The organism is Cytobacillus sp. GQ23 (assembly GCF_059758675.1).
Genome location: NZ_JCAXER010000022.1, coordinates 1 through 54,487 on the forward strand (window position 1 = coordinate 1; position 54,487 = coordinate 54,487).

66 protein-coding genes and 2 pseudogenes (1 of these 68 cut by a window edge) are annotated in these 54,487 nt (G+C 42.2%); 36 read left to right on the forward strand and 32 right to left on the reverse strand.

From position 1 onward, the window contains the following. Positions 1-210: 210 nt before the first annotated feature. Positions 211-1,203: a M23 family metallopeptidase gene (locus AC6CHU_RS17820; RefSeq protein ID WP_159867975.1), complete on the reverse strand. Its 993-nt coding sequence runs from the start codon at positions 1,201-1,203 to the stop codon at positions 211-213. A 308-nt stretch (positions 1,204-1,511) separates the two neighbouring features. Here AC6CHU_RS17820 and lipA point away from each other — a divergent pair. Next, a pseudogene (gene lipA, locus AC6CHU_RS17825) lies at positions 1,512-2,432 on the forward strand (lipoyl synthase); the annotation flags it as partial. A 57-nt stretch (positions 2,433-2,489) separates the two neighbouring features. On the opposite strand, the gene AC6CHU_RS17830 reads toward lipA, so the two are convergent. Next, positions 2,490-3,176, reverse strand: coding sequence for a YhcN/YlaJ family sporulation lipoprotein (locus AC6CHU_RS17830; protein WP_159867969.1), 687 nt, complete (start codon positions 3,174-3,176; stop codon positions 2,490-2,492). A 168-nt stretch (positions 3,177-3,344) separates the two neighbouring features. Here AC6CHU_RS17830 and AC6CHU_RS17835 point away from each other — a divergent pair, with 168 nt between their 5' ends. Then, entirely contained in the window at positions 3,345-3,620 is a 276-nt protein-coding gene (locus AC6CHU_RS17835) for a YutD family protein (RefSeq protein WP_159867966.1), read from the forward strand. Positions 3,621-3,659: 39 nt separating this feature from the next. Here AC6CHU_RS17835 and AC6CHU_RS17840 read toward each other — a convergent pair whose 3' ends face one another. Then, positions 3,660-3,947 (reverse strand): cytosolic protein, encoded by a 288-nt coding sequence (locus AC6CHU_RS17840; RefSeq protein ID WP_159867963.1) that lies wholly within the window; start codon positions 3,945-3,947, stop codon positions 3,660-3,662. 101 nt (positions 3,948-4,048) lie between these two features. Beyond that, positions 4,049-4,315, reverse strand: coding sequence for a DUF3055 domain-containing protein (locus AC6CHU_RS17845; protein WP_159867960.1), 267 nt, complete (start codon positions 4,313-4,315; stop codon positions 4,049-4,051). A gap of 229 nt (positions 4,316-4,544) precedes the next feature. Here AC6CHU_RS17845 and hepT point away from each other — a divergent pair, with 229 nt between their 5' ends. The 3 genes from hepT to AC6CHU_RS17860 all read left to right on the forward strand — a co-directional run bounded on the left by hepT (position 4,545) and on the right by AC6CHU_RS17860 (position 6,615). Continuing rightward, positions 4,545-4,985, forward strand: a complete 441-nt coding sequence (gene hepT / locus AC6CHU_RS17850; RefSeq protein ID WP_159867957.1) for a type VII toxin-antitoxin system HepT family RNase toxin — start codon at positions 4,545-4,547, stop codon at positions 4,983-4,985. Positions 4,986-5,045: 60 nt separating this feature from the next. Next, on the forward strand, positions 5,046-5,672 hold the full coding sequence (locus AC6CHU_RS17855; protein WP_159868052.1) for a helix-turn-helix transcriptional regulator: 627 nt from the start codon (positions 5,046-5,048) through the stop codon (positions 5,670-5,672). A gap of 175 nt (positions 5,673-5,847) precedes the next feature. Continuing rightward, positions 5,848-6,615, forward strand: coding sequence for a TIGR01457 family HAD-type hydrolase (locus AC6CHU_RS17860; RefSeq protein WP_159867954.1), 768 nt, complete (start codon positions 5,848-5,850; stop codon positions 6,613-6,615). A 335-nt stretch (positions 6,616-6,950) separates the two neighbouring features. On the opposite strand, the gene AC6CHU_RS17865 is transcribed toward AC6CHU_RS17860, so the two are convergent. Then, entirely contained in the window at positions 6,951-7,454 is a 504-nt protein-coding gene (locus AC6CHU_RS17865) for a phosphatidylglycerophosphatase A family protein (RefSeq protein WP_159867951.1), read from the reverse strand. A 257-nt stretch (positions 7,455-7,711) separates the two neighbouring features. Here AC6CHU_RS17865 and yutH point away from each other — a divergent pair, with 257 nt between their 5' ends. From yutH to thrB, 5 genes are all read left to right on the forward strand, one after another. Then, the gene (yutH, locus tag AC6CHU_RS17870) at positions 7,712-8,719 is read left to right on the forward strand and encodes a spore coat putative kinase YutH (protein WP_159867948.1); all 1,008 of its coding nucleotides are present in this window, start codon (positions 7,712-7,714) and stop codon (positions 8,717-8,719) included. A 71-nt stretch (positions 8,720-8,790) separates the two neighbouring features. Then, positions 8,791-9,753 (forward strand): 2-hydroxyacid dehydrogenase, encoded by a 963-nt coding sequence (locus tag AC6CHU_RS17875; protein ID WP_159867945.1) that lies wholly within the window; start codon positions 8,791-8,793, stop codon positions 9,751-9,753. Between the two features lie 195 nt (positions 9,754-9,948). Beyond that, on the forward strand, positions 9,949-11,247 hold the full coding sequence (locus tag AC6CHU_RS17880) for a homoserine dehydrogenase (protein WP_159867942.1): 1,299 nt from the start codon (positions 9,949-9,951) through the stop codon (positions 11,245-11,247). Then, positions 11,244-12,305, forward strand: coding sequence for a threonine synthase (thrC, locus tag AC6CHU_RS17885; protein ID WP_159867939.1), 1,062 nt, complete (start codon positions 11,244-11,246; stop codon positions 12,303-12,305). The genes AC6CHU_RS17880 and thrC overlap by 4 nt, the downstream gene beginning before the upstream one ends. Further along, on the forward strand, positions 12,302-13,237 hold the full coding sequence (thrB, locus tag AC6CHU_RS17890) for a homoserine kinase (protein ID WP_159867936.1): 936 nt from the start codon (positions 12,302-12,304) through the stop codon (positions 13,235-13,237). Before thrC ends, thrB begins: the two co-directional genes overlap by 4 nt. Before the next feature lie 53 nt (positions 13,238-13,290). Here the strand turns inward: thrB and AC6CHU_RS17895 are convergent. After that, positions 13,291-13,512, reverse strand: a pseudogene (locus AC6CHU_RS17895) (NifU family protein); the annotation flags it as partial. A gap of 182 nt (positions 13,513-13,694) precedes the next feature. On the opposite strand from AC6CHU_RS17895, the gene AC6CHU_RS17900 reads away from it, so the two are divergent. Continuing rightward, entirely contained in the window at positions 13,695-14,018 is a 324-nt protein-coding gene (locus AC6CHU_RS17900) for a YuzD family protein (protein WP_159867933.1), read from the forward strand. 285 nt (positions 14,019-14,303) lie between these two features. On the opposite strand, the gene AC6CHU_RS17905 is transcribed toward AC6CHU_RS17900, so the two are convergent. Beyond that, entirely contained in the window at positions 14,304-15,371 is a 1,068-nt protein-coding gene (locus AC6CHU_RS17905) for an NAD(P)/FAD-dependent oxidoreductase (RefSeq protein WP_159867930.1), read from the reverse strand. Between the two features lie 278 nt (positions 15,372-15,649). Here AC6CHU_RS17905 and AC6CHU_RS17910 point away from each other — a divergent pair, with 278 nt between their 5' ends. Then, the gene (locus AC6CHU_RS17910) at positions 15,650-15,889 is read left to right on the forward strand and encodes a YuzB family protein (RefSeq protein WP_035331977.1); all 240 of its coding nucleotides are present in this window, start codon (positions 15,650-15,652) and stop codon (positions 15,887-15,889) included. A gap of 108 nt (positions 15,890-15,997) precedes the next feature. Here AC6CHU_RS17910 and AC6CHU_RS17915 read toward each other — a convergent pair whose 3' ends face one another. Together AC6CHU_RS17915 and AC6CHU_RS17920 are read right to left on the reverse strand one after the other, a co-directional pair. After that, complete coding sequence (locus AC6CHU_RS17915) at positions 15,998-16,255, reverse strand: DUF2225 domain-containing protein (RefSeq protein ID WP_498122548.1); 258 nt, start codon at positions 16,253-16,255, stop codon at positions 15,998-16,000. 202 nt (positions 16,256-16,457) lie between these two features. Continuing rightward, positions 16,458-16,628 (reverse strand): DUF2225 domain-containing protein, encoded by a 171-nt coding sequence (locus AC6CHU_RS17920; RefSeq protein WP_498122549.1) that lies wholly within the window; start codon positions 16,626-16,628, stop codon positions 16,458-16,460. Between the two features lie 193 nt (positions 16,629-16,821). Between AC6CHU_RS17920 and AC6CHU_RS17925 the strand changes: the two genes are divergently transcribed. Beyond that, on the forward strand, positions 16,822-17,184 hold the full coding sequence (locus AC6CHU_RS17925) for a HesB/IscA family protein (protein ID WP_251284841.1): 363 nt from the start codon (positions 16,822-16,824) through the stop codon (positions 17,182-17,184). A gap of 45 nt (positions 17,185-17,229) precedes the next feature. Here the strand turns inward: AC6CHU_RS17925 and AC6CHU_RS17930 are convergent, their stop codons facing one another. Then, positions 17,230-18,228 (reverse strand): NAD(P)/FAD-dependent oxidoreductase, encoded by a 999-nt coding sequence (locus tag AC6CHU_RS17930; RefSeq protein ID WP_159867923.1) that lies wholly within the window; start codon positions 18,226-18,228, stop codon positions 17,230-17,232. Between the two features lie 383 nt (positions 18,229-18,611). Between AC6CHU_RS17930 and AC6CHU_RS17935 the strand changes: the two genes are divergently transcribed. The 5 genes from AC6CHU_RS17935 to spsC all read left to right on the forward strand — a co-directional run bounded on the left by AC6CHU_RS17935 (position 18,612) and on the right by spsC (position 22,123). Next, the gene (locus AC6CHU_RS17935; protein ID WP_498122550.1) at positions 18,612-19,829 is read left to right on the forward strand and encodes an NAD(P)/FAD-dependent oxidoreductase; all 1,218 of its coding nucleotides are present in this window, start codon (positions 18,612-18,614) and stop codon (positions 19,827-19,829) included. Positions 19,830-19,929: 100 nt separating this feature from the next. Beyond that, positions 19,930-20,421, forward strand: coding sequence for an NUDIX domain-containing protein (locus AC6CHU_RS17940; protein ID WP_498122551.1), 492 nt, complete (start codon positions 19,930-19,932; stop codon positions 20,419-20,421). A gap of 160 nt (positions 20,422-20,581) precedes the next feature. Beyond that, positions 20,582-20,707, forward strand: coding sequence for a YuiA family protein (locus AC6CHU_RS17945; RefSeq protein WP_159867914.1), 126 nt, complete (start codon positions 20,582-20,584; stop codon positions 20,705-20,707). A gap of 187 nt (positions 20,708-20,894) precedes the next feature. Continuing rightward, complete coding sequence (locus AC6CHU_RS17950) at positions 20,895-21,218, forward strand: YuiB family protein (RefSeq protein ID WP_159867911.1); 324 nt, start codon at positions 20,895-20,897, stop codon at positions 21,216-21,218. A gap of 191 nt (positions 21,219-21,409) precedes the next feature. Further along, entirely contained in the window at positions 21,410-22,123 is a 714-nt protein-coding gene (spsC, locus tag AC6CHU_RS17955; RefSeq protein WP_251284840.1) for a stationary phase survival protein SpsC, read from the forward strand. A 52-nt stretch (positions 22,124-22,175) separates the two neighbouring features. Here spsC and AC6CHU_RS17960 read toward each other — a convergent pair whose 3' ends face one another. The 3 genes from AC6CHU_RS17960 to AC6CHU_RS17970 form a co-directional block, all read right to left on the reverse strand. Further along, a complete protein-coding gene (locus tag AC6CHU_RS17960; RefSeq protein ID WP_159867905.1) occupies positions 22,176-22,958 on the reverse strand; it encodes a cobalamin-binding protein in 783 nt (260 codons plus the stop codon). 14 nt (positions 22,959-22,972) lie between these two features. After that, the gene (locus AC6CHU_RS17965) at positions 22,973-23,449 is read right to left on the reverse strand and encodes a divergent PAP2 family protein (protein ID WP_251284839.1); all 477 of its coding nucleotides are present in this window, start codon (positions 23,447-23,449) and stop codon (positions 22,973-22,975) included. Between the two features lie 213 nt (positions 23,450-23,662). After that, positions 23,663-24,328 carry a hypothetical protein gene (locus AC6CHU_RS17970; RefSeq protein ID WP_498122552.1) on the reverse strand — a complete coding sequence of 222 codons (666 nt, stop codon included), beginning with the start codon at positions 24,326-24,328 and terminating at the stop codon, positions 23,663-23,665. A 113-nt stretch (positions 24,329-24,441) separates the two neighbouring features. Here AC6CHU_RS17970 and AC6CHU_RS17975 point away from each other — a divergent pair, with 113 nt between their 5' ends. The 4 genes from AC6CHU_RS17975 (at position 24,442) to AC6CHU_RS17990 (ending at position 28,676) form a co-directional block, all read left to right on the forward strand. After that, complete coding sequence (locus tag AC6CHU_RS17975) at positions 24,442-24,822, forward strand: DUF309 domain-containing protein (RefSeq protein WP_159867899.1); 381 nt, start codon at positions 24,442-24,444, stop codon at positions 24,820-24,822. Between the two features lie 75 nt (positions 24,823-24,897). Continuing rightward, positions 24,898-26,397 (forward strand): leucyl aminopeptidase, encoded by a 1,500-nt coding sequence (locus AC6CHU_RS17980; protein ID WP_498122553.1) that lies wholly within the window; start codon positions 24,898-24,900, stop codon positions 26,395-26,397. Positions 26,398-26,670: 273 nt separating this feature from the next. After that, on the forward strand, positions 26,671-27,981 hold the full coding sequence (locus AC6CHU_RS17985; protein ID WP_159867893.1) for a Na+/H+ antiporter family protein: 1,311 nt from the start codon (positions 26,671-26,673) through the stop codon (positions 27,979-27,981). 98 nt (positions 27,982-28,079) lie between these two features. Beyond that, on the forward strand, positions 28,080-28,676 hold the full coding sequence (locus tag AC6CHU_RS17990; protein WP_498122554.1) for a sulfite oxidase-like oxidoreductase: 597 nt from the start codon (positions 28,080-28,082) through the stop codon (positions 28,674-28,676). 34 nt (positions 28,677-28,710) lie between these two features. Here AC6CHU_RS17990 and AC6CHU_RS17995 read toward each other — a convergent pair whose 3' ends face one another. From AC6CHU_RS17995 to AC6CHU_RS18015, 5 genes are all read right to left on the reverse strand, one after another. Beyond that, complete coding sequence (locus tag AC6CHU_RS17995) at positions 28,711-29,235, reverse strand: MerR family transcriptional regulator (RefSeq protein WP_159867887.1); 525 nt, start codon at positions 29,233-29,235, stop codon at positions 28,711-28,713. A 116-nt stretch (positions 29,236-29,351) separates the two neighbouring features. Then, positions 29,352-29,864, reverse strand: a complete 513-nt coding sequence (locus AC6CHU_RS18000; RefSeq protein WP_159867884.1) for a phosphatase PAP2 family protein — start codon at positions 29,862-29,864, stop codon at positions 29,352-29,354. A 302-nt stretch (positions 29,865-30,166) separates the two neighbouring features. Beyond that, entirely contained in the window at positions 30,167-31,195 is a 1,029-nt protein-coding gene (locus tag AC6CHU_RS18005; protein ID WP_251284838.1) for an alpha/beta fold hydrolase, read from the reverse strand. Next, complete coding sequence (locus AC6CHU_RS18010; protein WP_251284837.1) at positions 31,196-31,552, reverse strand: hypothetical protein; 357 nt, start codon at positions 31,550-31,552, stop codon at positions 31,196-31,198. 37 nt (positions 31,553-31,589) lie between these two features. Continuing rightward, positions 31,590-32,363 carry an SDR family oxidoreductase gene (locus AC6CHU_RS18015; RefSeq protein ID WP_498122555.1) on the reverse strand — a complete coding sequence of 258 codons (774 nt, stop codon included), beginning with the start codon at positions 32,361-32,363 and terminating at the stop codon, positions 31,590-31,592. 176 nt (positions 32,364-32,539) lie between these two features. Between AC6CHU_RS18015 and AC6CHU_RS18020 the strand changes: the two genes are divergently transcribed. After that, positions 32,540-32,782 (forward strand): hypothetical protein, encoded by a 243-nt coding sequence (locus AC6CHU_RS18020; RefSeq protein WP_159867872.1) that lies wholly within the window; start codon positions 32,540-32,542, stop codon positions 32,780-32,782. 118 nt (positions 32,783-32,900) lie between these two features. Here AC6CHU_RS18020 and AC6CHU_RS18025 read toward each other — a convergent pair whose 3' ends face one another. Next, positions 32,901-34,310, reverse strand: coding sequence for an alanine/glycine:cation symporter family protein (locus AC6CHU_RS18025; protein ID WP_159867869.1), 1,410 nt, complete (start codon positions 34,308-34,310; stop codon positions 32,901-32,903). Positions 34,311-34,557: 247 nt separating this feature from the next. Between AC6CHU_RS18025 and AC6CHU_RS18030 the strand changes: the two genes are divergently transcribed. From AC6CHU_RS18030 to AC6CHU_RS18040, 3 genes are all read left to right on the forward strand, one after another. Beyond that, positions 34,558-35,838: a PucR family transcriptional regulator gene (locus tag AC6CHU_RS18030; RefSeq protein ID WP_236566271.1), complete on the forward strand. Its 1,281-nt coding sequence runs from the start codon at positions 34,558-34,560 to the stop codon at positions 35,836-35,838. Positions 35,839-35,955: 117 nt separating this feature from the next. Then, positions 35,956-37,086, forward strand: a complete 1,131-nt coding sequence (gene ald / locus AC6CHU_RS18035) for an alanine dehydrogenase (RefSeq protein WP_159867866.1) — start codon at positions 35,956-35,958, stop codon at positions 37,084-37,086. A gap of 155 nt (positions 37,087-37,241) precedes the next feature. Continuing rightward, positions 37,242-37,496 carry a hypothetical protein gene (locus AC6CHU_RS18040; RefSeq protein WP_159867863.1) on the forward strand — a complete coding sequence of 85 codons (255 nt, stop codon included), beginning with the start codon at positions 37,242-37,244 and terminating at the stop codon, positions 37,494-37,496. Positions 37,497-37,533: 37 nt separating this feature from the next. Here AC6CHU_RS18040 and AC6CHU_RS18045 read toward each other — a convergent pair whose 3' ends face one another. Continuing rightward, positions 37,534-37,950 (reverse strand): YuzC family spore coat inner layer protein, encoded by a 417-nt coding sequence (locus AC6CHU_RS18045; RefSeq protein WP_159867860.1) that lies wholly within the window; start codon positions 37,948-37,950, stop codon positions 37,534-37,536. Between the two features lie 224 nt (positions 37,951-38,174). On the opposite strand from AC6CHU_RS18045, the gene AC6CHU_RS18050 reads away from it, so the two are divergent. Further along, positions 38,175-38,798 carry a DedA family protein gene (locus AC6CHU_RS18050; RefSeq protein ID WP_159867857.1) on the forward strand — a complete coding sequence of 208 codons (624 nt, stop codon included), beginning with the start codon at positions 38,175-38,177 and terminating at the stop codon, positions 38,796-38,798. A gap of 58 nt (positions 38,799-38,856) precedes the next feature. On the opposite strand, the gene AC6CHU_RS18055 is transcribed toward AC6CHU_RS18050, so the two are convergent. Further along, the gene (locus AC6CHU_RS18055) at positions 38,857-39,039 is read right to left on the reverse strand and encodes an asparagine synthase (protein ID WP_159867854.1); all 183 of its coding nucleotides are present in this window, start codon (positions 39,037-39,039) and stop codon (positions 38,857-38,859) included. A 107-nt stretch (positions 39,040-39,146) separates the two neighbouring features. Here AC6CHU_RS18055 and AC6CHU_RS18060 point away from each other — a divergent pair, with 107 nt between their 5' ends. Beyond that, positions 39,147-39,530, forward strand: a complete 384-nt coding sequence (locus AC6CHU_RS18060) for a hotdog fold thioesterase (protein ID WP_159867852.1) — start codon at positions 39,147-39,149, stop codon at positions 39,528-39,530. 47 nt (positions 39,531-39,577) lie between these two features. On the opposite strand, the gene mnhG is transcribed toward AC6CHU_RS18060, so the two are convergent. From mnhG to AC6CHU_RS18095, 7 genes are read right to left on the reverse strand one after another with little or no spacing between them, the layout of a single operon-like run. Next, on the reverse strand, positions 39,578-39,946 hold the full coding sequence (gene mnhG, locus AC6CHU_RS18065) for a monovalent cation/H(+) antiporter subunit G (RefSeq protein WP_159867849.1): 369 nt from the start codon (positions 39,944-39,946) through the stop codon (positions 39,578-39,580). After that, positions 39,930-40,214, reverse strand: a complete 285-nt coding sequence (locus AC6CHU_RS18070; RefSeq protein ID WP_159867846.1) for a Na(+)/H(+) antiporter subunit F1 — start codon at positions 40,212-40,214, stop codon at positions 39,930-39,932. Before AC6CHU_RS18070 ends, mnhG begins: the two co-directional genes overlap by 17 nt. Further along, positions 40,214-40,690 (reverse strand): Na+/H+ antiporter subunit E, encoded by a 477-nt coding sequence (locus AC6CHU_RS18075; protein WP_159867843.1) that lies wholly within the window; start codon positions 40,688-40,690, stop codon positions 40,214-40,216. The genes AC6CHU_RS18070 and AC6CHU_RS18075 overlap by 1 nt, the downstream gene beginning before the upstream one ends. Before the next feature lie 2 nt (positions 40,691-40,692). Beyond that, positions 40,693-42,186 (reverse strand): Na+/H+ antiporter subunit D, encoded by a 1,494-nt coding sequence (locus AC6CHU_RS18080; RefSeq protein ID WP_159868046.1) that lies wholly within the window; start codon positions 42,184-42,186, stop codon positions 40,693-40,695. After that, complete coding sequence (locus tag AC6CHU_RS18085) at positions 42,179-42,529, reverse strand: Na(+)/H(+) antiporter subunit C (protein WP_159867840.1); 351 nt, start codon at positions 42,527-42,529, stop codon at positions 42,179-42,181. The genes AC6CHU_RS18080 and AC6CHU_RS18085 overlap by 8 nt, the downstream gene beginning before the upstream one ends. After that, a complete protein-coding gene (locus tag AC6CHU_RS18090; RefSeq protein WP_159867837.1) occupies positions 42,529-42,951 on the reverse strand; it encodes a Na(+)/H(+) antiporter subunit B in 423 nt (140 codons plus the stop codon). Before AC6CHU_RS18090 ends, AC6CHU_RS18085 begins: the two co-directional genes overlap by 1 nt. Beyond that, positions 42,938-45,340 (reverse strand): Na+/H+ antiporter subunit A, encoded by a 2,403-nt coding sequence (locus AC6CHU_RS18095; RefSeq protein ID WP_498122556.1) that lies wholly within the window; start codon positions 45,338-45,340, stop codon positions 42,938-42,940. Before AC6CHU_RS18095 ends, AC6CHU_RS18090 begins: the two co-directional genes overlap by 14 nt. A 449-nt stretch (positions 45,341-45,789) precedes the next feature. On the opposite strand from AC6CHU_RS18095, the gene AC6CHU_RS18100 reads away from it, so the two are divergent. Next, positions 45,790-46,008 carry a hypothetical protein gene (locus AC6CHU_RS18100; RefSeq protein ID WP_159867831.1) on the forward strand — a complete coding sequence of 73 codons (219 nt, stop codon included), beginning with the start codon at positions 45,790-45,792 and terminating at the stop codon, positions 46,006-46,008. A 103-nt stretch (positions 46,009-46,111) separates the two neighbouring features. On the opposite strand, the gene AC6CHU_RS18105 is transcribed toward AC6CHU_RS18100, so the two are convergent. Next, complete coding sequence (locus AC6CHU_RS18105) at positions 46,112-46,654, reverse strand: hypothetical protein (protein ID WP_159867828.1); 543 nt, start codon at positions 46,652-46,654, stop codon at positions 46,112-46,114. 236 nt (positions 46,655-46,890) lie between these two features. Here AC6CHU_RS18105 and kapD point away from each other — a divergent pair, with 236 nt between their 5' ends. Next, positions 46,891-47,511, forward strand: coding sequence for a 3'-5' exonuclease KapD (gene kapD / locus AC6CHU_RS18110; protein ID WP_159867825.1), 621 nt, complete (start codon positions 46,891-46,893; stop codon positions 47,509-47,511). A gap of 40 nt (positions 47,512-47,551) precedes the next feature. Here kapD and kapB read toward each other — a convergent pair whose 3' ends face one another. Beyond that, entirely contained in the window at positions 47,552-47,932 is a 381-nt protein-coding gene (gene kapB, locus AC6CHU_RS18115; RefSeq protein ID WP_159867822.1) for a kinase-associated lipoprotein KapB, read from the reverse strand. A gap of 120 nt (positions 47,933-48,052) precedes the next feature. Between kapB and AC6CHU_RS18120 the strand changes: the two genes are divergently transcribed. The 5 genes from AC6CHU_RS18120 (at position 48,053) to AC6CHU_RS18140 (ending at position 51,534) form a co-directional block, all read left to right on the forward strand. After that, on the forward strand, positions 48,053-48,784 hold the full coding sequence (locus AC6CHU_RS18120) for a peptidylprolyl isomerase (protein WP_159867819.1): 732 nt from the start codon (positions 48,053-48,055) through the stop codon (positions 48,782-48,784). Positions 48,785-48,859: 75 nt separating this feature from the next. Next, positions 48,860-49,069 carry a hypothetical protein gene (locus AC6CHU_RS18125; RefSeq protein WP_159867816.1) on the forward strand — a complete coding sequence of 70 codons (210 nt, stop codon included), beginning with the start codon at positions 48,860-48,862 and terminating at the stop codon, positions 49,067-49,069. A 417-nt stretch (positions 49,070-49,486) separates the two neighbouring features. Beyond that, complete coding sequence (locus tag AC6CHU_RS18130; protein ID WP_159867813.1) at positions 49,487-50,050, forward strand: superoxide dismutase family protein; 564 nt, start codon at positions 49,487-49,489, stop codon at positions 50,048-50,050. 99 nt (positions 50,051-50,149) lie between these two features. Beyond that, complete coding sequence (locus tag AC6CHU_RS18135) at positions 50,150-50,524, forward strand: PH domain-containing protein (protein WP_159867810.1); 375 nt, start codon at positions 50,150-50,152, stop codon at positions 50,522-50,524. Between the two features lie 89 nt (positions 50,525-50,613). Next, complete coding sequence (locus tag AC6CHU_RS18140; protein ID WP_159867807.1) at positions 50,614-51,534, forward strand: nuclease-related domain-containing protein; 921 nt, start codon at positions 50,614-50,616, stop codon at positions 51,532-51,534. 980 nt (positions 51,535-52,514) lie between these two features. On the opposite strand, the gene AC6CHU_RS18145 is transcribed toward AC6CHU_RS18140, so the two are convergent. Continuing rightward, positions 52,515-53,684: a MalY/PatB family protein gene (locus AC6CHU_RS18145; RefSeq protein WP_285871225.1), complete on the reverse strand. Its 1,170-nt coding sequence runs from the start codon at positions 53,682-53,684 to the stop codon at positions 52,515-52,517. 113 nt (positions 53,685-53,797) lie between these two features. On the opposite strand from AC6CHU_RS18145, the gene AC6CHU_RS18150 reads away from it, so the two are divergent. Beyond that, positions 53,798-54,058: a DUF1871 family protein gene (locus AC6CHU_RS18150; RefSeq protein WP_159867801.1), complete on the forward strand. Its 261-nt coding sequence runs from the start codon at positions 53,798-53,800 to the stop codon at positions 54,056-54,058. Between the two features lie 39 nt (positions 54,059-54,097). Here the strand turns inward: AC6CHU_RS18150 and AC6CHU_RS18155 are convergent, their stop codons facing one another. Next, positions 54,098-54,487, reverse strand: the final stretch of a protein-coding gene (locus tag AC6CHU_RS18155; protein WP_251284853.1) for an alpha/beta fold hydrolase. 453 nt of this gene lie beyond the right edge of the window; 390 of the gene's 843 nt are visible here — the last part of the coding sequence; its start codon lies beyond the right edge, outside the window; the stop codon is at positions 54,098-54,100.

Below are 54,487 nucleotides of genomic sequence, written 5' to 3' on the forward strand. Positions count from 1 at the left end.
TATCGCAGTCTAACGGGCAGTAAGCCCCCTGCTTCTTGACTTAGAGGAGTCAAAGGAGGATAAGGAGGGCTCAAACTGCCTAAAGACCGAAATAACAACAAAGATTAAGAAACTGCGTTCTGTGGCAACGTCTTTGTGGCCCACTTCCTCTGGGCCTCAACTAACAATCAGTGTGGGATAAGGAAACCCCCTGCTGATTGAAGTATCACTTTATTTTTTTCTGGCTTTTATCCGATCCTGTCTTTCCCATAATCTTAAGTGTGGATATGGATCGTAGGACCATTCAGTATAGCCATTGTCTTTGTATATTCCATAATGGAGATGAGGTGGGAATTTGCCTGATGTACCCGGAGGCCCGTATCCGGAGCTTCCGACCCCTCCAATCAACATTCCAGGTTCAACAATTTGCCCCACTTTCAGGTCTTTTGCAAACCCGCTTAAATGAGCAAAGTAATGGTAGTTGTTATTAATATCACGGATGCCAATTCTCCATCCTCCATATTTGTTCCAGCCCTTCATTTCCACTATTCCATATGAAGTAGCTCGGACTGGTACCCCATAATCAGCAAAAATATCGGTTCCTTCATGAATCCGTCTTCCGCCCCAGCCCCTTGCGTCACCCCATGTATTTCTATAGCTGTAATTGCTCCTCAGGGGGACAGGGAAGGCGTGATCATCGAGATCAAGGCGGCCGAACTGTTTGTAAATTTGGGCTTTTCCGATGATAATGCCAACGGCTTTATCGCGCTTATAATAATTCCATAATCCAATTTTTAAATTATCATGGTCTGTACCATAGGTTAGAAGGAAATTTGCAAAAGAATGAAGAACATCTTCATCACTTTTCAAGCTGGCTTTACCGTCTCCATCTCCGTCAATTCCTATTCCATTGAAAAATTGAATGGATGCAGGGTTTTCATCAGCCGGATTTGGATTCAAAATTCCCGCCCATTCTTCTGGTTTGAAGTAGATTCCTGTAATGCCCTCCGCTTTCGGAATGTCCCTTCTTGACTGCCGGACATTCCTTTCATACTGGTCAATCCCCGCAAGGTAATACCAGGGAATGTTCGTAACAGCTTCAACTCTTTTATATAAGGCCAATCTTTGTTTATATATATCAGCTGCATTTTCTTGAGCACTGACTGTACATAAGGAAATCAGAAAAAACGATAAGGCCGCAGCAGCGGTAAATATAATCCGCACGGAAATCCTCCCTTCTGTGATGGTCTGCTTATATAGTTTGTGATGATTGGATAATTTAATAAATATCAATTAATGGTAATACCAGAATCTTCGGCTTGTCCTCTTCAATTCATTATGATAAAGTGGCATCAGGTGAAGCCTAATCAGCTTAGTTGGATTTGTAAATGACTGGCTTTTAAGGCGGGAATGCATAAATTCTGAAGTGGAAAACTGTCTAGCTCAAGCACAAAACCCCCTCGGACTTTCCGCAGGGGCGGACACGGGCGCTTGCGCTTTTCTTTACGTCTAGCTTCAGTCTAAGGAGTGGGAAAATGAGCAAGAAAGAAGAGTATTTGCGCAAGCCGGAATGGCTGAAAATAAAGTTGAATACAAATGAAAATTATACGGGTCTTAAAAAAATGATGAGGGAAAAGAACCTGCACACAGTTTGTGAAGAAGCTAAGTGTCCCAATATTCATGAATGCTGGGCAGTCAGAAGAACGGCTACATTTATGATTCTTGGCGATGTTTGTACGCGTGCCTGCCGCTTCTGTGCTGTCAAAACGGGCCTCCCGACAGAATTGGATCTTCAGGAGCCGGAACGCGTGGCTGATTCCGTGGCACTTATGAACTTAAAGCATGCTGTGGTAACAGCTGTTGCAAGGGATGATCTTAAGGACGGAGGTGCAGCTGTTTTCGCAGAAACAGTACGTGCCATCAGAAGAAAAAGTCCGTTCACTACCATTGAAGTATTGCCTTCCGACATGGGCGGTGTTTATGAAAACCTGAAAACTCTTATGGATGCCCGTCCTGATATACTTAATCATAATATTGAAACGGTTGAGCGTCTGACTCCAAGAGTAAGAGCACGTGCAAAATATAAGCGCTCTCTTGAATTTTTAAAGCGTGCAAAAGAAATGCAGCCGGATATTCCTACAAAATCCAGCCTGATGATTGGGCTTGGCGAAACGAAAGAGGAAATCATCGCGGTAATGGATGATCTGCGTGCTCATGATGTGGACATTATGACAATAGGTCAGTACCTGCAGCCATCCAAAAAGCATTTAAAAGTGCTGAAATATTATTCACCTGAAGAGTTCCAGGAGCTGAAGGACATTGCAATGAGCAAAGGATTCAGCCACTGTGAAGCAGGTCCTCTTGTCCGTTCTTCCTACCATGCGGATGAACAGGTAAATGCGGCAGCAAAACAAAAGCAGATTTTGGGAGAAAAGGAAATTAAGCAAGCATAAAGTAAAGAGAGCCCAGCGCCATCGCTGGACTCTCTTTTTTGTAATAAGAATTTTGGGTTAACGGTTCCCTGCTCGTTTAACGGCTTCCCCAAGGTCATCTTTATCCATGTCATCGTTTCTTTCGCCTTGCATTTCACCGTTTTCATTTTCACTTTCGCTCATTTTTTCTCCCTGAGGAGATTTGAGCATTTGTTTGATTAATTGGTTAATGCCGTGTTCAGCATTTCGTCCATCTGAATCAACTGTTGCATAGTTTTCAACATTTCTTCTTAATGAAGTGTCATCACTGACATAAACATGATACCATCTTGGCACCACAGACATGGCCATCTTTTTAACCTGATCAGCTGTCTGGCTGCGATTTTTTGTATCAGTGTTGTATACAATCAAGACCTCTTCATCCGTTACAAGTGTTGAAATATCATCCACATTCGGAATTTCTGTGCAGTATTTGCCGATTATGTCTGCAACCTGTTCACGATCAATGGCAGCATAGTGATCTGCTGAAACATTATCTCCCATGATAGGGCTTTTTTGATGGCGTACATATCCGAAATCTTCTCCAACATTGTTTCGGCCGTTTCTTCCGTTGCCCGTATCCCGATTATATAAGTCAGCACGCTGATCATTTACATTTATGGTGTGGCCGGTTTCTTCATAGATATCTTCTTTTGCGGCATTATTTTGGCATGCAGTCAATGCAGCTATTCCGCTAATGCCTAGAATGATTAGTGATTTCTTCATTATAAACACCTCCTCATTTATAGAATTGCCACGCCTGAATTTTTTTCTCTTAGTAATTGATGGTGAATCAGTTATAATTTAAATAAGACAAATTATTGGTTTTGTTTCATATCATTGTTTTTTCCAATATAATACTGTTAGATATGCTCTTAAAATGAGGTGAAAAAATTGGTTTGCATTAATAATATTTGTTATGAATTGATCCAGGAAGAGCGGAATGGTTTTAATGAAGAAGCATTTCGGGGGAGATATAGCGAAATTTTATCCAGATATGACTATATCGTTGGAGACTGGGGATATGGACAGCTGCGTCTCCGCGGTTTTTTCGATGACCAGAGCCAGAAGGCTTCATTTGATACAAAAATAAGCACACTTACAGAATACCTTTACGAATTCTGTAACTTCGGCTGTGCCTATTTTGTTGTGAAAAAGGTTAAAAGCTAAAAAGGGCAGGGGGAAACCCGGCCCTTTTATTGGCTTTCCTTAAGTCTCTGTGTAAGGCGGTTCTTCGTTTTTATCAGGGTCATCATGCGGTGGATGTGCCCCTGGCATTTGCCGAGGCAAGTTTTGATGAAGGGACTTGAACTCATAGTTAAAGGCGCTGTAATAGCGCTGGCCCTCCTGCCAAGGGGTGCTTTTATTCTCTACGGGTTCATCCGCATTTCTGGGAGCGCCGTACGCACCTTCAGGCAAGTCCTCAGGAATCAGGAAGTTCCTTTGTGTTTCCACATTTGAGAAATCGGTGTATGTGCGTCTTTCTTTATCGTCCATGCCATCACTCCTTAGGAAGTTATATGAAGCAGGGTCTATAAAGAAGAAAAGGAGAACCCATTAAAATAGGTTCCCCTTTAGTATCTGTTCATTATCGTATATTAAACGATTTCCGTCAGAAATGATTTAAGGTCCTCTGCATCTTCCTCAGAAAGCTGAAAAACATGCTCAAGATAGCCTTCTTCCTTTAAGTCATCTTCTCCAATGATGGCAAAGCGGCTTCCCTGGATATCAAGGACCAATTGTTTGCCGTAATAGCGATCTGAACGAATGATAGCTAAATCGAATCGCTGATTTTCTCCCATAAAGCTGACAAATCTGGTTTTTGTATCTTCAAGATCATCATATAAGAAAAAGCGTTCTGCCAAATATAACACTCCTTAGCTGTTTTATATACCGATTATAGCATGTCTTTTTAAGGTTTATCCCCCAAGAACTGAAATTACTCAAGGTGAATCCCATTGAAGGTATTGAAAACTTTATATACAATAAAGAAGTAAAGAGAACTTTAGGGTTTCGGGTGGCTGTGGATGACACGGGTGCAGGGCAGATGCTTTAACCAGGAGCCTGAAATCTTCATAGGAGGAACGACGCATTATGTATTTCGTAGACAGGGAAAAGATTGAAGTCACACTCAGTTATCTTGAACAGCAAATCTCCCTTTTTGAAGAAGTGAAAGAGTGGACATCCCCTATTGAAAAGGCAGCATTGGAACGAGTTGCCCAAATTATGATTGAAGCAATCCTGGATATAGGAAATACGATGATAGACGGTTTTATCATGAGGGATCCAGGCAGCTACGATGATATTGTGGATATTCTTGATGATGAAAAAGTAATCAGCAAAGAAATGAGCGAAAGCTTTAAACAATTCATTACATATCGGAAAGTGCTCGTCCAAAACTACACAGATGTCAATCATGAGGAGCTAAAGGCAGCGATAAGCAGCCATATTCCTATGATTAAAAAGTTTCCAGGCAGGGTCAGAGAGTATTTGATTAATGAACTCGGACCGGTTTCTGCTTTTAAACCTCAATAAGGATCGGAGAAATCCGATCTTTTTCTCTATGGCACATTAAAGAGAAGGCCGGTGAATGTGATGCAAATTGGAGAAAACTCCACAAGAGATATGATTCTAAGGCTAATCAAAACCGCGGGCAGGCAATCCATATTGAAAATGGCCCGCAAGCTGGAAATATCCGAAATGGCCGTTAGAAAGCATATTCAGGTCCTTGAAAAGGACGGGTTTATTACATCTGCTATCCAGAGGCAAACAAAAGGTCGCCCTTCCAAGCTTTATCAGCTAACAGCCAAAGGAGAAGATCTGTTTCCGAAAAAATACAAGCAGCTAAGTGTGGAATTATTAACAGAATTAAAAAGCATGGGGTACGGCCATTTAATTACTGAGTTGTTTTCCAGGAAAAAAAGCCGCCTCATACATCAGTATGAGTTCAAAACAGCTGGGAAATCCTTCTCCGAAAAGCTTCAAATTCTTGAAGAAATCCTGCTGCATGAAGGCTTTATGCCGGAAGTCCGTTTAGAGGAAGGCCAGGTCCATCTTAAAGAATTCAATTGTCCATATATTGAAACTGCAGAGGAATTTAAACAAATCTGCAGATCTGAAAAGGAATTTATCAAAGATTTTCTTTCAGCAGATAAAGTTGATATCAAATCCTGCATGGCTGCGGGGGATGGATGCTGTCATTATATAATAAAGCAAGATTAAGCGAGGGCTCCTGTTCAAGGAGTTTTTTTTGCGGGAAATGCCGCATCTCCGGTAAACGTGAATAATTGCACAATTCACCCTGTTCCTTTAAGATAGCTTTTATGGGCTATAGCCAAGAAAAAAAGCAATACTTATAGGGATACTAATTAATGCATGAGCATATGGAGGAATGGTTTTGGAAAAATATAAAGGATATTTAATCGATTTAGATGGCACGATGTATCGCGGAACAGAGCTGATTAGTGAGGCTGCTGAATTTGTCAAAAAGCTTCGCGAACTGGATTTGCCCTATTTGTTTGTGACAAATAATTCGACAAGAACACCAGGCCAGGTGGCGGATAAGCTGGTGAAGTTTGGCATTCCTGCTGAAGAGCAGCAGGTGTTTACAACTAGCATGGCCACTGCCAACTACATATATGAACAGCAAAATGATGCTTCCGTATTTGTCATCGGAGAAGAAGGAATACGGGAAGCACTGTCTGAAAAGGGGCTAAGCTTTGCAGAGGAGAATGCAGACTTCGTTGTGGCAGGGCTTGACCGCTCAATTAACTATGAAAAGCTGTCCATTGCCTGTCTGGCTGTCCGGAATGGGGCAACTTTCATTTCCACAAACGGAGATATTGCCATTCCGACAGAAAGAGGTCTGCTGCCGGGTAATGGATCATTAACCTCTGTCATCACTGTATCGACACAAACTCAGCCTGTGTTTATCGGCAAGCCTGAATCAATTATCATGGAGCAGGCTTTGAAGGTTCTGGGAACCGCAAAGGAAGAAACTCTGATGGTTGGAGATAACTATGATACCGATATCTTAGCAGGTATGAATGCAGGTATGGATACCCTGCTTGTCCATACAGGCGTCACAACGAAAGAATTACTGAAGAGCTATGAGAGACAGCCGGATTTTGTGCTCGATTCATTAGCGGATTGGGACTTCAAATAGAAAAAGGATGGAGAAAAGTCTCCATCCTTTTTTAAAAGATAAGAAAGTATGATTTAAAGTTCGAGAAATGTCTAGCTCCAGCGCCTGCCCTCTCGAGGTCACAAGCTTGTCCAGTTGCGGCGCCTAGGGACTCTCGGGGTCATAAGTCGTTTCCTACTAGGTAACCGTCTTATGCCTGTCGTCCTCCACTTTTCTAGCAAGCCTCCCAAAAAGGCGCCTTTTCGAGAGGCTCGTCTTGTGCATGTGGCCCCCAGGAAGGGGATCATGCAGACGTTGCCACAGGACGTGGCGTTCTTAGTCTGCGTTCATTCGTAGGCAACGCGCTTGCGCTTTTCTTATTCCGCATTTTCAGCACTATGTGCAAGCCGGCTTGATGCGGCGGCAGCAATAGCTCCTACAATATCATCTAGGAATGTATGGCATCTGCCTGAACTCTTATCGTTCAAATCCTTCAGAATGCCCGGCTTTAATTTATCGATATATCCGAAATTGGTAAATCCGATTGAGCCATATACGTTTACAATGGATAAGGCCAATACTTCATCTGCACCGTATAATCCTTCATCTGTAGCGATAATCGTTTGCAGAGGCTCCAGGAGTTTCTTTTCCTCAGCAAGCATATCAAGCTGAATTCCCGTCAAAATGGCATTTTGCACTTCTCTTTTTGATAAAACACGCTCAACATTATAAATGCAATCTTTCATCTGTAAATCGGGGTGATATTTCTCCTGCAGGAAGAACACCAAATCAGCTATATCCTGTATTTCAACCCCTCTTTCATGTAGCCATTTACGTGCTGTCTGCTCTGTAATATTAACTGGTTTTTTTTCTTCATTCATTGGCTTCACCTTTTCTGGTTTATAGATGATTGCGGTAAGTACATGAGGTCTTTAAGGGACCTGTGTATTGCACTTTTAGATTCTTTTCACTATGTATATACCCTTTTTTTATCAAATATGCCCACTCTGGCTGTAACGGAAAAAATTCATTTTCTATATCATTTCCATGGTACACAGTCTTATCCAAGAAAACAACAAGTTTTGAAGCCTTCTATCATATATATCCCTTAAGGATCTCTTAAGAGTGAGGTGGTTTAATGTTTAGAAAGCTTTTGAAAGAACAATTTGGCATAGAAGCAGAAGATACAATAAGAATAGGAAAGTATGATGCGTGCCGGAAACAGGGGCATCTTTATTTGCTTGTGCCTGCGGGGCATATGGATGAAGAAGAGCTTGATGAACTGGATCGGATGGCAGAACACCTGGTCAATAACGGAGATAGAAATATAAGCACTTTTTTGAAAACAAAGGAAGGCAAGCAGTCCATTGACTGGAATGATAGCCGCTTTTGCATTTTAGTTAATCGTCATACCCTGAACAGAAAGCAGAATCAGTTTGGACGAAAGCTGGCAAAGTTCCATTACAGAGGCAGGAGCATTTCTTTTCCTGTGAAAAAAACCAGCAGGATTGGGCAATGGAAACAGCTTTGGGAGCAGCGGCTTGACCAAATGGAAAAGGTATGGAATGATATGCTTTTCCAAAAACCCGAAAATGATTTTGAGAGGATGTTTTTAGAGTCGTTTCCATACTATATGGGACTGGCTGAAAACTCAATACAGTATCTGGTGGATACTGAGCTTGATGATGAACCCGGAATGGCAGACAGCGGAACTGTTTGTCATATTAGACTAACATCTGCCACCTGGGGAGACAGTTATTATATGAAAAATCCATTTGACTGGGTATTTGACCACTTGGCCAGAGACTTGGCGGAATGGACACGGGAAAAATACTTTCATAATATCAAAACGTATCAGCCGGAACTACGCCAATTTTTATCAGAATATCAAAGTGTAGGGAGATTATCCTCCTTTTCATGGCGTTTATACTATGCCCGTCTTTTGTTTCCACTCCATTATTTTGAAACAATAGAGGATTATTATAGCACCAATTCTGAGCAGCAGAGACTGGTGCTTCAGGAGCGCCTCCAGAAGTATCTCTGGCAGTCTGATGACCATGAGCGTTTTCTGGGCAATTTTTTCGATTTTGCCGAAGTCCCGATAAAAAAACTGAGGATTCCTCTGGTAAATTGGATCAAGAGCTGAAAAAAGCAGGGAAATTCCCCTTTTTTGGCGAAAGGAACATAAAGCTGAGAATGTGAAAAGGGGATATTCCAATGAAACCATATGTATTTATCAGCAGGAAACTGCCTGAAGATGTTATCGCCATATTAAAAGACAAATACATTGTAGAAATGTGGGGTCGGGAAGATGTGCAGGTTCCTTACGATGTATTGCTCCAACAAGCAGGAAAGGCGGATGCCCTTCTGACTGTGCTGTCAGATCCGGTAAATGAGGAAGTTCTGAAGGCGGGAGAGAAGCTGAAGATCGTGGCCAATATGGCTGTCGGCTATGATAATGTGGACGTTAATGCAGCGAAGAGGCTCGGTATTACAATTACCAATACACCAGAGGTATTAAATGATTCTACAGCCGACCTGACATTTGCGCTTGTGCTTGCTGCAGCCCGCCGAATGGTGGAGGCTGCTGAGTTCGTGAAGAAAGGCGATTGGAAGAGCTGGAGCCCGCTGCTCTTGGCAGGACGGGATGTCCATCATAAAACCATCGGGATTGTAGGGATGGGGAATATCGGAAAAACAGTGGCAAAGCGCGCTGCTGGATTTGATATGGAGATTATATATCACAATCGCTCGAGGAAGCCGGATGCAGAACAGGAACTGGGAGCCCAGTATGTCAGCTTTGATGAGCTGCTCGAAAGGTCAGATTTCGTTGTCTGCCTGACGCCATTGACAGAGGAAACCAGAAATTTATTTAATCGAAATGCATTCCAGAAGATGAAAGACAAGGCCGTTTTTGTAAATGCATCAAGAGGGCCGGTTGTAAATGAACATGATTTATATGATGCACTAAAGGCAGGAGAAATTGCAGCGGCAGGATTGGATGTTTTTGCAGAGGAGCCAATTGGCGAAGATCACCCTCTGCTGGAGCTGAAAAATGTAGTGGCTATGCCGCATATCGGAAGTGCAAGCATTGAAACGCGTTATAGCATGATGCGGCTGTGTGTGGAGAATATTGATCTAGTTCTTTCCGAAAAGAAACCGAAGACACCAGTCAAATAGAGGAATAAGGCATCCATAAAGGGTGCCTTTATTGATAGTAAAAAAATTTTAAAGTGCAATAGAATGGTATGTTAAGCGCTTCCATCCTGTTTTTTCGGAAAATTCCCTATTGTAAAAATCCCAATTCCCCCCTATAATGTCTACTATACAAATACAAATGTACTTACATAGTGAACACTCGAAGGGGGAGCTAGCGTGGAATCAATCTCAATCGGTTTATTAGGGTTAGGAACAGTTGGATCAGGTGTCGTGCAAATCATTGAGAAACATCAGGATAAACTTATGCACCAGGTCGGCTGTCCGGTTGTTGTAAAGAAAGTTCTTGTTAAAGATGTAAATAAAGAACGAGCAGTTAAAATGGACAGGGATTTGCTGACGCTTAATCCTGAAGAAATTTTAAATGATGCTGATATAGATGTAGTGATTGAAGTAATGGGCGGTATAGAAGAAACCAGAAACCATTTAAAGAAAGCTTTGGATAATGGCAAGCATGTGGTGACGGCAAATAAGGACCTGATGGCGGTTTACGGTCCTGAATTGCTGGCCAGCGCTTCACAAAACGGGTGTGATCTCTTTTATGAGGCGAGTGTTGCCGGCGGCATCCCCATTTTAAGAGGACTGGTAGATGGTTTGGCTTCTGATAGAATTACTAAAATGATGGGAATTGTGAATGGGACAACGAACTTTATTTTGACAAAGATGAGCAAGAATGGGAGTGCCTATGAGGACGTTCTGAAAGAAGCACAGGAGCTGGGATATGCGGAGAGCGACCCGACTGCAGATGTTGAGGGCCTTGACGCAGCAAGGAAAATGGCGATCCTGTCTACACTGGGTTTTTCAATGAATATTGACCTTGATGACGTAAAGGTCAAAGGCATTACGGAGATTACAGAAGAGGACCTTCAGTATGGCAGGCAGCTTGGATACACCATGAAGCTGATTGGGATTGCCCATCGCGAGGGAGAGAAGGTTGAAGTAAGCGTCCAGCCTACTTTGCTGTCCGAGTCCCATCCCCTTGCATCAGTTCAGGATGAATACAATGCAGTATATGTATATGGTGAAGCAGTAGGGGAAACGATGTTCTACGGACCTGGGGCAGGCAGTCTTCCTACAGCGACAGCAGTCGTATCTGATCTCGTGGGGGTCATGAAAAATATGCGTCTTGGCGTCAATGGGAAAAGCGCAGTTGCCCCACAATATGATAAGAAATTAAAGGGTGCCGATGAAATTTATTCGAAGTATTTCTTAAGATTGCATGTAAAAGATGAAGTAGGGACATTTGCCAACATCACATCTATTTTTTCAGAGCATCATGTCAGTTTCGAGAAAATCCTGCAGCTTCCTTTAAAAGAAAAAGGGCTCGCTGAGATTGTGCTGGTTACCCACCAGGCATCTCTTCAGGATTATGAGGATATTTTAGTAAGTTTACGAGATTTGCCGGCAGTTCAAACAATTAAAAGTTCGTATCGTGTGGAAGGGAGTGCCAGAGTATGAGATGGGAAGGGTTAATTAAGACATATAAAGAATTTTTGCCAGTAAATGAAAATACACCAATGCTTACTTTAAATGAGGGCAATACTCCCCTGATCAGACTGGATAAGCTCTCAAGGGACTGGGGCATTGACCTTTATGTAAAAACAGAAGGAGCAAATCCTACAGGTTCATTTAAGGACAGAGGCATGGTTATGGCTGTTGCAAAGGCGAAAGAAGAAGGAAGCGATGCCATCATCTGTGCCTCCACCGGAAATACTTCTGCAGCTGCCGCTGCATATGCCGCAAGGGCCGGCTTGAGGTGTGTGGTAGTCATCCCTGAAGGGAAAATTGCCATGGGTAAACTTGCTCAGGCTGTTATGTATGGAGCGGAAGTAGTATCAATTGAAGGGAACTTCGACCAGGCGCTTGCAATGGTACGCAGAATAAGCGAAACAGAACCTTTTACTCTAGTAAACTCAGTTAATCCGTATCGGCTTGAGGGACAGAAAACAGCGGCCTTTGAAATTTGTGACCAGCTTGGAAGCGCTCCGGATATCCTGGCTTTGCCAGTCGGAAATGCCGGCAATATTTCTGCTTATTGGAAAGGATTTAAAGAGTACAATGAAGTAAGGGGTACAGGTCTTCCAAGAATGCACGGAGTACAGGCTGAAGGTGCAGCAGCCATTGTTCATAACCGTGTGTTTGAAAGTCCTGAAACAGTTGCAACAGCCATCAGAATCGGAAATCCAGCGAGCTGGGGCTTAGCCAATGCAGCATTGTCGGAATCAAATGGAAAAATTGATGAAGTCAGCGACGAAGAGATTCTGTGCATGTACCGTAAACTTGCTTCATCTGAAGGCATTTTTGCTGAGCCAGCTTCTTGTGCTTCACTTGCGGGGGTATATAAACAGCTGCGCAATGGAGAGATTCCTCATAAAACAAAAGTGGTGGCCATCCTGACTGGGAACGGACTTAAGGACCCAAATACAGCTATAGATTGCAGCCCTGTTAAGCCTGTTTTGCTTCCAAATGATGAAAAAGCAGTAGCGGATCTTATCAAGGGAGCCGTCCACATATGAGCGAAGGTGAAATGGTTGTCATCAAAGTACCCGGCAGCACGGCAAATCTCGGACCAGGCTTTGACTCGATTGGCCTTGCCTTAAATTTATATTTAACGCTTGAAGCCGAGAAGGCTGATCATTTTGAAATGATACCAATATCAGAGCCGCTAAGCATCTATCCTTCGGATGAATCCAATTTTATTTTTCAAGTTGCTATGAATACTGCGAAGAAGTATGGAAGAGAGCTTACAGGATGTAAGGCGCGCATTTCCAGTGACATCCCTCTTACACGGGGACTGGGGTCAAGTGCAGCAGCCATTGTGGCAGGGATTGAATTAGCTGATGTCCTATGTGATCTCCAGCTGACACAGTACGAGAAGCTTGAGCTGTCTTCCCGCATGGAGGGCCATCCTGATAACGCAGGCGCCTCCCTGCTCGGAGGCCTCGTTATTGGCTGCTTGTCAAAGGAAGAGGTATCTGTTCAAAATATTAAAAGCATAGAACTTGATGTTATAGCAGTGGTCCCGAAAGAAGAGCTTCTTACAAAGGAATCGAGAGGCGTTCTGCCTTCAGAATGGTCCTTTAGGGAAGCAGTCCAGGCCGGCGCAGTCGGCAATGTTATGGTAGCAGCCTTGCTAAGCGGGAATTTCGCCCTGGCAGGCAAGATGATGAGTGGAGACCTGTTCCATCATCCTTATCGAAAGAAGATGGTTCCGCATTTGGAGGTTATTGAAAAAGCAGCACCAGGGCTCGGAGCATTTGGAGTTGCCTTAAGCGGTGCCGGACCGGCGGTGCTCTGCCTGGCTGAGACTGGATGTGCTCCTGCAGTGGCAGAAGGGCTTAAGAGGCTACTCCCGGACATGGAAATACTTCCACTGGAAATTGATCAGGGTGGCTGTACGGTTTTAAAAAAAAGCCCAGCTGAGCTGGAAGCCGGCCAATTCGTATAGAGCCAAATAAAAAAAGCGATGTCATGCAGACATCGCTTTTTGTAAAGGAAAAATTAAAATACTTGTTCTACTTCGACTACACCAGGTACTTCTTCCAAAAGAGCGCGCTCAATACCGGCTTTCAACGTAATCGTTGAGCTTGGGCAGCTGCCGCATGCACCAAGAAGGCGCAATTTAACGATGCCATCTTCAACATCGACCAATTCGCAGTCCCCGCCATCGCGAAGAAGGAATGGGCGCAATTTATCTAATACTTCCTGAACTTGTTCAGTCATAGTTGTTTGTTCTGCCATGTGAAATCGACTCCTTTCCATACATTTATTATAATCAAATCAGTCATAAAAATCTATTCCAAGAACGTAATTTCCACTCATTAGGAGAATATTTTTACTGCGCTGCTCAATGTTAATGTTGTAAAATGAAGGGAAGAACAAGTTCAGCATAGGGGGAAAGAAGAGTGAAAAAAGAGATTGAGATCACAGTTTATGGTGCGGAACAGCTTTGTCCAAGCTGTGTGAACCTGCCATCATCAAAGGAAACTTATGAGTGGCTGGAGGCAGCACTATCCCGAAAATTTGCCAATCAGCCTTTTAAAATTGTGTATGTTGACATTCATAATCCACCCGAAGAAGAGGCTAAAAAGGAATTCGCACTAAGAGTAATAGAGGAAGATATGTTTTACCCGGTTGTTCTGATTGAGGATGAAATTGTTGGTGAAGGGAATCCAAAATTAAAAACGATCTATGCTGAAATGGAAAAGTACGGGTATCAGTCTGTTTAAAAAGGCCTTTTGTATTCCAAAGCTGGTTGCAGCAGAAGGGAAGTTGCAGGGCAGGTAAGACCCGGAGACGCGGCAGCATCAAGGGAGACCAACTGCCCGGAGCACTGTTCGCTGAACAGCCAAAAGCAGAACTCAATGGACATCACTGATAGGCGAAAAACAATTAGGGTTAAAAAAACGAGCATCGATTCGGATGCTCGTTTTTTTCGGGTATAACATTGCTTCAATTACTATCCAGTGCGTGCCTCCCAAGATGCAAAAGATCGGTAAGGCAAGGCCGCTTTCTTATCCATTATGGTATTTATACATCCAAAGTATTCCGGACTTCAGCAGGCGGGCCACTCGGCCTGTGATAGGGCGTTCTGCCACCAGTCCGAAACCGTGCTTTTTGCCCAGTGATCCAAGAATTCCTTTAAGCTTGATAACTGGCAATGTTTCAGGAAGCTCTTCGCCTTTCCAGCGTTTCAACAGGATTTGAACAATTTGCTCTGCCTGCCCTTCTGCAAGCTGGGCACTTGGTGCATGAGGAAGGCTCGCACAATCCCCTACCACATATACATGTTCATTTCCGGGAATATTATGATGTTTTGTTAAAACTACGCGTCCCTGCGGATCTTTTTCAACATTCATATCACGAACCACTTTGTTCGGCTGGATGCCGGCGGTCCATACGATGGCATCACATTGGATGGCTTCATCATGATTATAAAGGGTCTTTTCTTCTACTTTAGTAATATTGGATTGGTTGATAATTTCTACATTATGTTCTAAGAACCAGCTTTCTACATAGGTGCTTAATCTTTCGGAGAAGGCAGATAGTATATGCTTCCCTCTATCGAATAATTTGATTTTCAAATCCGGACGGCTTTCATTTAATTCAGAAGCCAGTTCCACTCCGCTTAATCCTGCACCGACAATTCCAACAACAGAGCCGGGTGATAGATTATTTAAAGCTTCATATGTTCTGCGGGATTTTTCAATAGTCTGGATGCTATATGTGTGAATGTCAGCTCCCGGAACGTTATGGTACTTATCTTCACATCCAAGCCCAATGATAATATCGTCATATGAAACAGGCTCTTCACCCTGAAGATAAACCTTGTTTTCCTCAATGCTGATCTTTGTTATTTCACCGTATTTAATGGTCAATCTTTCATGTTCAGGGAAGGATACACGCACATGCTGGTCAGAAATGGTACCGGCAGCAAGAGCGTAATATTCAGTCTTTAAACAATGATAAGGCACACGATCTATTAATGTAATAGAGACATCATCGGGAAGCTGGTTGGGCAAAAGTCGGGCAAGTGCCCTCATGCCGCCATAGCCTCCGCCAAGTATCACAAGATTTTTCATAGTATATTTCCCCTTTATGTCCGTACTGATTGCTGTTGCCGAATCTAAATAAATGTTTTTAATTATCTTGAAAAAACAAATAAATGATATTATTAACCTCAAACCCATAAAAAGTATAACGAAATTGCGGCAAAATCACAACACAAATCAGCAGAGAACTTGACAATAAACGACATGTAGTGGTAATTATGCATACTTATAAAAGAAATTAGCGGAATCACTTTCTTGCAGAATTCGGGTAAAAAAGGTAGCATTAACAGGGTAGAGAGGTGAAAGATGTGATTAAGCCAATCATCGAATTTTGCATCAGCAATTTGGCCAGCGGCTCTCAAAAAGCGCTCGAACAGCTGGAAAAGGATTATGATCTGGATGTCATCGAATATGGCTGTCTAGGGTATTGCGGCAAATGTGCAAGCACTCTATTTGCACTTGTGAACGGAGAAGTGGTAACTGGAGAAACACCAGATGAACTGGTTGAAAATATATATCAATACCTGGATGAAAATCCGATGTTTTAATATAGAAAAGGAGCGAGTAAATTTCGCTCCTTTTCTTATTCCTTAGTTAGCGGCAGGTTTTTGTTCATGCCTCATTTCATACCAGCGCTCTCTTGCCATTTCAATGATTTATGGCTCAGTGGAGCGGCTTTGCTGTTCAATTCCTTTTGAAAAATATTTAAGAGCCTGTTCAGACTGACGTGTCCTTCGGGAAAGCTCCCCAATCAGATAATAAATCCTCGTTTCAGAAATAGATGATCCCCTAAAATCATCTGACATTAAAGACTCAAAATATTTCTTTAGAGCCAGTTTCAAAAAGCGCTGTTCCTGATCATTATTCTGCATAATCCGGAAATGCCAGGCGAGTCTGACATGTAACCCAGCCATTATAATATGCTTCTCCCTTTTTAAAGTTCCTCAATATGTAGCCAGTTTATAGGGGCTTACTGCAGCATGAATGGATCTATCCTGGCAAAAATCCTGAGGATTCCAGGATTTTACAATTTGGAGAATGAATTATTCCAGGGATTCCGGCGGGAAATAAGGAGAAAAATCTTCAGATTCTGAGTATCCGCAATGCAGGCATGTATTAATATGATATAAAAAGAGGGTTCATGCTTGCATCAGCATAATTAGGACAGAAATCACTGTCAAAATCAGCTGCTTTTACAAATCTGGAGCGGAGTTTTTTAGTGGTGAAACTCTGTTTGCAGATACTGCATTTGCAGTTGTTGTCATAAGTAGGCTTTAATTGCTGCATAGAATGCCATCTCCGGGGATGTTTAATGAGACTATTGTGCCGTTATTGTCTTGGGTATTCGGGTATAAAGCTCTATTATTAGAATGTGTCACAGAAAAATTAGAAAATGTAAAAGCCGCTTAAGTTGAGCACATGCACTTTACTGTATATACTATGTTTATAGAAGTATCCTTATATGACAGGAGGGAATAACATGGAAAAAGTGGTGGATATAACAGAAGCAGCAGCTTTGCATATAAAAGAAATGATGAAGCAAAATGAGGAAGAAGAAGCGTTCTTGCGTGTAGCCGTTAAAGGAGGCGGGTGCAGCGGGCTTTCCTATGGAATGGGGTTTGCGCACGAAGTCGAGGAAGGGGATATCCAGTCAGAACACTATGGAATTCAGGTTCTTGTCAGCAAGGAAGACGCACCTATCTTGAATGGCACAAAAATTGATTATAAACAATCCATGATGGGCGGCGGATTCACAATCGACAATCCCAATGCCATAGCAAACTGCGGCTGCGGATCTTCTTTCCGCACAGCTGCAAATACAGGTACACCGGAAGAGTGTTAAATAACATAAAAAGGACGGTCCCAAATGGGCCGTCCTTTTTATGTTTTATTTCCCAAACAAAGAAGAACTGTGCATTGGCTGCACTTTCGCTTTTGGATCAATGTAGGATTTTGCGTGATTGACGGCAGTTGGCGCTTCACCGAAACCACAGGCAATAAGCTTAACCTTCCCGTCGTATGTGCAGATATCGCCGGCCGCATAAATGCCTTCGATATTTGTTTCCATTCTGGAGTTAACCACGATGGAGTTCTTTTCGATATCAAGACCCCATTCCTTAATTGGGCCAAGGGAGGAAACGAATCCGTAGTTAACGATGACAGCATCAACATCAAAAACTTCTTTCTCCTTTGAAGCCACACCTTCAAGTACGACTTGGCTAATTCCTTCACTGTCACCAATAAGCTCAGCAGGAATATAAGGTGTTTTAATTTCAACTTTAGAGTTCTGCAGATTTTCTACACTGTGCTCATGCGCACGGAATTTATCTCGGCGATGAATAATCGTGACTTTCTCAGCGATAGGCTCAAGCATTAATGCCCAGTCCACAGCAGAGTCCCCTCCGCCGAACACAACTACTTTTTTGCCGGCAAATTGATTTAAATCATCAATAAAGTAATGAAGGTTCTTGCCTTCGTACTGCACGGCGCTATCAAGTTCAAGACGGCGAGGCTGGAACGCGCCATTGCCGGCAGTGATAATAATGGTTTTTGAATAATGCACTTCTTTATTGGTTGTAAGCTTGAATGTTCCATCAGCCTGCTTTTCAAGTTTTTCAACAGATTGCTCAAGTGATACAGTGGGCTCGAATTTAGCCATTTGTTCCTTAAGATTATCAATCAATTCTTGGGCGCGGACTTTCGGGAATCCGGCAACATCGTATATGTATTTTTCAGGATAAAGAGCAGATAACTGTCCCCCAAGCTGAGGCAAGCTTTCAATAATTTTTACTGATGCTTGTCTCATGCCCCCGTAAAAAGCAGTGAATAAACCAGTTGGCCCCCCGCCAATGATGGTTATGTCATACACTTTTTGATCTTCTTTCATGCAATATCCCCCCACGTATGTATTAAAAATTCCATTCTTTATTTTAACATATATCGTTTGAAACCTCACGAATAGAGGTAAATATTATGAATAATCGGAAGACTTCAAGAGGACACATGAAATAGAAACACGAATATTTTTTAAATTTTTCCTAAAATTTTTAAGTTTTTCGTCTATTTTTTTAGGGTTGAAAAAGTATATGAAGTAGCATAAGATTAATGGAGGAATAATGTTAATATTTTATGACAATTTTTTTGTGTTTTTTTGAATTAGTTCGTGAATAAAATCACAAAGTTTTTTTATGTTTTTTGCTATAAAAAATATAAAGCAGAGGAAGATAAGAAAACATTAGAAAATACTTAAAAAAGGTGGAAGTGATACACTTGAGAAAGCCAAAGATTGTAATCCTCGGTGGGGGCTACGGCGGTTTGATGGTTGCAACCCGTCTGCAGAAATCTGTAGGAACAAACGAAGCGGAAATCGTTTTAGTGAACAAGAATGACTACCATTATGAAACAACATGGCTGCACGAGGCATCTGCCGGAACACTTCATCATGATCGTGTACGCTATGATATAAAAGATGTTATTGACCGCAACAAAGTTGAATTCGTTCAGGGCACTGCTCTTGAAATTAAAGCTGAAGAAAAGAAAGTCATTTTGGAAAACGGCGAAATTGAGTATGATTATCTGGTTGTTGCTCTTGGTGCCGAACCGGAAACATTCGGTATTAAAGGACTTAAGGAACATGCATTTTCAATTGTCAATGTAAATGCTGCCCGTCAGATCCGCGAGCATATCGAATATCAATTTGCCACTTATAATACAGAAGCCGAGAAGAAAGACGAGCGCCTGACAATTGTTGTCGGCGGTGCAGGCTTCACTGGCATTGAATTCCTTGGTGAATTGGCTAACCGTGTACCTGAGCTTTGCAAAGAATATGATGTGGATTATCATAAAGTGAAAATCATTTGCGTGGAAGCAGCTCCAATGGTTCTTCCAGGCTTTGATCCTGAGCTTGTTAATTACGCTGTATCCCACTTGGAGAAAAAAGGCGTTCAATTTATGATCGGAACGGCTATTAAAGAAGCTACTCCTGAAGGAATCATCGTTGGCAAGGGTGAAGATGAAGTAGAAGAAATCAAAGCTGCAACAGTTGTCTGGGCTGCAGGTGTACGCGGAAATTCTATTATTGAAAATTCCGGCATCGAAGCAATGCGCGGCCGTGTAAAAGTTCAGCCTGACTTGCGCGCTCCTGGCCATGATAATATGTTTATCATCGGAGACTGCTCATTAATTATCAATGAAGAAATCAACCGTCCATACCCTCCTACTGCCCAAATTGCTATGCAGCAGGGTGAAGTATGTGCAAGAAACATTACTGCTTTAATCCGCAATAAAACTGACCTTGAAACGTTTACACCGGATATTAAAGGTACTGTTTGTTCTCTTGGTGAACACGATGCAATCGGTGTGGCATTTGGAAAGAAAATGGTTGGAACTAAAGCTTCATTCATGAAGAAGATGATCGATAACCGTGCTCTTTACATGGTTGGCGGACCTTCTCTTGTATTGAAAAAAGGTAAATTCAACGTTCTTTAATCAGTCAGCAATTATTTATATAAGGGGACGGACTCTAAAGTCTGTCCCTTTTTTTAATGGGGATTTTTCGTGATAGAATTATGTAAAAGGGGGGATTTGAATGGGAGTCGAACATAAAAGGGGAAAAGTGTGGCTTGCGGTTTCCGGGCTCGTAATTTCTCCTGAAGGCAACTGGCTTGTAGTTAAAAAGAAATATGGTGGCCTTAAAGGTAAATGGTCTCTGCCGGCTGGGTTTGTAGAACCGGGCGAAACTGCTGATGAAGCTGCAGTCCGGGAGGTAGAAGAGGAAACGGGAATAAAATGTACAGTGAAAGGCATGCTTGGGCTGCGCACAGGTGTTATAAAAGGGGAAGTCAGTGATAATATGATCTTGTTTTTGCTTGAAGCTGAGCCTGAACAATCATTAAAGGTTCAGGAAAGTGAGCTTTTCGATGTACAGTTTCGAAAACCCAAAGAGCTTGCAGATGACCCGAATGCATCAGTTATTCTAAAATACATATTGGATTCTTCGGATTCGTCTATAAAAACATTAATTGACGGAATTAATCCCGGGGATACTTTCGGTTACACTGCATATAAATTATTTTTATAATTTTCTGAAATTTAGAGATAGAGCGAGAAAACAGAAGTATATATTGCTTGTATGCGTTTCCAATGATAGTTTTTCATGAAATACGGAGCTTTTCATTTATTCAGATCCTTGATATATTATCAGAAAATTCAGTTACAAAAATCAAAAGGAGATGAATGAAATGACAGCTAAGAAATATGAAAACAAAGAGTGTATGTATTGTTCAGGCAAAGGGTATTTTCAACTACTATTAGGCGGATCTGAAACCTGCAGCTGCTGCGGCGGAACAGGCAAGAAAAAGGAATAAACTTTAAAACTTCGCGAGATGCGAAGTTTTTCTTTTTAAAGCAAGTCTATAAATTGTGAAGTTAGATAATTGTTTAGCTCCAGCGCCTGCCTCCTCGAGGACAAGGCGCTAACTGCTTTTCTTGTTGACTCCCCAATCCACATTAAAGTACACTAATTATTGATGTGCTAAGGGAGGAAACAAGTTCATGCAGATGACGATTTTCGTTTTGCCTATTTCCATGCTTCTGTTTTTTGTGCTTTTTTTTGGGATAGGTTTTATTTTAAATATGCTCTTAAGAATGTCTTGGATTATGGCTATTATTTATCCGGTTATTGCCATCTTTATCATCGATAAAGTTCGTTTCATTGAGTATTTTCAAAAACCGGGGGAATCATTTTCCAGTCTTGGTATTGAATTGTCGAGCCTCGCTCTGGCTGACATACTTATACTCAGCAGCGGAATGGCAGGCGCCATTGTTGCCGGAATTACGATTAAACTGCTCCGTAAAAAAGGATATCGGATGTTTTAAATGGGTGATGAAATCTCTGCTGGATGCAGGGATTTTTTATTTTTTTGATTAGTGTGGTCAAATTGGCCAAGCCTATGGCATTACTGGCTTTATTCCTTCTGAAAACGGCTGCTGGAAGGACGTCTCTTCCATAAGTTATGAATATTTCCCCTGAATAAGGGAAATGACTAACTTTGGGAGGAGTGTAAAAGATGAACAAATTTACAAAATGGATGAAACGTACAGTAATGTCTGCCTTATTTATAGGTGCATTATTGACAACTTTCCATTCGATTTCCGGAGTGGAAGCAAGATCAATTGTTCAGCTGCAGCAAAATGCTGAACAATCTGCTGAAGATGGAAATTCAAAATTTGAACATACATTAAAATCGGTTGGCGTAGCATTTAAGGTTTTGAAGCAGGCCGTGAGCCTGGAAACGAAGATTTCTGCGAGTGAAGCTGTGGCAATTGAACAGACTCCGACATTGGAGGATTCAATTGACTGGTCGCAATATCAAAAAAGACAAGTAATTGCTACCGGATATACCGCTTTTTATGAGTCGACAGGCAAAAATCCAGATCATCCGTCCTTTGGCATTACATACTCAGGTGTTAAAGTAAAGAGAGATTTATATTCTACAGTCGCAGCAGATTTAAATGTTTTTCCAATTGGAACAATCCTGTTTATTCCTGATTATGGGTACGGTGTTGTGGCAGATAAAGGCGGTGCCATTAAGGGGAATAAATTAGATCTCTATTATGAAACTGTTGATGATGTTTATAATAATTGGGGAAAGAGAACGCTCGATGTTTATATCGTTGAAATGGGCGACGGTACCCTGACGGAAGAAGATTTAAGGTTACTGAATGAAAATGAAGCCATGCAGGTCTTCAGACAGCAATATATTAAATCCGAGAAAAAATAACCAGTAGATACAGGCAAATCCGATGTATGAGCGGATTTGCCTTTTTGTATTATCAAATAGAAAATGTCTGGCGATGAATCTTTTCTGCTAATTTTACAGCCCCTTCAATCAGCCGCGGCGAAGGCCTGCAATACAGTTCTTCTTCCAGAACCAGGATTTTGTTCTGTTTTACTGCTTCCATTTCACTCCAGCCTGGGCGTTTCAAGACAATTTCCGGATTTACCTTTTCTCTTCTGACACCTACCCAGGCGAGACAAATATAATCCGGCTGCCGATTCAGGACATCCTCCCAATCAGTCTGTACACTGGCAAGTTCTACATCAGCAAATAAATTCCGTCCCCCGGCTATCTCACTGATTTCCGTCAGCCAATTGACCTTGCCTGGTGTAAATACAGGTTTTGGCCACCATTCCCAATATAGGCTTGGTTTTTTCTCAATCCTGCTAGAGATGGCCTTCAGCTCCTCTATTTTCTCGGTAAACTGTTTAGCGGCCAAAATTCCTCTCTCAGGCCTCCCGATTTTTTCAGCTGTAAAAACCAGGTCATTTGCAATATCTGTGAGACTTTGGGGATTTAAGACAATATGGGGAATTTGCCTTTTTTTAAGCTCTGTTACATTCTTTTCCATGCCGGGTACGCTTAGGGAAGCAAGCACAAGGTCCGGTTTCAATTCCTCCACTTTATCCATATTAATAGACAAGTCAGGACCCAGCCTGGGCAATTTGAAAATTTGCTCCGGCCAATCAGAATAATCGTCCACACCCGCTAACATATCAGTCAATCCCAAGTATTCCACCAATTCCGTATTGCTTGGGCATAAGGAAAGGATTTTCATTCATATCACAACCTTTAGGAAAATAAATAATGAAGCCCCAAAGTTAATAGGATTCCCGTCAGACCGCCAAAAAGGACTTCTATCGGTTTATGGCCCAGCAGCTCCTTCAATTCTTTCTGTTTTTCCTGGCCAGCTTTTTTCTGCCATGTCTTTGCTTCTTCAACAAATTTATTGAAGTCGGCAACAAGCTGGTTTAATACTATCGCCTGTTCCCCTGCTTGACGCCGCACCCCGGTAGCATCAAACATCGTTATAATGGCAAAAACGGCAGAAACAGCAAAAACAGCGGAATCCATACCGGTTTCAAGTGCCACCCCGGTTGAAAGGGCAGTTACTGCAGCGGAATGTGAACTGGGCATTCCGCCTGTACTTGTTAAAAGGGACCAATCCACTCTTCGGGTGGCAATAAATTGAATGGGCACTTTTACAAATTGGGCAAAGAAGATGGCTGCCAAAGCAGACCATAGAGGGAAATTTGTCATTAATTCCATGTGAGACCACCTTTGAGTTGTATGATACTCTGCATTTGCTTTTTTTTGCTTTCATAGTGCGAAGTAGAGCTGGTTTTCGGACACAACCCATCCCAATTCAGCATCCTGTGTACAAAATCTATCTGGCCTTGTACTTAGCACAATAAGAGCTGCGTAAAGTTATACTAACTAATATTCTCCAATAGATTGATCCTTCCTGCAAGAGGAGCTGTTTTAAGTTTCTGTTAAATAACGCTTTTTTTGATAATACGCTGTTGCTGTCAGTGAAAGCAACAGAATCCATTCAAAGGCATTCACGGCCGCGGCACTTTCAATGGGAAAATCTATGGCGCTTCCGATAATCATCAAGACGGCCCCTGCAAAAAACCAGACCCACCCCTGCTTGCGCCAAAACACTATAGATGCAGCCAGCAATACAGCGGAAACGATCAGTACCATTATCGGAGGGCCGCTCTGCGCTTCGGCGTTTAAATAGCTTAGAGCCCCATATTCCCATTTCTCTTTCAGTACAAGACTGAAAACTTCGGTAATAAGCTCCAGAACAATTAATCCGGCAGTAAGCAGGGATGCAGCCCATTTTAGTTTGCCTGTTTTTGCCCAATCAATATCAGCTTGTTTTAAAGTATGCCAGGAATATAGAACAAGAAGAGGCGTAAATAGAGCGTGAATCCAGAATCGGGCATAATTCAGTAGCTTAAGAGTGCTTCCCGCCCCGATTAAATGCCCAGCAGCAAGAATCCCATTATCGTAAATCAAACCGAGAATTACAGGCAGCAGGAAGGCAGCACTAACAGGTCCGCTGTTCTTTACAGTGAAAATGGCCCAAATAAATAGCAGGATATATCCAGAAGTAAAAGCGGCAAACAATAGAGGATCCATAACCTTCTCCTTTCTGTTTCTATTTTCTTACCCAATTATGAAAGAATATATTTAATACCTTTTCTTTTTGTTAAAATGATCAGTACAAACAAGTCCGAAGATGGAGTGATTTCATGGAAGATTACCCTCTTGAATACTACGAATTCTTTGTCAGTTTCAATGAAGGTGATTACTATACCTGTCATGATCTTCTTGAAGAAATGTGGATGACTGATAAAGGCAATTTGTTTTTTAAAGGCCTGCTCCAGATGAGCGTCAGCATTTATCATTATGAATATGGCAATGTCAAAGGTGCGAGGCTGATGATGCAGGCTGCACATGAATATTTGCAGGCATACCGGCCCAGACATTGGGGACTGGATCTTGAGCATGTGTATGGGTTTATTGAAGAATGCCTCTCCATATTTCCTGAAGATATCGAAAGGCTTCCATTTGAAAAGGTCGGCAGTCTTCCTAAATTGCCTCAGCTGGTATTGTATCTGGAAGATTCATGAAGCACTTAGATAGTCGAAATAATTCAGTATTTTCGATATAATAAAGTGAACAGTAGATTATGTGGGGGTGCCAGTATGTTTTCGGTTAAAAGAGAAATTGACGTTACAGCAGAACAGGAATGCCTGATTGTTGGTGTTTTTGATAAGTCAGCCAGATTTGAAGGAATACTTGCCCGTGCAGATGAACAGTTTCAAGGCCATCTGACAGAGCTTGTGAAGAGCGGCGATATATCCGCCAAGAAAAAGGCCATTGCAAAAATACATACATTTGGAAAAATTGGGGCCAAACGATTGATTACAATAGGTCTTGGGAAAGAAAAAGAATTTAGCTTTGAAGGGTTACGTGAAGCGTTTGGAAAGGCATTCAAGGAAGTGAAATCGTCCAAGCTTCAAAATGCCGGTGTTTGTCTTGATACTTTTATTGGGGGAAATGTAGAAGCACTGGATGCAGCCCATGCCCTAAGCGAGGCTTTTGCCCTTTCCACCTATAAGTTTGAAGATTACAAACAGAAATCAAATGAACCGGAAAAAGAAATTGAGAATATTGCCGTTTATTGCGAAGCGGCAGATGAGGAAGATGTGAAGGCTTCTCTTACGGTTGGATATGCACACGGGAAAGGAACGAATTCAGCCCGAACATTGGTCAATCTGCCAGGCAATATGCTGACTGCCACCGATTTGGCAAATTACTCATCTGAATTGGCGTGGAGATATGGATTTGAAGTGGAAATCCTCGAAAAAGAAGACATGCTTAAGCTTGGCATGGGTGCTCTTTTGGCGGTAAATCAGGGATCGGCAGAGCCTCCTAAGATGATTGTTTTAAAATATCAGGGCAAGGAAGAATGGAAGGATGTTATCGGCCTTGTCGGCAAAGGAATCACGTTCGATACAGGGGGCTATTCCATAAAGCCGAAGGACGGCATTGTGGGCATGAAAACCGATATGGGCGGTGCAGCGGCCGTACTTGGGGCAATGGAAGTCATCGGAGAATTGAAGCCTGAACAGAATGTTGTCGCCGTCATTCCTTCTACAGATAATATGGTGAGCGGAACTGCGTTTAAGCCCGATGATGTCATTACCTCTATGAGCGGAAAAACCATTGAAGTCCTTAACACAGATGCAGAAGGACGTCTGGCACTTGCTGATGCAATAACATATGCGAAGCATCATGGAGCGGATTACCTGGTGGATGTTGCAACCCTGACTGGCGGTGTGATTGTGGCGCTGGGTGAAGAAACAACAGGTGCATTAACGAATAATGAAGAATGGTTTGAACAGGTGCTGGAAGCGTCCTATGAAGCTGGCGAACCTATCTGGCGTCTGCCTCTTTTTGAAAAAGATAAAGAAAGAATCAGAAGCAGCAAAATGGCAGATCTGAACAATTCACCAGGACGTGCGGGTCATGCGATCATGGGCGGAGGGTTTGTCGGTGAATTTGCCGAAGACACACCATGGGTGCATCTCGATATTGCAGGTACAGCCACGACATCAAAAAGCCATGATCTTGGACCAGATGGTGCGACAGGCGTTATGGTTCGTACATTGGCGCTATTGGTTGAAAGGTTTGAAGTGTAATAAAGATGAATTCAAAACTCTGGAGAAATCCGGAGTTTTTTTATGCGGATTTTTATCCATAATTAACATAAGGTGCGGAAATGCAATTTACCGGTAAATTACATGAAATTCTAACCTAACAGCTATCCTGGCCTAAACCCCCATTTCTGAATCTGCCTAAAATCATTGACATAAAAAGGGGAGATATGATAGTTTAATACATGTGTTTTAGTTCTCTACCAATTTAGCAGATTAAAGTAAATGGAAACATACGCATAGAAAGAGGGTTACATCATGAATGCAGTTATACTTGCAGTGTTGATCATGCTTGTTCTAAGCCTTCTGCGCGTCAATGTGGTTCTTGCTCTTGTGGCAGGTGCATTGGCAGGCGGGCTCGCAGGCGGATTAAGTATAGATAAGACAATTGAAGTTTTTTCAAATGGGCTTGGAGGCAGTGCAGAAGTTGCATTGAGTTATGCGCTATTGGGCGGCTTTGCCTTAGCCATTTCCGCAACTGGACTTCCGAATCTATTAGTGGAATGGGTCCTGGACAAGGTCGGGAAAGACGGGGAGCCCAGAGGGAAATCATTATCAAAGGCACTCATTGTTTTTTCTATTTTATTAATGTCCATTTTTTCTCAAAATTTAATTCCTATTCATATCGCGTTTATCCCTATTTTGATTCCTCCATTATTAAAGGTTATGAATGAGCTTCAAATAGACCGGCGTCTGATCGCGTCTGTACTGACATTTGGTTTGACCGCTCCGTATATTTTGCTTCCTGCAGGCTTTGGTCAAATATTTCAGGGAATACTCGCAGAAAATATGGAGAACAGCGGGCTGGCAGTGGAAATGGCTGATATTCCAAAGGCTATGCTTATTCCTGTAGCCGGCATGGCGGCTGGCTTAATAGTTGCATTGTTTGTTTACCGTAAAAAGAGGAATTATCGCCCCTCAGAATTAATTGAAACGGAAAAAGGCAATTACTCAAAAAAGGGCATCATTTTTTCACTCATTGGGATTGCAGCAGCTCTCATAGTCCAGCTGCAGCTTGATTCGATGATCTTCGGAGCCCTGACAGGTATTTTAGTTATTTATATCAGCGGTGCAATTAAATGGAACGAGGCAGATCAGCTTTTAACTGAGGGTATGAAGATGATGGCATTCATTGGATTTGTTATGCTGGCTGCATTCGGATTTGCTGATGTATTAAAAGAAACGGGCGATGTTGAAAGTCTTGTTGAACAGGCTGCAGAAGTAATTGGCAATAATAAATCACTTGCAGCATTGCTAATGCTTCTAGTCGGATTACTGGTTACAATGGGCATTGGTTCCTCATTCTCAACAATCCCGATTATTGCAACCATATTTGTGCCCCTTTCACTGGAGGTCGGCTTTAGCCCAATGGCAACGATTGCTTTAGTTGGAACAGCCGCAGCTCTTGGAGATGCAGGCTCTCCCGCTTCAGACAGTACATTGGGACCGACAGCAGGCTTGAATGCAGATGGACAGCATAATCATATCTGGGATACGTGTGTGCCGACATTTCTGCATTATAATATTCCGCTCATCCTGTTTGGATGGCTGGCGGCAATGATTTTATAATCGAGAGCAGCTTCCAGGATGGGGGCTGCTTTCTCATTGGTATCAGCCTGTAAAGTAGGGTAGGATAAGATAAAGAAAAAGAAACGGAGGTGGTTATTATGTATTTTGGAAAAATCAGAAAACAGATCTCTGGCCGGGTACCGCCAAATCAAAACGTGACCACTGCCTTTCCTGTATTGCATTATGGGAATGTTCCATACTACAAGGATATGAAGGATTGGAATCTGAACATATTTGGAGAAGTGGAAAAGGAATTATCCTTATCGCATGAAGAGGTAATGAACCTGCCTCAGACTCTGTACAAAAATGATATCCACTGTGTGACGGGCTGGTCAAAGCTTGATAATGTCTGGGAAGGAGTCTCTGCCGCAGAGATTGGCAGGCGGGCAGGTGTAAAAGAAACAGCCCGCTTTGTAATTCTTCACGCGGAAGAAGGATGGACCACAAACCTCCCGATTAAGGATTTTTTAAAAAGCACCAGTCTTCTTGCACATACTCATAATGGTGAGCCTCTTACTCCCGAGCATGGATTTCCGCTGCGGGCCGTGATTCCGCATCTGTATTTTTGGAAAAGTGCAAAGTGGATTAGAGGCATTGAGTTCTCTAAAACCGACAAGCCTGGATTTTGGGAGAATAACGGCTATCACAACTATGGAGACCCTTTTCGTGAGCAGAGGTTCAGCTGGGATGATTAGTAAGGATAAAAGCGTAGATACGCTTTTATCCTTACTAAAATCCGAACAGCATAGTGAAAATGTTTCTCTTTTTTAATTTCTTCCTTGGCTTCTCCTGATCAAAAACCAAAAGAGTGTCAGCAGGGATGTCTCGATTTTTAACAGCTGTCCTCGCTTCAAGAACCTCAATTCTTTTCAGCAGACGTGCATTTTCCTTCTGCAATTCCTCTATTTCACTGCGATGCTGCAGCAGCTGGTATGACACCACATCATCTGCTTTTCCGTTCAGCCGCTTCTCAAGCTCACTTATTTTTAAATATATTTTCTCCATTGCTGGTGCGGCAGCTGTTTCTCCATTGACCGTACCCTTTCTCGTCTTTTTTCCATTTACAGTAACGTCCTGCAATATTATCCCCTGATTAAGCTGGTCCTGCACCTGTTTTAGCAGGCTAATGTCTTCTTCTGTAAATAAGTAATGGCCCAATTCATTTCGTTCCGTCCGGAGTTCCAGTTGTTTAACCCATCGCTGAATAGTGCTAGGTGAAACACCTAATAATTTGGCTGCAGCACTCGTATTCATACTGATCCCCTCCCGTTTTTACAAAGAATTCTGCCGGAATAGCATGAAGTCCTTCCAGACTGACAAAACAAGTTTTCTTTCGCCAAAGAAAGTGTGGTTTTTACATTTTTTTTATTCTAATGTTCTGCTTTTGATTTTTCCATTGAACATTTTTCTGTCATCCAGCCTATTGTTGCGCCAATAAGAGCACCGCCGATAACATCAGAAGGGTAGTGGTGGCCAGCCCATATGCGGGAGAAGCCTGTGAGCCCTGAAACCCACAGCAGAATGCGCCCTATAAATCGGTTGCCGTAAAAAATAACGATAGAAGCAGCAAACGACACTACTGTATGCTTGCTTGGAAAACTTGAATCTCTTTTGGCCGGGATCAATAGGCCAACCTTGGTTTTAATAAATGGACGTGGCCTAAAATAACAAATTTTTATTACTTTATTTACAAAGATAGCAATCAGGGAAGCGGCAGCCGCTTTTTTTGCGGATGTTCGGGAAGCTCCCCTGGCCAGCCACATACCTGCCAGAACAAATAAAAATAAATATCTTGCCTTATTTGATATAAGAATCATCAAAAAGTCGATGAATGCCATACGTCCGGATAAACGGCTGATTGCCTTGAAAATCTTCAAGTCCATAGTTAGTCTCCTTCTGCTCTGTCCTTGTGCAGGTGCCCGCTTGAAGCTACCTGTTAGTGCATTTTGTTCATTTGCTTATTATTTGCAGCTTTGCATGAGTTAACACAAATAAAAAAACCATGCAGTAAATGCATGGTCCTAGTACTAAGCAGGAAATAAGTCTCTAAATACAAATGAAGCAAACCCCAAATAAGCACTGATGGTATAGTCATTCATATACATTTTTGGATAACTGCATAAAGTCATCAAGTTACCTCCTCCTTTAAATGTCGAATCCCCTGCAGTGGCAGGGGAATTAACTGTTATAATCGACCTGATCGTCCTGACAGCCATTCATCCAAATAACCAGGAACTTTTCCCTCTGAAGTAAGAGTGGCATGCCCGCCCTGAAGCAGGTGAAAAGTTTTATCAGCGCTTGACACGAGGTCCAAGACCGGAAGAACCTGTTCTTTTGGAACAAGCCGGTCATTATCTGAAGCGACAGCGAGCAAATTAGCTTTAATATTACTGAGGACGGCTTTCTTTTCTCCGATTGTTAATGTACCGTTCACAAGTTTATTGTCTTTTAAAAGGTCCTGATGGATTTGCTTCATTGCAGCCCCGGCAAATGGGATATGGCCATTTGTCCAATGGTTAAATCGCTTCCAGCGGGTTGTATATGCTTCATCGTCGGCCCTTGCCAGCAGCGATAAATACGGAGAGTAATAGAGAGGAGAGGTAAATATGCGCATACCATATTTAATGGCAGATGCGGGAATAAGTCCCCATGCATCAAAAGTGGTATCCAGACTGCCTTCTCCATTTCGGAGCTCATGTGCCCATTTATCAAAAACGGGGATAATGCTGAAATCAACCGGTGCGACAGACAATACTAAGTTTTTAACCGGTTCATCCGCAATGGCTGCATAAATGGCTGCAAAGGTGCCGCCAAGGCAAAAGCCCATGACCGTTATTTCCTCGGCTCCGGCGTGATATAAAGCTCTTTTTATCCCCTTTTGAATGTATTCAGTAATATAATCTTCCATCGTAATGTCTTTATCCTCATAGCCCGGAATTCCGAAATCCAGCAAGTAGACATCATACCCGCTGTTAACCAAAGCTTCGATTAAACTATTCTGCGGTCCCAGATCCAAAATAAAGGGCTGATTGACAAGTGAATACACAAGGAAAATGGGAATACTGTATTTTTTGCTGGAAGGGGCATAGTTCCAGAGCGTTGCCTTATTTTTTTTCCAGACTGCCGTTCTTGGAGTTATATTTATCTCCGGATCGGGCTGAGAAAGAGTATTAAAGAATCCGAGCAGTTTTCTGGAGGGTGTATTCTGTGTCATTTATTTTTCCGCGCTTTCAGCAGGGCTGTCAAGTGCTTTTCTTATTTCCTCAATTGATCTGGCCAAAGCGATGACCTTTTCGTCAATCTGATCCATTTTTTCTTCAGCCTGCACAGTTAGTTTAGCTGCGTTTGCCACGTCAGTCTTGGTAGGGAAATTAAGAGGGACGGATAGTGTCTCAATGGCGTCCCGCAGTTTTTTCATGCTTGCTGCGGTCACCTCAGAACGGGTGACTAAGTTCTTGAAAATATCTTCTTTGTTAATAGAGTTCTGTATAGATTCATTCAGATCTCTTTCCACTTTTGTCCCTAACTTTTTTATTGCCTGCAATATAGCTTCCGTATGGTTAATGGACATAAACTTTCTCCTTTCTATGAAGTTAGCCTTGTGATGCTTAGAGGGATACCGTCATTCCTCCATCTACGACTAATACCTGTCCCGTCATGTAATCAGACGCTTTAGATGATAGAAAGACAGCCGCTCCTTTTAAATCATGTTCATTTCCAAATCTTCCAGCAGGAATCATTTTGTGAATAACTGAACTCGATTTTTCAAGGACCTTTGTAATCTTGGTAGGAAAGAAGCCTGGAGCGATAGCGTTTACTTGAATGCCGGCAGGTGCCAGCTTTACAGCCATATCCTTTGTAAGTGAGATAACTGCACCTTTACTTGTACTGTAGGCCACTGCATCAAGAAAAGCTGAGTGAGTACCCCTCATTCCAGTTACGGAAGAAATATTAATGATTTTGCCGCTTCCCTGTTTCGTCATCACTTTTGCGGCAGCCTGTGAAAATAAAAACAGCCCTTTCAAATTCACATTCATGACTTTGTCCCATTTATCAGCAGGCAGATCGAGAATAGGAGCAACCCAGGATGTGCCGCTATTATTAATGAGGATATCGATTGTTCCAAATGTCTCCAAAGTCTTTTGAATGACTTTTTGAATGTCTTCTTCATTAGTGATGTCACATTCGATAGCCAGAGCTTTAACACCCTTTGCTTCCAGGTTTTTTCTGACATGATCACATGCTTCAAATCTGCGTGAGCAGACAACCACATTTGCTCCTGCTTCCCCAAGTGCATTTGCCATTTGCTCTCCGAGTCCGCGTCCGCCTCCAGTGACAATGGCTGTTTTATTGCCTAAATGAAATAACTCGTTCAATTCCAAAGTTATCCCTCCCTTATTTGATTAATAAGCATTCCTGCATATTTAAAATAGACTTCGATATAGTATAGACAAGTTCACCTCATATGGTGCTAAAATTGTATATTTGCCTTGTCCCAAAAGTGTATAAGTAAGATAAAAACAGATAAGGATGGATAACAAACGGGGGAGGTGGACAGATGGAAAGGGAGCAAATCGAGGAGCTTTTTGAGGAAAGCGGATATGCAGGTTTAAGCAGCAGTCTTGCCTATAAAGTCTGGATGACCGGGGTATGGGATGGAGAGGATAAAGACCGGATAGAAGCATTTTTAGATGCTTATTCTTTTGAAGAAGAAGGAGTAATAACTGGCGATTTTCTATATCATTATCGGATATTTGTCTATATTCACGAGAGAAATGAACTGCCGTTATTTCCGTTATAGGGATGCAGTCTGAACAAAAAAACACAGATCCATAGACCTGTGTTTTTTAACAATATGTCCAGCTCCAGGCGCATCGGCTCGAGGTTATAAGCCAATAAGCGGGCGCCTTTCGTTTTTATCAGCCAGCTTTCTTAAGCTGTCTATTTGCTGCTTTATAGTGATTTTCAAAGAATTCATTAGTATCTTTAACAACCACTTTGCTTAAAAGTATTAATGCAACCAAGTTAGGGATCATCATTAATGCATTTGCCATGTCTGCGAAAGCCCAAACAGTTGTTAAGTTAGCAACCGCACCGATGCCAGTCGCAAAGATGTAAATGGCACGGTATCCCATTATTCCTTTTGTGCCAACAAGGTATTCAAAGCATTTTTCACCATATACATACCAGCCGACAATGGTTGAAAACCCGAAGAAGATAACAGAGAAAGCAACAATGTACTCTCCTGCAACTCCAAGAACATGAGAAAAGGCTGCACTAGTTAGTGCCCCGCCGTCAAGGCTGCCATCATGGGCCACACCTGAGATCAATCCGCCAGTTGTGTCCCAGAAACCAGTCATGATAAGAACCAGACCAGTCATCGTACAAACCACGATTGTAACAATAAATGTACCAGTCATTGCAACAAGTGCCTGTTTTACAGGATGGTCAGTCTTTGCGTTTCCTGCGATAAGCGCTGCGGTACCAAGTCCGGCTTCATTCGAGAAAATACCCCGTGAAACACCATTCTTGATTGCTTCAGATACGACAACTCCGACAAAACCTCCGGTTGCTGCTACCGGGTTGAAGGCATAATAGAAGATTGTCTGGAAACCGGGTATGATTTGATCATAGTTTACAGCCAGTATAAGTAATGCCCCTCCGATATAAAGAACGGCCATAACTGGAACAAAGAATCCTGCAACAGTACTGATGCGCTGAATACCGCCGAAGATAATTAAAGCAGCGAGTACAGCAAGGATAACACCTGTTATCCAATTATTAACTCCAAAAGAAGTATCCATTACAGAGGCTATTGTATTTGATTGAACACTGTTTCCAATGCCCAGTGCTGCAAAAGCGCCAAAGACGGCAAATGCCACTGCAAGCCATTTAAACTTCTTGCCAAGACCACGCTCCACATAATACATCGGTCCGCTGGAATACTCACCATTTGCATTTTTTACACGGTATTTCATTGCCAGTAATGCTTCGGCATATTTGGTTGCCATTCCAAGCAAACCAACAATCCACATCCAGAAGATTGACCCTGGTCCGCCGAGTGTAATCGCAGTGGCAACACCAGCGATATTACCATTACCAATGGTAGCTGCAAGAGCTGTCATAAGAGCCTTGAAGTTACTGACATCTCCTTCAGCATTGGATGAAGCCTGTCCTTCTTTTGTAAAACCTAATTTGAATGCATATATCAGCCTTCTGAATTGAAGGCCTTTCAGCATGAATGTTAAAAGAACACCCGTACCAAAAAGCAAAATTAAGCTCGGTGTGCCCCAGAGCACTCCGTTAATTTTATTAAGCGTTTCTAGCATAAATCATCGCCTCCCAGATGTTAACGCTTTCAAGTTTTGCCATTAAACCTATTAAAATATGATTTTTTTGTGAACATGTCCTATTGTAAAATTATCTGAATATAACTTCAAGTTAAATAAAAAAGTAAAACTATTAGCAATTTTATAAAAGTTTTGTGACAGGCACCCCCCGAATATTGTCGAATGGCATGATGGCCCTGGTAGAGTACAGGGCAGGATTGAGGTATAATATAATAGGATAGAAAAAGTGAAATTTAAAGAAGTTTTACGATTGGGTGATAATAAAATGGAAAAGGATCCGTTTAAGAGGGCATTTAGTGATCTGGAGGAATTAGTAGATAAGATCCGCGATGTCCTGGAATGCCCTGTTACTATAGAAGATGTAAATCATCGCCTGCTGGCATACAGTACACATGATGATCAGACAGATACCGCTCGAATAGCTACAATTATCAGCAGAAAGGTTCCCGAAAAGGTTATTAATCGTTTATGGAAGGATCGTGTGATACCACAGCTGATGCAAAGCGGGGAACCGCTTAGAATTCCTGAAATAAAGGAGATAGGACTGGGAAATCGGGTAGCCATTTCTATACGCAATCATAATGAGGTACTGGGCTACATCTGGGTCGTCGAAGAAGAAGCCGCCTTAACAGAAAGCAAGCTGAATCTGCTGAAACTGGCCGCACAGTCAGCAAGGACGGAAATGCTAAAACTAAATGCGCAAAAGAAAAAAAGAGCTGAGGGCTACCGGGATTTTTTCTGGGAGCTGTTAACCGGCCATTTCCATAGCCATGATGAAATCTCAGACAAATTTGAGGATTTAAGTATAAAACCGCCATCACCGTTTGCTGTGCTGGTCTTTAGGTTTAAAGAAGAAGTGACCTCTAAAATAGAACAAAAGATCATCTACCTGATTACGACAAGCCAAAAGGTTCAGATAACCTTTCATGCCGCGATGGCGAATGAATTTGTCATTCTGGCTGCACCGCCTGAATCTGCTCAAGCTGAAAATCCTTTCATCGAATTCATCCAGTTTTTCATTGATGAAATGAACACGCGATTTAGCATTGATCATATTAGCGGGGCAACAGGAACTGCTTATCAGCACTTTGAAAAAGTGGAAAAAAGCTATCAGGAGGCATTGCAGGTACTGCGCCTTAAAGAGCAATTTCCGGAAGAGATCCATCATGTCTACAGCTACCAGCAGCTTGGCATTTTCCGCTATCTTGATGCCATCCTTGAAAAGAAGCGGCAGGAGCCGTATGAGCACCCTGCTATTGAGAAGATTATTAAATATGATCTTGAGCACCGGACCAATTTGCTCGCTACCCTGGAAGCCTTCATTGATCATGACAGCAATGTGAATGAAACAGCTAAAAACCTGCATATTCATATGAATACACTGAATTACCGATTAAAGAGGATAACTGATATTGGGAAGGTTGACCTGAAGAATACGAATACAAAACTTTCTTTATATCTTGAACTTAAAGTCCGGAGAATGGAAAAGAAGAGCCCTCATTTGTAGATTTCCACAAATGGAGGCTCTTTTATTTTATGAATTCAACAATGACAGCGCTTTACTAAAATTATTATACTGACAATAGTAAATATCATAATTGATAGATTGAAAGGGGAGTTTTCCATGATTATTGGAGTACCTAAAGAAATTAAAAATAATGAAAATCGTGTTGCTGCTACACCAGCAAGCGTTGATGCATTAGTAAAGTCCGGACATAAAGTATTAGTAGAAATCGACGCAGGAATTGGAAGCGGTTTCACTAATGAAGATTATACTGAAGTAGGGGCTGTTATCGTAGATACTGCGGCTGAAGCATGGGCTGCTGAAATGGTTATGAAGGTTAAAGAACCGCTTCCATCTGAGTATGGTTATTTCCGTGAAGGATTGGTTCTTTTCACATACCTTCACCTTGCAGCAGAGCCTGAGCTTGCAAAAGCTTTAACTGAAAAAGGCGTTACAGCTATTGCTTATGAAACAGTTGAAGTTAACCGTACACTGCCTCTTCTTACTCCAATGAGTGAAGTTGCAGGACGCATGTCTGCTCAAATTGGAGCTCAATTCCTGCAGAAGACAAATGGCGGAATGGGTATTCTTCTTGCAGGTGTTCCTGGTGTATCACGCGGAAAAGTTACCATCATTGGCGGCGGTGTAGTTGGAATCAACGCAGCAAAAATGGCAATCGGACTTGGCGCACAAGTTACAATCATCGACTTAAGCCCAGAGCGTCTGCGCCAGCTTGATGATATCTTTGGAAACAGCATCCAGACTTTAATGTCTAATCCATTCAACATTGCACAGGCTGTTAAAGATGCTGACCTGGTAATTGGTGCAGTTCTAATTCCGGGAGCGAAAGCGCCTAAGCTTGTAACAGAAGAAATGATCAAAACAATGAAGCCTGGTTCAGTAGTTGTAGACGTAGCGATTGACCAGGGCGGTATTTTCGAAACAGTTGATCATATTACAACTCATGACAACCCAACATATGATAAGCATGGCGTTGTTCACTATGCTGTTGCGAACATGCCTGGTGCTGTTCCAAGAACATCTACAATTGCTCTTACAAACGTTACAATCAACTATGCTCTGCAAATTGCAAACAAAGGCGTTGTGAAAGCGATTGAAGACAATGCAGCACTTAAGCTTGGTGTGAACGTTGTAAACGGAAGCATCACATACCCAGCGGTTGCTAAAGACCTTGGCTATGATTATGTATCTGTTGAAGATGCATTTGCTAAAGTAAAAGCTGTTAACTAATATACAAAAATCCCCTTGCCCAAAAGGCACAGGGGATTTTTTGTTTCGTGCTGGGAGGTGAGCATGGTGCTTCCGCTTTTCTAGTCGCCCACTCAAAATGGGGACATCTGCATATTAAATAGAGAAGGGATTGAAAATGAAGGAGGTTACCCTGCATGTATTATTATAGAGGCCCATATAGAAACGGGAATGAAAGGTTTTTCTTTTTAGGAGCTCCTTTTGTCGGCGGCTTGATCGGCGGTTTTCTGGGAGGCGGGCTGGGAGCAGCTTTATTTGCACCGCGTCCTTTCTACGGTCCCCCGCCGCCTTTCTATGGACCGCCAGGAGCGCCACCAGGAACGCCATATGCTCCTTATGGCGGTGGCGGATATCCAGGCTATGGCCCATATGGCAACCCTTATTACCGTTAGATAGGTGAGAAGCTCTCTTGATTGAGGGCTTTTTTATTTACATCCATCTCAGCTTTAGTGTTAAATCACAGCATTTCTGGGGATCATCTTTGTCTGATTCGAAATGAAGTCTTAGCCCGTCGGGTGTATAGGAAACAGAAGGAACCCGCGAGATGCCTGTTGATTTCAGAAGGTTTTCGACCGCAGGTTTATTGGACTGCTGAGCTGCTGCCATCAAATCATAAGAATACTTTCTTGACTCTGCCATTTTTACAAGTAATATGCTGGCATCCTTCATGAGGACCTCCATTTTTTTGGCAGAGCTCATGAACATTTGCGGATCAACTGCCGGTAAGGTCCTATAGAAATGCACAGGGTGATAATAAGACTGATAGGCCTGCGGATAATTCCAGCAGCTTTGAAGCTGAGGGTTATATCCGGGCTTCGGGTAGCGAAAATAATAGTAGGGGTACATCCGGTTTTCTGCCCCTTTCGGTTAGTAATAAATGCACGCATTTCCATTATATGAAAACAAAGCTATTCCTATGAAGGAACAAAATTGCCTTCCGCAACAGTTAGGCTTCAACAAGAGAATTTAATAAGGATTGATATTATTATAAAAGGGGTAAAAGAAGGGAATGGAGAATATATTAGTGTGGTAAATAAGTGTGCGTTGCATACATAGATAGGAGGCCCCGGATGGAACTTGAATTGATTTTGGAAATCATTGAAAATAACGGATATTTGGGGCTGTTTCTTTGGCTTTGGGTAGGGGTTTTTATTTTTCCTGTTCCAAATGAATTGATTGTTATGACTGTTGGTCTTTCTTCCTCCTTAAAAACGCTGCACCCTTTGCTTGCATTCATTGTCATATATTTTGGAATTCTGGCGGCACTGACAACCTGTTATACCATCGGGCGTTTGATTGGAAGGCCTTTGCTAAAGTACTTTCATAAAAGCAAAAGGATGTCTAAAACGATTGATTCTTCTTTAAAACTAATGGAAAAGTATCATGCCTTTTCCCTCTCCTTCAGTTATTTTGTTCCGGGTATCCGAAATTTCCTCCCCTTTTTATACGGCTTCAGTAAATTGCCATTTAAAAAATTCACTTTATTTGCATACAGTGGCGCACTGATATGGCTCTCTATAGCCTTCACGATCGGCTATGTATTTGGAGACCATATTGACACCATCATCAAACATGAAAAAGAAATACTGCTTGGCCTGGCAGGCTTTGCAGCGATTTTCCTCATATTTCGTTTTGCCAGAAGAAAACGGGCGAAGAAGCAGAAAAAGCTCCATGATCAGGGGATGGGACTTTAATATAAAAAGGCAGCCGGGTGCTGCCTTTTTATACTTTTAGTAAATCGTCAAATGTTTTCTAATACTGATTGCGGTGCTCTACCAGGTCAATAGCTCCAAGTACAATATGGGCGAGCCCGAAACCAACGATGGTATCTGATAACATATTGTTAGCTCTGCGGTTTTGTTTCATTGCATATCCAGCCGCAGTAACAGCGGTGCCGAGAACAGTTGGAATTAATCCTTCGCGTACACGATTCATGGCGGTCACCTCTTTTTTTATGCTTGTCCTACAGGACATACATAGTTTGTTCTTATATAATGGAGTATAGTATGACAACATTTTACATATGGAGAGGGGATAAGGAAATGGAGTTGAAAGATACCTTAATTGAAACACTTGGAATGGAAATCGTGTCACTTGAAAAGGGACGAGTAGTTGCCACCATGCCTGTTGATGAACGCACCCGCCAGCCGTTTGGCCTCCTGCATGGAGGGGCATCTGTCGCCCTTGCGGAAACTGTTGCAAGCATAGGAGCATTTGAACTTTGCGATAAAGAAACGGAATCTGTTGCAGGGCTTGAGATTAATGCTAACCATGTACGTGCTAAAAAGGATGGAATTGTGACGGCTGTCGCAACAGTGCTGCATCAGGGAAGAACCACAATGGTTTGGGATATTAAAATAATGGATGAGAATGACAAGCTGATATGCACCTCAAGATGTACAATGGCAGTAATTAAAAGAAAATAAACGTACAAAAAACCCACAGGAGTGAAAAGTTTCCCGTGGGTTTCTATTTATTGGCCTTTACCGGCAGATTCTTTTCCATTAGTGTCATTTTTTAGGTCATCCCTGACGCTTTGATCCCATAGCTTGACTCCGGAATTATATGCTGCACGTCCGATTAAATGGCCAGCAATGGGGGAAGTCATGAAGATAAAAATAATCCCCAGTACGACCCTTGAATTAAAGTAGCCATCCTTAAAATAAAAGAAAAGCAATGTTCCTAAAAGAACGCATAAAACACCGAGTGTTGCAGATTTTGAAGCAGCATGGTTTCTCGTATAAACATCAGGCAGCCTGATAACACCGAAAGCTGCAACTAGGCTAAAGAAGGCACCTAACAGAACAAACACGATAATAAAGAAATTAGCGATCTCTGTCATGTTCTATGATAACCCCCTTCTCCAAATATTTAGAGAAGGCCACAGTTCCGATGAAAGCGAGAATTCCAAGCAGAAGGATGACCTCCAAGTAGGCGTTAGTATTTAGCGCAATCGAAGTGAGTGCCACGATAGAAACCAGGTTAATTCCAATTGCATCCAATGCTACAACCCTGTCAGGGGTGGTGGGGCCTTTGATCACTCTGTATATTAAAGCCAGTGTGGCGATTGATATACACAGAATGGCGATCATTACAATGGTCTGGATCATTATCGGCTCACCTCCATAATTGCTTTCTCGAAAGAATTTTTAATGGATTCAATTTCGTCCTGTACTTCACCCATATCCATTGCATGCACGTACAATATTTTATTGTCGTCGGAAACAGAAATGGTTAAGGTTCCCGGGGTCAGGGTAATCAGGTTTGCCAGAACAGTTATTTCCCAATCTTTTTCTAAAACAGTCGGGAACGCGAAAATGCCCGGCTTCATATCAAGCTTTGGTTTAAGAACAACCTTTAATACCGCTATATTTGCTAGAATCAGTTCTTTAATAAAGATCAGCAATAAATTGATTACTGCGATCACACGATGCAGATAAAAGCGGGAGGTAAAGAACCGCCTGAATACAAAAATAATGAGCAGGCCGAAAAGATAACCCTTCAAGAAGGCTACCGGATCGTAGGTTGTTGTTAAGAACATCCACATAAATCCAAGGAACATATTTAATAAAATTTGAAATGCCATACTCAGTACTCCTTTAAGACTGCGTCTATATAAATACTTGGATTGGCAAGCGTTTCAGCAGCCTGAGAGATATACGGATATACGAATTCAGAGCCGACTCCGTAAAAGACGGCAAAAGCAACAAGGATCACCGGAGCAATCATCATGCTCTTGACAGGTATTTGATCTGCGCCTTCGTAATCACGAGGGGTTCCCCAAAAACCATTGATAAAAATTTTCATGATGGAGAAAAGGACAAGTAGACTGGATATTAACACAATCCCTGCACCCCAGTAATGCTCAGACTCGAATCCCCCTTTAATAATCAAGAGCTTGCCGACAAAACCGCTTAGCGGGGGAATACCCGATAGTGAAAGAGCGGCAATGAAAAAAGTCCAGCCCAATCCGGGATAACGCTTTATTAACCCGCTGATTTTTCTTAAATTACTCGTTCCTGTTATAGCTGCTGCGATACCAACAAGTAAAAACAGTGATGCTTTAATGTTCATATCATGTATCAGGTAAAACATTGCACCTGTAAGAGAATCCGGGGTCATAGCTGAAATGCCAAAGAGAATGACTCCAACAGCTACTATGATATTGTAAATGACAATTTTCTTAATATCCCAATAGGCGATTGCCCCAATGACACCAAAAATGATGCTAATTACCGCCAGAATGGTTAAAAGCTGCTGAGTAAAGCCTCCATCCTGGTAAAAGAATAAAGTATATGTCCTGGCTATTGAATAAACCCCCACTTTTGTGAGCAGGGCACCGAATAGTGCAAGAACAGGTGCCGGCGGTGCATAATATGACCCTGGCAGCCAAAAGAATAGAGGGAAAATTGCCCCTTTCAGACCAAAAACGATCAGAAATAGAACGGCAATAACAGTAATGATGCCAGGCTGTCCCATTTCACTGATCTCACTGATCCGAACGGAAATATGGGCCATGTTGAGCGTTCCCACAACGGAATATAAGTATGCTACAGCAATTACAAATAATGCTGAAGAAATGACATTCACGAGCAGATATTTAATGGATTCCCTCAACTGGATTTTCGTGCCCCCAATTACAATTAGCACATAAGAAGACATTAGCATTACTTCAAAGAATACAAAAAGGTTAAAAATATCGCCGGTTGTAAATGCTCCATTTACGCCAACGATCAAAAAGTTGACAGCTGAGTAGAAATAGAATTTTTCCCTGCCTTCATCTATTCCGCGAAATGAATAGATTACACATGCCAATGCAATGATACTGGTAGTTAATACAAGTAAGGCGGAAACCATATCAGAAACAAGTGTAATTCCGAAAGGCGCTTCCCAATTAGATAAGTTCAATGTCTGAATCCCATCGTTATTGACCTTTTGAACTAATAACACCGATACAATTACAGTTATCAACGCTGAAAGGCCTGCAATCCACCTTTGCAGCTTGATATACTTGGCAGCGAAGATTAGAAGGACTCCCGTTACTAAGGGAATTAAAATCGGCAGTATCAAAAAGTTAATCATTTCCTTCATTTCCTTCATTTCCTCTCAATTTGTCCATATTATCTGTACCAAGTTCCTGATAAGCCCGGTATGCCAATACTAGGAAAAAGGCCGTTACACCAAATGCGATTACTATTGCAGTTAAGATTAATGCCTGCGGAAGCGGGTCTGTATAGGAGCTTGCAGCCTCACCGAGAAGCGGTGCAGCACCTTTTTTAAGACCCCCCATTGTTAAGATGAGCAAATGGGCGCCATGACTTAATATCGCAGTTCCAACAATGATGCGAAGCAGGCTTTTTGAAAGCATTAAATAGGTGGCTGACATAAAAAGAATTCCAACAACAACGGACATTAATATTTCCATTAGTCATCCTCCCCTATCGTTTTGATTATGATCATTGTCACACCTACAACAACCAGAAAAACACCGAGATCAAACAGTGCTGCGGTATGAAGTGATAAGTGTCCCAGAATTGGAAGGTCTACACCTGTAAATGCATGTGTTAAAAATGGAACATTGAAGAGCAGCGCACCTGCTCCCGTTCCGATTGCAAAGAGGAGGCCGACTGCAATCATATACATGTAATTAACAGGCAGTGTCTTTTCAACTGTCTTCATATCGAAGGCCAACAAGAGTAAAATGAGTGCCCCTGATGTTAGCAGGCCTCCTACGAAACCGCCGCCTGGTGTATAGTGACCGGCAAAGAAAATATATACAGAGAAAAGAACGATGATAAACAAAACAACTTTAGTGGCTGTTTGCAGAATAATGTCATTTGTTTTCATTTTTCTTTCCTCCCCCCAGACGAAGCTTGATCATTCCGAATATCCCCAGAGCCGCTATGGCAAGTACCGTTATTTCAAACATTGTGTCAAATCCGCGGAAGTCCACGAGAATAACGTTTACCATGTTTTTGCCGGCAGCTTTTTCATAGGTGTTTTCAATATAATACTGTGCAATCGAATTAGGTGATTTATTACTGTAAGCTGAAAAAGCAATTAAAGTTACGACCAGCCCAACACCAATGGAGATGACTGCATTGGTTGCTTTAAACGGCATTCTTTCTTCATCTTTAATCTGTGGCAGATGGTAGAAACACAGCAGGAATAACGCAACTGAAATCGTTTCTATGACAAGCTGTGTCAAAGCCAGATCCGGCGCACGGAAAATAACAAAGAATAGCGCAACTGTATAGCCGACTGCACCCAATAAAATAATGGATGTTAATCTTGATTTCACAAACAATATCGTAATCGATCCAACTGCGATCACGAGAGCAAGCACAATTTCTGAGAATCTGATGGCAGAAACATTACTCGCATTAAATTTAAATGCATCCTTCATGAATAAGACGGACAGCAATGTAATGATAAAGAAAGTAAATATATAAACTAAATAGTTTCTGATAGAGCCATTCATGTACCATTTGGTAAACCTGTATGCGCCCCGCTGAATCCCTGACAGGCCGCTGTCATAGAAGCGATTTAGAGCCAATTTTTCAGGGAATAAATCATATACTCTTCTCCACTTCGGCAGAGAGATAAAGAGTAGAACGCCCAATGTTATAACACCCAAAGTCATGAACAGCTCAGGCGTAAATCCGTGCCAGAAGTATATATGAGTATCATACTTATACCCTTCAACAGGCATAATGGCGGCCTGCGCAGGGGAAATAAGCGTGTTAGAAATAATATTAGGGAAGAAACCGATAATGATCACTAGTGAAGCCAGGATGATAGGAGATATGAGCATCCCGAATGGGGCTTCGTGCGGTTTCTTTTCTAATTGTTCAGGCTGGAACTTGCCTGTGAATGTCCTGAATACAAGAACCATGCTGTAAATAAACGTAAATACACTTGCCACCCAGGCAAAAACCGGGAACAAGAGTCCCCATGTATCCAAATTGAAAATATCCATTTCCAGAACGCGGACCATTCCTGTAAAGAACATTTCCTTACTTAAGAACCCATTGAAAGGCGGAAGCCCTGCCATGGAAAATGTTCCGATGATCGCCAAAGTAAAGGTAATCGGCATAAAGTTCATCAGACCGCCAAGTTTGCGGATATCTCGTGTTCCGGTTTCATGATCTACAATTCCAGCTACCATGAAGAGACTTCCTTTAAAGGTGGCATGGTTGATCAAATGAAAAACTGCAGCTGTAGTGGCAACCGTAAAATAACTGTCTTCTACTGTTTCAAAGTGAAGCGCTGCAGCACCAATGCCGAGAAGGGACATGATCATCCCCAACTGGCTGACTGTTGAGAAAGCCAGGATGGCTTTAAGGTCAGTCTGTTTGACAGCTGAAAATGAACCCCAAAATAACGTTGTAATCCCAAATCCTGCAATGAGCCAGAGCCAGAGCGAGTGCTCGGCAAAAACCGGACTCATACGTGCTACTAAATAGATGCCTGCCTTAACCATCGTTGCCGAGTGCAAATATGCACTGACAGGTGTTGGAGCTTCCATGGCATCCGGCAGCCAGATGTGAAATGGAAATTGCGCGGACTTGGTAAAAGCCCCAAGCAAAAAGCAAAGTAAAGCAGGAACGAATAATGAATGTGAAAATATTTCATCTGATCCAGCGATAATTTCCGAAATGCTGAAAGTGCCTGTCATTAAATAAAGCAGGATGATGCCTCCGAGCATAGAAAGACCGCCGAAAACCGTGATGATCATCGACTTCTGTGCGCCGTATCTTGATTTCTCTCTGTGGTACCAATACCCGATTAACAGGAATGAAGAAAAACTTGTGAATTCCCAGAAGGTATATAGCACAATCAGGTTATCAGACAGGACAACCCCAAGCATAGCACCCATAAATAGAAGCAAGTACACATAAAAGGTGTTCAGTTTTTCTTTGTTTTTATCCAGGTAATAGATGGAATACAGAACAACCAGTGATCCTATTCCTGTTATCAGCAAGGCAAAAAGCAAACCAAGGCCGTCCACTTTTGCCGTGAAATCTATCCCAAGAGCGGGTATCCATGAAAAAGATTCAGTGACGGACTGCTGATCGGAGGTGATGGATAAATAAGAAATAAAATAACTGAATAAAAGGATTGGCAGAGGAAGTACAAACCAACCTGTATGTATCTGCCTGAACAGCTTGTACGCAATAGGCACAAGGATGGCAAGCAAAAATGGTGAAATTATTGCCAGGTGAAGCAAAGACAAAACATTACCCCCTTTAAATTAATTGCGAGTTATTCAACAAAGTATCCTATTAGGCAGCTTGATGAAGCAGCTATATGTGGCATCTAACAGTTCGGGAAATTTGGAAAATTGTATTTTTCTTCCGCAGTATGTATAAGTCTGTTTCTGCAATTAGAAAGCGCTTAATAAAAGTTTTTCCACCTTCCCCCATATTATCCAGCCAGGCAGGCAAGCTTGACATGCCATAGTCATATTACTATCCGCTCATACACCTCAGAACAAATTATAACCTAAAAAGAAAGTCTGTGCATTCTTCCAACCCTTATCAGTAAAGGATTTATCCATTCTTATTAAATAGGTAGAAACACGAATGAATCAGGAAAAATTTTTTTGAAAAAATATATAAAAAGGAAACACTTTTGTATAAAAAATCATTCATTCAAGCACACTATTTTTAGGTGGTGTTATGCATGATTAAACATAAAATTTCAGCAGCCATTACAATCTTTGCCCTGCTATTTGCAGGCGCCTGGATATTGGATCATCAAACTAAAAGGGAATTCTATATTCCCGTTGACGAAGAAGTGGTCGAATTATTACCGGCAGAAAATCAAGTGGAAGCTGGAAATGAACGAAACCTGAAGGTATTTGAACCGCGAGAATATGTGAGGATACAGGCAGCATCATAAGGATGGCAAAAGTGCCTTCTCAAGAGAAACAGCTCTGGGGCAGGCGCTGAAGCTGTGCAGCAAAAAGAGGATGTGCCGAAGCTCATCCTCTTTATCTGCTGTATTAAAATTTACTGCGGCTGCGGTTGTGGAAAATCATGATTGCCAGCGGAACCGTAATGATAAAGGAAAGGAAAAACAGGAAGAGTAACTTGGAGAAGAGGGTAATTCTTTTCTCGATATCATCTACATATCTTTCGAAAAACTCCCTGATTGAATCATTGCCAAGCACATTGGAAGCTGTCAGGAATTCTTTTTTGTCAAAATCATAGTAAAAGAAATCTTTTTTCTTAAAGATAAATAGGTCATCCCGTTTTTGTTCAAATTCCAGAAAAACAATGCCAATATGGGAAGTATATTCCTCAATAGCCTCTTCATTTTCAGATGTTTTCGGGTCATCAGAGGTAACGGCCTTCGTTACCTGTCCCTGCATTCCGTAAGCATCAATGACTGAAAAGGAGTTTTCATTGTAATAATGGACTGTGCTGCGCAGCTGTTCTTCTAATATGTCTTCAAATTCTTTTTCCGCATCAGCAGCATCAGCAGGCATTAGAGATCCCACTGACAGCAGGACTGCAAACAAAAAACACCATATTCCTTTTTTCATTCCATGCCCCCCTTTTCTCTATCTGTCTCTAAAAATTAATAGAATATGGTTAATGTGTATGCTCTGAACAATGGAAATATACAGCTTGCCGGCCGGTTGTTCCATTAATAGATTTATAGATAAGGACATCATGGAGAATTTACGGCAAAAAACAATTTGATCAGAAAATTGAAATATTTCATGATATAATATAAGAAATTAAGTCCGTTTAAATTTAAGGTAAAGCAGGTGAAAAAATGGGGGAGGAACATCAATACCTTTTTATTGACTTTGAGTTTACAATGCCTGATAAAGGCAGTGCTTTCAGAGGATTTTTTCCGGAAATTATTGAAGCTGGCATTGTATCAGTTATCAGCAATCAGGTTTGTGAAGAGTTCTCTTCATATGTATCTCCGGTCCGGTTTCCTATATTGTCTGAACGGTGTAAATCCTTTCTGCATATATCACAGGAACAAGTGGATCAGGGGATTGATTTTCTTGAATTAGTGGAGAAAATGAAGAATATGAACAGAAATCGTCCTTGCACAATCGTTACTTGGGGAAATATGGATATGAAGGTGCTTAGAAATAATTGCATCCAGGCTGGAGTTGAATTTCCTTTCAGAGGCAGGGAAGTGGACCTTTCGATGGAATATAAGCGATTCTTTGGTGACCAAAATCAGACAGGATTATGGAAAGCCGTCCAGGAATACGGCAAGGAAGGAACAGGAAAACATCACCGTGCTCTGGATGATGCCTTGACGACTTACAATATTTTCAGATTGGTAGAAAAGGATAAAAAATATCTGCAAAAGCCGGAGCCAACGACAATTGGCGACCGGGTGGACTTCTCGAAGCTATTTAATAAATTTGCCTGACAAGCCAAATCTATCAAAGCGATTTGGCTTGTTTTCATTATTACCTAAAGTAATCTTTCTCCAGGGAGTCGAGGTTTCTGATGCTTTGCTCCGCCCATGGGGAAGAATCTCCTTCAAGCTCGGTTCTCATTTTATCCAGAGCTATCTGCAGCGAATCCATATATTCTGGTATTTCTTCTTTGAAAGGCTTTACCATTTGTTTGGGCACATTGGTCTGCTCTCTGTAAGCAAGCGCCCGGCGTTCATGAAAAAGCATCACATCCGCTTGTTTAGGGTTATGCAAATCGCCCTGCATTGGATGTTTTAGGACCCCCAGTACTCTGACCAGATAATGCTGCGGCCGGATATCTGTTACTTCCCCTATATATTTGCCCGTTTTATAGATGGCTGTTACTTTGTCGCCAATCTTTACTTCTGCCAACCTAACCTCTCCTTTTACATTTTCTTTAGCCCCTATTATGAAGCCTGAAAAAACAAAGTGCAAATTTTCAATAAATCAGGTAAGCTAAAAAATGATGAATTTTTTATAGGAGGCTGAACCATGAAATTGCGTATGTTAACTCCCATCCTCATTCTGATGATAATTCTGTCAGCATGCGGGACAAACACTGAGAAAGAAGCGGACAATGCAAATGGCTCTGAAACGGAAGAAAAACAGACAAATAACGAGGCAGCCGAAGCTCCGGACAATTTTCCGCAGCTGACTGAAGAAGTACAGGGAAATGAAAGACTGGTGGGAATGAAGACATCAAAAGGGAATATTAAAATTAAACTTTTCCCGGACCAGGCTCCGAAAGCTGTTGAGAATTTCATTAAGCACAGCGAAGATGGCTACTACGATGGGGTGATTTTTCACCGTGTCATTCAGGACTTTATGATCCAGGGCGGCGATCCTGATGGAACCGGAATGGGTGGAGAAAGTATTTACGGCGAAGCGTTTGAGGATGAATTCTCTAATGAGCTTTATAATATCCGCGGAGCTTTATCCATGGCCAATTCCGGTCCAAATACTAATGGAAGCCAATTCTTTATTGTTCAGAACAAAACCCTTGACCCAAGCCTGAAAGAACAAATGGAAAAGGCTGGTTATCCGGAAGAAATCATCAAGGCATATGAAAAAGGCGGTACAGCTTGGCTTGACAACAAGCACACAGTCTTTGGGCAAGTTATCGAGGGAATGGATGTAGTAGATAGCATCGCAGCGGTTGAAACAGGCGAACAGGACAAGCCTGTGGAAGATGTGGTCATTGAAAAGATCGAGGTATTGAAATAAGTTCATTGGACTGTGCAATCATTGCTGATATAATAATTCAATGGACACTGCTTTTAGCAGAAAGGATTGATTAGAATGCTGCAATGGTATGTACTGTCACTGTTTCTATATTTTCCTGAAGATAAATCAGAATATGGCCCTGCAGCTGTAACGTTCGCCATCTTCTTAGTCGGGGCCATTCTGACCATGAGATTAATTATCCGTGTTTCAAGGCGCGAAGCTGCCAAAGCGAAGGAACTTGAAGAGCGCATTGACAGGCAAAATAGACAAGAGGGGAACAGCTGAGCAGCTGTTCTTTTTTTGTTAGGCTGTTTTCGTAAAGGCTATTGCTATTTGTATTATATTTACTGACTTGATTGTAGCGGAAGGTGCGAGATCCTCGAAAATGCATGCGTATTTTCTTCGTGCGGTGCGTACGCTAGGAAGTTTATTCAATGATTTGCGGGAGTAGCAGGACAGGTGAGACCCCGCAGACGCGCAGCGCCGAGGAGGCTCACCGCCTGCCCCGCGGAAAGCGAGCATCCTCTCGCTACAATCAACGGGCAACATTAATAAGTGAAAAACAACAATTTATACGAAAAGAGCCTTTTTGTTTTGATAACGGTCCAGCGCCTGCTCCTTAGGGTCCTTGAGCTTTTCCTGTTTATTAGTAAAGTGATTGGGCAACACTAAAGGCAAATTGTCTTGATGGAGGATTCAATCATGAAAAAAGCTTTAATGCTGGGGTTTGTTCTTCTTCTGTCCGGCTGCGGGGAAGAGAACATTACCAATACAGAAGTTGAAATGTTTAATGCTGCAGGTGATTCATTAGGTACCATTAAGGTCGAGGAGCAGGCGAGCGGAGTAAAATTGAGCGGAGATCTGAGCGGGCTGCCGCCGGGGGAACTGGCCATACATATTCATGAAAAAGCAAAATGCGAACCCCCAGATTTCAAATCTGCCGGGAATCATTTCAATCCTGATAATAAGGATCATGGGCTGCTGCATCCAAAGGGCTCCCATGCGGGTGATCTTCCCAACCTGATTGTCGAGGATGACGGCAAGGTTAAGATTGATTTCATGGCTCCTCAGGTCACGTTGAAGGAAGACAAAACTTCGCTGCTGACAAAGGAAGGGACCTCCATAGTCATCCATGAAGGGCCGGACGATGGCATGACTCAGCCTGCAGGGGATTCCGGAGAACGCATTGCCTGTGGCCGTATTTCTAAAGATAAAGAAGAAAAAGGGCAGAAAAAAGCACAGGACGATCCGTCTACAGAAGAATAATATCTGAAGGCTTTCCTGAGAGGGAAAGCCTTTATCACTGGGAATTTTTCCGGACGATCAAGTATAATGGAGTTAAACCTTATATTGGAGGTTAGTTAGATGGGACTTTTCGATGGTTTTATCGGCAATGCATCAGAAGCAGACGTTAAGGAGGTCGAGGACGAATTTTCAGCAGTCCTTGCTCCGAGTGAACAGGTTGAAAAAGCCTACAGGCTTGTCCGAGATTTGTTCATTTTTACAAACAGGCGCCTGATATTGGTGGATAAGCAGGGAATCACAGGGAAAAAAATCGAATATCATAGCATTCCTTATAAAAGCATAACCCATTTTAGCATTGAGACCGCAGGCAGCTTTGATCTTGAGGCCGAATTGAAAATATGGATTTCAGGATCAGACGAACCGATTGAAAAACATTTTAATAAAAGCTTGAACATTTACGAAGTGCAGAGCGTACTTGCTGAATATGTACTGTAAATCCCCTTGCTTGAACCGCGAGGGGATTTTGCTTGTGAGTATGGAAAATTTTTCTTAAAATAAAATTAGTCCAATACGAGAGGTGAAATATGAATAATAGACCCCGATTCGAATCAAGGGAGCTGGAATTGCTGCGTATCCTGTCCCGCCGTCTTGAACTGCCGTTGAAAGAGGAAAACCAGTATCTGTTTTTACAAAAAGGCTTTGAAGGCGAGCTTCATTTTGACAGGGAACTGCAGAACTTTCCGGACTCTTTTATCATTCTAAATGATCTCCTGCTGGAAAGCAGCAATACCCACTTCCAAATTGATACCCTCCTTATCGCCGGCAGCACTCTTTTTGTCTTTGAAGTAAAAAACTACGAAGGAGACTACTGCATTGAAAACGAAAGATGGTATTCCCTTCCCTCCAAAATAGAAATAAAAAATCCTCTTCTTCAGCTGCAGAGATGCGAAACGCTTTTACGGGCACTCCTAAAAGAACTAGGCTTTCACCTTCCCATTAAATCTCATCTCATATTTATCAACCCAGGCTTTCAGCTTTATCAGGCTCCACTAAATATACCCGCCGTATTTCCTCCACAGCTAAAACGATTCCTTGAGAAATTAAAAAACACCCCAAATGTCACAACATCAAGAAACATGAAGCTGGCCGAGCAGTTAAATGCCCGCTGTTTGAAAGAGAACCCATACATGCGAAAGCCGGAATATAATTATACCCAATTGCGAAAAGGGGTTCCGTGTGATTCGTGTTCTTCGTTTTTAACCCCGTTAACCCAAGGTTACTTAACGTGCGGGGAATGTGGTTTGAAGGAAAAGGCGGATACAGCGATAATTCGTTGCGTGAATGAATATAAGGTTTTGTTTCCAGATCGGAAGATAACTACCAAAACAATCGTTGATTGGTGTGGTGGTGCTTTTTCGGAGAAAACTGTGCGGAGGGTACTAAGCAGGAAATATATCATTCAAGGACATGGAAAGTATTCTTATTATACTGAACAGCAGAATTGAGTCATCAGAGAATTATTAAAGCCAATAATGGTGAACTAGAAAAAATGGATGCCATAAAGGTTTCTTGAGGCCGAAAAGGAGGGCCAAGAAAAGAAAACGGTCGCCATGAAGGGTTCATGAAGCCGAAAAGGAGGGTCAAGAAAAGAAAACGGTCGCCATAAAAGCATTAATGAAGCCGAAAAGGAAGGTCAAGAAAAGAAAACGGTCGCCATGAAGCGATCATGAAGCCGAAAAGGAGGCCCAAGAGAAGAAAACGGTCGCCATGAAGGGTCCATGAAGCCCAAAAGGAGGGCCAAGAAAAGAAAACGGTCGCCATGAAGGGTTCATGAAGCCGAAAAGGAGGGCCAAGAAAAGAAAACGGTCGCCATATAGCATTCATGAAGCCGAAAAGGAGGCCCAAGAGAAGAAAACGGTCACCATGAAGCATTCATGAAGGCGAAAAGGAGGGCCAAGAAAAGAAAACAGTCGCCATAAAAGCATTAATGAAGCCGAAAAGGAAGGTCAAGAAAAGAAAACGGTCGCCATGAAGCGATCATGAGGGCGAAAAGGAGGGCCAAGAAAAGAAAACGGTCACCATGAAGCGATCATGAAGGCGAAAAAGAGGCCCAAGAGAAGAAAACGGTCGCCATGAAGGGTTCATGAAGCCGAAAAGGAGGGCCAAGAAAAGAAAACGGTCGCCATGAAGGGTTCATGAAGCCGAAAAGGAGGGCCAAGAAAAGAAAACAGTCGCCATAAAAGCATTAATGAAGCCGAAAAGGAAGGTCAAGAAAAGAAAACGGTCACCATGAAGCATTCATGAAGCCGAAAAGGAGGGCCAAGAAAAGAAAACGGTCACCATGAAGCGTTCATGAAGCCGAAAAGGGGGGCAAAGAGAAGAAAACGGGGCACCATAAAGCATTCATGAAACCGAACAATGGAATCGACCATCCCAGCACAAGCCCAAAAAAAGCACGGCCCCCAGGCCGTGCCTCCAAATACAATCACTCAAAAGCCCGCTTTAGCCTCTCCAGCCCCTCCGCCAATACTTCATGCGGGCAGGCAATATTCATTCGGACAAAGCCTTCACCGCCCGGCCCGTATTTTGGACCAGGTTCCAGGGCGAGTTTCCCTTTTTCCAATAGATGTTTGCGGAGTTCGGCATCACTTAAACCTAATTCGCGGCAATCCATCCATAGCAGATAGGTGCCATCCGGCTCCATCAGGCGAATGCCGGGAAGATGCTCACCAATAAACTCAGCTGCTGTTCGTTTGTTTTCAGCGAGATAATCCATTAGACTGTTAAGCCATCCTTCTCCATGGCGATAGGCTGCTTCCATGCCGATGATTCCAAAGGCGGACAGCGTAAAAAATCCCTGCTTGTGCTGTTCTGCCTGAAAAGCCTTTCGCAGTTTCTTATTGCTTATAATCGCAGCGGAAGCTTGTATTCCTGCGAGGTTCCAGGTTTTCGTCGGAGCTATGCAGGTGACCGTGATGTCTGCAAATCGTGGATCCATTGAAGCAATGGGATAATGTTTTTTGCCATCATAAATTAAATCAGAATGAATTTCATCGGAAAGAATAAGGCAATCATATTTTACACAGAGTTCCCCTATTTTCCTGAGTTCCTCATCATCCCACATACGTCCTCCCGGATTGTGCGGATTGCATAGGAGGAATAGCTTCACTCCCTCTTTCAATTTGTTTTCAAAATCGGCAAAATCAATTTCGTATCGGCCATTCTCGAGCTTCAGCTGAGAATTAACGACTTTGCGTCCATTTTGTTTAATCATCTCAAAGAAAGGAGTATATACGGGAGACTGGACCAGTACCTTATCCTCATTTTTCGTAAAAGCCCGGATGGCAGTTGCGATGGATGGAACCACTCCGCTGCTGTATAAAATCCACTCATTAAGGACTTTCCAGTCATGACGCTTGTTAACCCACTGTCCGATGGACTCCGCGGTTGAGTCAGGAGCAAACGTGTATCCGTAGACCCCGTGTGCTATTCTTTCTTCTATCGCTTTCTTCACTTCATCGGGTGGCTGAAAATCCATATCTGCTACCCACATCGGCAATACATCGGTTCTGCCGAATACCTCCCTGGTCATATCCCACTTAACAGAAGCTGTATTTTCCCTGCTAATTTTCTGATGGAACTTAAAACGATCCAACCCTGTCACCGCCTTTAGAATTCTTTTATGTACCCTGACTCTATGATATGATATTGAAGCTAATAATTAAAATATTGCGGCTTCATTCAGCCGAATAATAATAGGTGATAGAAATGGAAATGCAGCAAACGAATCTTTTGCTTGTCTATACTCTGGATCAGTGGGATCCATTTGGAGTGGGGCCGGGCAATTATGTCACTGAAATTGCAGATACAATTCAGGCAGTTCATGATCTGGATGATCAGATGGAATTAGCCAGGAGGATTCAAGCTATATATGAATTTTCCTTTGAGGAAGTCATCCCTCTGGACAATTGCAAGGAAATTTCCGTACGTCTCCTTGAAATCAAGAATAATGGCTCCTGCGCTATGTAAAGTGAAAAGTGGCAGCTCTCCTTCCAAGGGCTGCCATTTTTATCTGCGGACCTGGACAGAATTAATAAAACTCCTAATATGCTTAAGGACATCTTCCGGCCGCTCTTCCGGCACGAGATGACCGGTTTCTTTTAAAACTACCAGCCTGGAATTCTTCAGGTCATTATTCAGCCGTTTTCCGATATGAAGCGGAACGACCCGGTCATGTTCTCCCCATATTAGAAGACACGGTGTTTCAATTTTCTTCAATGCGGAGGCAGGCATATCGCCCTCCCTGTCGCGAATCATCCTGGTTAAAGCCAGGAAAATATCGTCTTCCAGAAATGGCGACAAATAGCCATAGAGCATTTCATCATCAATCATGGAATGATCATAGACAACATTTTTTAGATTTTGTTTTACCCCTGAGCGCTGCAGATATAATTTCAC

Bases quoted from the DNA above. Each gene is read 5' to 3' on its own strand.
- spsC (WP_251284840.1), top strand. From the start codon at position 21,410: ATGAACAAATTTACAAAATGGATGAAACGTACAGTAATGTCTGCCTTA.
- kapD (WP_159867825.1), top strand. From the start codon at position 46,891: ATGGGGGAGGAACATCAATACCTTTTTATTGACTTTGAGTTTACAATG.
- AC6CHU_RS17865 (WP_159867951.1), bottom strand. From the start codon at position 7,454: ATGAATGAAGAAAAAAAACCAGTTAATATTACAGAGCAGACAGCACGT.
- AC6CHU_RS17995 (WP_159867887.1), bottom strand. From the start codon at position 29,235: ATGAATACGAGTGCTGCAGCCAAATTATTAGGTGTTTCACCTAGCACT.
- AC6CHU_RS17980 (WP_498122553.1), top strand. From the start codon at position 24,898: ATGTTTTCGGTTAAAAGAGAAATTGACGTTACAGCAGAACAGGAATGC.
- AC6CHU_RS18105 (WP_159867828.1), bottom strand. From the start codon at position 46,654: ATGAAAAAAGGAATATGGTGTTTTTTGTTTGCAGTCCTGCTGTCAGTG.
- AC6CHU_RS18090 (WP_159867837.1), bottom strand. From the start codon at position 42,951: ATGAAAACAAATGACATTATTCTGCAAACAGCCACTAAAGTTGTTTTG.
- AC6CHU_RS17965 (WP_251284839.1), bottom strand. From the start codon at position 23,449: ATGGAATTAATGACAAATTTCCCTCTATGGTCTGCTTTGGCAGCCATC.
- AC6CHU_RS17915 (WP_498122548.1), bottom strand. From the start codon at position 16,255: ATGGCTGGGTTACATGTCAGACTCGCCTGGCATTTCCGGATTATGCAG.
- AC6CHU_RS17855 (WP_159868052.1), top strand. From the start codon at position 5,046: ATGCAAATTGGAGAAAACTCCACAAGAGATATGATTCTAAGGCTAATC.
- AC6CHU_RS18100 (WP_159867831.1), top strand. From the start codon at position 45,790: ATGATTAAACATAAAATTTCAGCAGCCATTACAATCTTTGCCCTGCTA.
- AC6CHU_RS17975 (WP_159867899.1), top strand. From the start codon at position 24,442: ATGGAAGATTACCCTCTTGAATACTACGAATTCTTTGTCAGTTTCAAT.
- mnhG (WP_159867849.1), bottom strand. From the start codon at position 39,946: ATGACAGAGATCGCTAATTTCTTTATTATCGTGTTTGTTCTGTTAGGT.
- AC6CHU_RS18045 (WP_159867860.1), bottom strand. From the start codon at position 37,950: ATGTACCCCTACTATTATTTTCGCTACCCGAAGCCCGGATATAACCCT.
- AC6CHU_RS17940 (WP_498122551.1), top strand. From the start codon at position 19,930: ATGGGAGTCGAACATAAAAGGGGAAAAGTGTGGCTTGCGGTTTCCGGG.
- AC6CHU_RS17840 (WP_159867963.1), bottom strand. From the start codon at position 3,947: ATGGACGATAAAGAAAGACGCACATACACCGATTTCTCAAATGTGGAA.
- AC6CHU_RS17985 (WP_159867893.1), top strand. From the start codon at position 26,671: ATGAATGCAGTTATACTTGCAGTGTTGATCATGCTTGTTCTAAGCCTT.
- ald (WP_159867866.1), top strand. From the start codon at position 35,956: ATGATTATTGGAGTACCTAAAGAAATTAAAAATAATGAAAATCGTGTT.
- AC6CHU_RS18075 (WP_159867843.1), bottom strand. From the start codon at position 40,690: ATGGCATTTCAAATTTTATTAAATATGTTCCTTGGATTTATGTGGATG.
- AC6CHU_RS17990 (WP_498122554.1), top strand. From the start codon at position 28,080: ATGTATTTTGGAAAAATCAGAAAACAGATCTCTGGCCGGGTACCGCCA.
- AC6CHU_RS17945 (WP_159867914.1), top strand. From the start codon at position 20,582: ATGACAGCTAAGAAATATGAAAACAAAGAGTGTATGTATTGTTCAGGC.
- AC6CHU_RS18040 (WP_159867863.1), top strand. From the start codon at position 37,242: ATGTATTATTATAGAGGCCCATATAGAAACGGGAATGAAAGGTTTTTC.
- AC6CHU_RS18135 (WP_159867810.1), top strand. From the start codon at position 50,150: ATGGGACTTTTCGATGGTTTTATCGGCAATGCATCAGAAGCAGACGTT.
- AC6CHU_RS18150 (WP_159867801.1), top strand. From the start codon at position 53,798: ATGGAAATGCAGCAAACGAATCTTTTGCTTGTCTATACTCTGGATCAG.
- AC6CHU_RS18130 (WP_159867813.1), top strand. From the start codon at position 49,487: ATGAAAAAAGCTTTAATGCTGGGGTTTGTTCTTCTTCTGTCCGGCTGC.
- yutH (WP_159867948.1), top strand. From the start codon at position 7,712: ATGTTTAGAAAGCTTTTGAAAGAACAATTTGGCATAGAAGCAGAAGAT.
- AC6CHU_RS17905 (WP_159867930.1), bottom strand. From the start codon at position 15,371: ATGAAAAATCTTGTGATACTTGGCGGAGGCTATGGCGGCATGAGGGCA.
- AC6CHU_RS17950 (WP_159867911.1), top strand. From the start codon at position 20,895: ATGCAGATGACGATTTTCGTTTTGCCTATTTCCATGCTTCTGTTTTTT.
- AC6CHU_RS17925 (WP_251284841.1), top strand. From the start codon at position 16,822: ATGGAAAAAGTGGTGGATATAACAGAAGCAGCAGCTTTGCATATAAAA.
- AC6CHU_RS18140 (WP_159867807.1), top strand. From the start codon at position 50,614: ATGAATAATAGACCCCGATTCGAATCAAGGGAGCTGGAATTGCTGCGT.
- AC6CHU_RS18005 (WP_251284838.1), bottom strand. From the start codon at position 31,195: ATGACACAGAATACACCCTCCAGAAAACTGCTCGGATTCTTTAATACT.
- AC6CHU_RS17875 (WP_159867945.1), top strand. From the start codon at position 8,791: ATGAAACCATATGTATTTATCAGCAGGAAACTGCCTGAAGATGTTATC.
- AC6CHU_RS18050 (WP_159867857.1), top strand. From the start codon at position 38,175: ATGGAACTTGAATTGATTTTGGAAATCATTGAAAATAACGGATATTTG.
- AC6CHU_RS18120 (WP_159867819.1), top strand. From the start codon at position 48,053: ATGAAATTGCGTATGTTAACTCCCATCCTCATTCTGATGATAATTCTG.
- AC6CHU_RS18125 (WP_159867816.1), top strand. From the start codon at position 48,860: ATGCTGCAATGGTATGTACTGTCACTGTTTCTATATTTTCCTGAAGAT.
- AC6CHU_RS18060 (WP_159867852.1), top strand. From the start codon at position 39,147: ATGGAGTTGAAAGATACCTTAATTGAAACACTTGGAATGGAAATCGTG.
- AC6CHU_RS18080 (WP_159868046.1), bottom strand. From the start codon at position 42,186: ATGATTAACTTTTTGATACTGCCGATTTTAATTCCCTTAGTAACGGGA.
- AC6CHU_RS18085 (WP_159867840.1), bottom strand. From the start codon at position 42,529: ATGGAAATATTAATGTCCGTTGTTGTTGGAATTCTTTTTATGTCAGCC.
- AC6CHU_RS17930 (WP_159867923.1), bottom strand. From the start codon at position 18,228: ATGAAAGAAGATCAAAAAGTGTATGACATAACCATCATTGGCGGGGGG.
- AC6CHU_RS18025 (WP_159867869.1), bottom strand. From the start codon at position 34,310: ATGCTAGAAACGCTTAATAAAATTAACGGAGTGCTCTGGGGCACACCG.
- AC6CHU_RS17970 (WP_498122552.1), bottom strand. From the start codon at position 24,328: ATGGATCCTCTATTGTTTGCCGCTTTTACTTCTGGATATATCCTGCTA.
- thrB (WP_159867936.1), top strand. From the start codon at position 12,302: ATGAGCGAAGGTGAAATGGTTGTCATCAAAGTACCCGGCAGCACGGCA.
- AC6CHU_RS18000 (WP_159867884.1), bottom strand. From the start codon at position 29,864: ATGGACTTGAAGATTTTCAAGGCAATCAGCCGTTTATCCGGACGTATG.
- thrC (WP_159867939.1), top strand. From the start codon at position 11,244: ATGAGATGGGAAGGGTTAATTAAGACATATAAAGAATTTTTGCCAGTA.
- AC6CHU_RS17920 (WP_498122549.1), bottom strand. From the start codon at position 16,628: ATGCAGCAATTAAAGCCTACTTATGACAACAACTGCAAATGCAGTATC.
- AC6CHU_RS18010 (WP_251284837.1), bottom strand. From the start codon at position 31,552: ATGTCCATTAACCATACGGAAGCTATATTGCAGGCAATAAAAAAGTTA.
- AC6CHU_RS18020 (WP_159867872.1), top strand. From the start codon at position 32,540: ATGGAAAGGGAGCAAATCGAGGAGCTTTTTGAGGAAAGCGGATATGCA.
- AC6CHU_RS18070 (WP_159867846.1), bottom strand. From the start codon at position 40,214: ATGATCCAGACCATTGTAATGATCGCCATTCTGTGTATATCAATCGCC.
- AC6CHU_RS18055 (WP_159867854.1), bottom strand. From the start codon at position 39,039: ATGAATCGTGTACGCGAAGGATTAATTCCAACTGTTCTCGGCACCGCT.
- AC6CHU_RS17830 (WP_159867969.1), bottom strand. From the start codon at position 3,176: ATGAAGAAATCACTAATCATTCTAGGCATTAGCGGAATAGCTGCATTG.
- AC6CHU_RS17960 (WP_159867905.1), bottom strand. From the start codon at position 22,958: ATGAAAATCCTTTCCTTATGCCCAAGCAATACGGAATTGGTGGAATAC.
- hepT (WP_159867957.1), top strand. From the start codon at position 4,545: ATGTATTTCGTAGACAGGGAAAAGATTGAAGTCACACTCAGTTATCTT.